This is a genomic window from Candidatus Bathycorpusculum sp., from assembly GCF_009778815.1.
GTDB lineage: Archaea > Thermoproteota > Bathyarchaeia > Bathyarchaeales > Bathycorpusculaceae > Bathycorpusculum > Bathycorpusculum hydrogenotrophicum.
In genome coordinates this window covers 1-57,671 of sequence record NZ_WRFL01000005.1, presented here as the reverse complement: position 1 = coordinate 57,671, position 57,671 = coordinate 1, and the positions used below count along the sequence as shown (strand labels likewise).

At 44.3% G+C, this 57,671-nt stretch carries 54 protein-coding genes, 3 tRNA genes and 1 pseudogene (1 of these 58 running past the window's edge); 35 read left to right on the top strand and 23 right to left on the bottom strand.

Annotated elements, in window-relative coordinates:
• Both FWF39_RS02135 and FWF39_RS02130 read left to right on the top strand, forming a co-directional pair.
• Positions 1-72: the 3' portion of a MoaD/ThiS family protein gene (locus FWF39_RS02135; protein ID WP_343381787.1), read on the top strand. It extends 213 nt beyond the left edge of the window; the window shows 72 of its 285 coding nt (coding positions 214-285); its start codon lies off the left edge, out of view; it ends in the stop codon at positions 70-72.
• 2 nt (positions 73-74) lie between these two features.
• Positions 75-851 carry an SAM-dependent chlorinase/fluorinase gene (locus tag FWF39_RS02130; RefSeq protein WP_343381786.1) on the top strand — a complete coding sequence of 259 codons (777 nt, stop codon included), beginning with the start codon at positions 75-77 and terminating at the stop codon, positions 849-851.
• Here the strand turns inward: FWF39_RS02130 and FWF39_RS02125 are convergent.
• Together FWF39_RS02125 and FWF39_RS02120 are read right to left on the bottom strand one after the other, a co-directional pair.
• Positions 838-1,827: a DUF354 domain-containing protein gene (locus FWF39_RS02125; RefSeq protein ID WP_343381785.1), complete on the bottom strand. Its 990-nt coding sequence runs from the start codon at positions 1,825-1,827 to the stop codon at positions 838-840. The genes FWF39_RS02130 and FWF39_RS02125 overlap by 14 nt on opposite strands.
• The gene (locus FWF39_RS02120; protein WP_343381784.1) at positions 1,824-2,336 is read right to left on the bottom strand and encodes an acyltransferase; all 513 of its coding nucleotides are present in this window, start codon (positions 2,334-2,336) and stop codon (positions 1,824-1,826) included. The genes FWF39_RS02125 and FWF39_RS02120 overlap by 4 nt, the downstream gene beginning before the upstream one ends.
• A 66-nt stretch (positions 2,337-2,402) precedes the next feature.
• Here FWF39_RS02120 and FWF39_RS02115 point away from each other — a divergent pair, with 66 nt between their 5' ends.
• From FWF39_RS02115 to FWF39_RS02050, 14 genes are all read left to right on the top strand, one after another.
• The gene (locus FWF39_RS02115; RefSeq protein WP_343381783.1) at positions 2,403-3,299 is read left to right on the top strand and encodes a GDP-mannose dehydrogenase; all 897 of its coding nucleotides are present in this window, start codon (positions 2,403-2,405) and stop codon (positions 3,297-3,299) included.
• A gap of 164 nt (positions 3,300-3,463) precedes the next feature.
• Positions 3,464-4,093, top strand: coding sequence for a 4Fe-4S dicluster domain-containing protein (locus FWF39_RS02110; protein WP_343381782.1), 630 nt, complete (start codon positions 3,464-3,466; stop codon positions 4,091-4,093).
• Between the two features lie 231 nt (positions 4,094-4,324).
• On the top strand, positions 4,325-6,277 hold the full coding sequence (locus tag FWF39_RS02105; protein ID WP_343381781.1) for an arginine--tRNA ligase: 1,953 nt from the start codon (positions 4,325-4,327) through the stop codon (positions 6,275-6,277).
• A 154-nt stretch (positions 6,278-6,431) separates the two neighbouring features.
• Positions 6,432-6,516, top strand: a tRNA-Leu gene (locus FWF39_RS02100).
• Between the two features lie 84 nt (positions 6,517-6,600).
• A complete protein-coding gene (locus FWF39_RS02095) occupies positions 6,601-6,729 on the top strand; it encodes a hypothetical protein (RefSeq protein WP_343381780.1) in 129 nt (42 codons plus the stop codon).
• A gap of 287 nt (positions 6,730-7,016) precedes the next feature.
• On the top strand, positions 7,017-7,931 hold the full coding sequence (locus FWF39_RS02090) for a hypothetical protein (RefSeq protein ID WP_343381779.1): 915 nt from the start codon (positions 7,017-7,019) through the stop codon (positions 7,929-7,931).
• 29 nt (positions 7,932-7,960) lie between these two features.
• Positions 7,961-8,413: a hypothetical protein gene (locus tag FWF39_RS02085; RefSeq protein WP_343381778.1), complete on the top strand. Its 453-nt coding sequence runs from the start codon at positions 7,961-7,963 to the stop codon at positions 8,411-8,413.
• Between the two features lie 268 nt (positions 8,414-8,681).
• On the top strand, positions 8,682-9,512 hold the full coding sequence (locus FWF39_RS02080) for a M28 family peptidase (RefSeq protein WP_343381777.1): 831 nt from the start codon (positions 8,682-8,684) through the stop codon (positions 9,510-9,512).
• Positions 9,497-9,820: a M28 family peptidase gene (locus tag FWF39_RS02075; RefSeq protein ID WP_343381776.1), complete on the top strand. Its 324-nt coding sequence runs from the start codon at positions 9,497-9,499 to the stop codon at positions 9,818-9,820. Before FWF39_RS02080 ends, FWF39_RS02075 begins: the two co-directional genes overlap by 16 nt.
• A gap of 216 nt (positions 9,821-10,036) precedes the next feature.
• Complete coding sequence (gene lysS / locus FWF39_RS02070) at positions 10,037-11,722, top strand: lysine--tRNA ligase (RefSeq protein ID WP_343381775.1); 1,686 nt, start codon at positions 10,037-10,039, stop codon at positions 11,720-11,722.
• Between the two features lie 204 nt (positions 11,723-11,926).
• A tRNA-Arg gene (locus FWF39_RS02065) sits at positions 11,927-12,005 on the top strand.
• A gap of 220 nt (positions 12,006-12,225) precedes the next feature.
• Entirely contained in the window at positions 12,226-13,881 is a 1,656-nt protein-coding gene (gene thsB, locus FWF39_RS02060; RefSeq protein ID WP_343381810.1) for a thermosome subunit beta, read from the top strand.
• Position 13,882: 1 nt separating this feature from the next.
• The gene (locus FWF39_RS02055) at positions 13,883-14,128 is read left to right on the top strand and encodes a DNA-directed RNA polymerase subunit K (protein WP_343381774.1); all 246 of its coding nucleotides are present in this window, start codon (positions 13,883-13,885) and stop codon (positions 14,126-14,128) included.
• A 97-nt stretch (positions 14,129-14,225) separates the two neighbouring features.
• Complete coding sequence (locus FWF39_RS02050) at positions 14,226-14,441, top strand: C2H2-type zinc finger protein (RefSeq protein ID WP_343381773.1); 216 nt, start codon at positions 14,226-14,228, stop codon at positions 14,439-14,441.
• A 56-nt stretch (positions 14,442-14,497) separates the two neighbouring features.
• Here FWF39_RS02050 and FWF39_RS02045 read toward each other — a convergent pair whose 3' ends face one another.
• The 3 genes from FWF39_RS02045 to FWF39_RS02035 form a co-directional block, all read right to left on the bottom strand.
• A complete protein-coding gene (locus tag FWF39_RS02045) occupies positions 14,498-14,980 on the bottom strand; it encodes a Mut7-C RNAse domain-containing protein (protein WP_343381772.1) in 483 nt (160 codons plus the stop codon).
• Entirely contained in the window at positions 14,977-16,329 is a 1,353-nt protein-coding gene (locus FWF39_RS02040) for a dihydroorotase family protein (protein WP_343381771.1), read from the bottom strand. The genes FWF39_RS02045 and FWF39_RS02040 overlap by 4 nt, the downstream gene beginning before the upstream one ends.
• A gap of 243 nt (positions 16,330-16,572) precedes the next feature.
• Positions 16,573-17,679, bottom strand: coding sequence for a radical SAM protein (locus FWF39_RS02035; protein ID WP_343381770.1), 1,107 nt, complete (start codon positions 17,677-17,679; stop codon positions 16,573-16,575).
• Positions 17,680-17,988: 309 nt separating this feature from the next.
• On the opposite strand from FWF39_RS02035, the gene FWF39_RS02030 reads away from it, so the two are divergent.
• Both FWF39_RS02030 and rsxC read left to right on the top strand, forming a co-directional pair.
• Positions 17,989-19,110, top strand: coding sequence for an RnfABCDGE type electron transport complex subunit D (locus FWF39_RS02030; RefSeq protein ID WP_343381769.1), 1,122 nt, complete (start codon positions 17,989-17,991; stop codon positions 19,108-19,110).
• Positions 19,111-19,115: 5 nt separating this feature from the next.
• Positions 19,116-20,405, top strand: a complete 1,290-nt coding sequence (gene rsxC / locus FWF39_RS02025) for an electron transport complex subunit RsxC (RefSeq protein WP_343381768.1) — start codon at positions 19,116-19,118, stop codon at positions 20,403-20,405.
• Positions 20,406-20,687: 282 nt separating this feature from the next.
• On the opposite strand, the pseudogene FWF39_RS02020 reads toward rsxC, so the two are convergent.
• From FWF39_RS02020 to FWF39_RS02000, 5 genes and pseudogenes are all read right to left on the bottom strand, one after another.
• Positions 20,688-21,623, bottom strand: a pseudogene (locus FWF39_RS02020) (deoxyhypusine synthase); the annotation flags it as partial.
• A gap of 194 nt (positions 21,624-21,817) precedes the next feature.
• Entirely contained in the window at positions 21,818-22,147 is a 330-nt protein-coding gene (locus tag FWF39_RS02015) for an SCP2 sterol-binding domain-containing protein (protein ID WP_343381767.1), read from the bottom strand.
• Positions 22,148-22,204: 57 nt separating this feature from the next.
• Positions 22,205-22,951, bottom strand: a complete 747-nt coding sequence (cofE, locus tag FWF39_RS02010; RefSeq protein ID WP_343381766.1) for a coenzyme F420-0:L-glutamate ligase — start codon at positions 22,949-22,951, stop codon at positions 22,205-22,207.
• Between the two features lie 165 nt (positions 22,952-23,116).
• Positions 23,117-23,842: a hypothetical protein gene (locus FWF39_RS02005; RefSeq protein ID WP_343381765.1), complete on the bottom strand. Its 726-nt coding sequence runs from the start codon at positions 23,840-23,842 to the stop codon at positions 23,117-23,119.
• Between the two features lie 186 nt (positions 23,843-24,028).
• Positions 24,029-24,880, bottom strand: coding sequence for a Coenzyme F420 hydrogenase/dehydrogenase, beta subunit C-terminal domain (locus FWF39_RS02000; protein ID WP_343381764.1), 852 nt, complete (start codon positions 24,878-24,880; stop codon positions 24,029-24,031).
• Between the two features lie 188 nt (positions 24,881-25,068).
• Here FWF39_RS02000 and FWF39_RS01995 point away from each other — a divergent pair, with 188 nt between their 5' ends.
• From FWF39_RS01995 to FWF39_RS01930, 14 genes are all read left to right on the top strand, one after another.
• Entirely contained in the window at positions 25,069-25,848 is a 780-nt protein-coding gene (locus FWF39_RS01995; RefSeq protein WP_343381763.1) for a cobyrinic acid a,c-diamide synthase, read from the top strand.
• Between the two features lie 89 nt (positions 25,849-25,937).
• Positions 25,938-26,702, top strand: coding sequence for an AAA family ATPase (locus tag FWF39_RS01990; RefSeq protein ID WP_343381762.1), 765 nt, complete (start codon positions 25,938-25,940; stop codon positions 26,700-26,702).
• A 134-nt stretch (positions 26,703-26,836) separates the two neighbouring features.
• On the top strand, positions 26,837-29,182 hold the full coding sequence (cdhA, locus tag FWF39_RS01985) for a CO dehydrogenase/acetyl-CoA synthase complex subunit alpha (RefSeq protein ID WP_343381761.1): 2,346 nt from the start codon (positions 26,837-26,839) through the stop codon (positions 29,180-29,182).
• 15 nt (positions 29,183-29,197) lie between these two features.
• Positions 29,198-29,743 (top strand): CO dehydrogenase/acetyl-CoA synthase complex subunit epsilon, encoded by a 546-nt coding sequence (gene cdhB / locus FWF39_RS01980; protein WP_343381760.1) that lies wholly within the window; start codon positions 29,198-29,200, stop codon positions 29,741-29,743.
• Between the two features lie 7 nt (positions 29,744-29,750).
• Positions 29,751-31,151 (top strand): CO dehydrogenase/CO-methylating acetyl-CoA synthase complex subunit beta, encoded by a 1,401-nt coding sequence (gene cdhC / locus FWF39_RS01975; RefSeq protein WP_343381809.1) that lies wholly within the window; start codon positions 29,751-29,753, stop codon positions 31,149-31,151.
• Positions 31,148-32,380 carry a CO dehydrogenase/acetyl-CoA synthase subunit delta gene (gene cdhD / locus FWF39_RS01970; RefSeq protein ID WP_343381759.1) on the top strand — a complete coding sequence of 411 codons (1,233 nt, stop codon included), beginning with the start codon at positions 31,148-31,150 and terminating at the stop codon, positions 32,378-32,380. The genes cdhC and cdhD overlap by 4 nt, the downstream gene beginning before the upstream one ends.
• A gap of 15 nt (positions 32,381-32,395) precedes the next feature.
• The gene (gene acsC, locus FWF39_RS01965; protein WP_343381758.1) at positions 32,396-33,820 is read left to right on the top strand and encodes an acetyl-CoA decarbonylase/synthase complex subunit gamma; all 1,425 of its coding nucleotides are present in this window, start codon (positions 32,396-32,398) and stop codon (positions 33,818-33,820) included.
• A 163-nt stretch (positions 33,821-33,983) separates the two neighbouring features.
• Positions 33,984-34,925, top strand: coding sequence for a hypothetical protein (locus FWF39_RS01960; RefSeq protein WP_343381757.1), 942 nt, complete (start codon positions 33,984-33,986; stop codon positions 34,923-34,925).
• Positions 34,915-35,784 (top strand): UbiA family prenyltransferase, encoded by an 870-nt coding sequence (locus FWF39_RS01955; RefSeq protein WP_343381756.1) that lies wholly within the window; start codon positions 34,915-34,917, stop codon positions 35,782-35,784. The genes FWF39_RS01960 and FWF39_RS01955 overlap by 11 nt, the downstream gene beginning before the upstream one ends.
• A 149-nt stretch (positions 35,785-35,933) precedes the next feature.
• Positions 35,934-37,415, top strand: a complete 1,482-nt coding sequence (locus FWF39_RS01950) for an amidophosphoribosyltransferase (protein ID WP_343381755.1) — start codon at positions 35,934-35,936, stop codon at positions 37,413-37,415.
• Between the two features lie 49 nt (positions 37,416-37,464).
• The gene (locus tag FWF39_RS01945; RefSeq protein WP_343381754.1) at positions 37,465-38,874 is read left to right on the top strand and encodes a hypothetical protein; all 1,410 of its coding nucleotides are present in this window, start codon (positions 37,465-37,467) and stop codon (positions 38,872-38,874) included.
• A complete protein-coding gene (locus FWF39_RS01940; protein ID WP_343381753.1) occupies positions 38,871-39,977 on the top strand; it encodes a hypothetical protein in 1,107 nt (368 codons plus the stop codon). Before FWF39_RS01945 ends, FWF39_RS01940 begins: the two co-directional genes overlap by 4 nt.
• Positions 39,978-40,886, top strand: coding sequence for a formylmethanofuran--tetrahydromethanopterin N-formyltransferase (locus tag FWF39_RS01935; RefSeq protein ID WP_343381752.1), 909 nt, complete (start codon positions 39,978-39,980; stop codon positions 40,884-40,886).
• Positions 40,883-41,803: a carbohydrate kinase family protein gene (locus tag FWF39_RS01930; protein WP_343381751.1), complete on the top strand. Its 921-nt coding sequence runs from the start codon at positions 40,883-40,885 to the stop codon at positions 41,801-41,803. The genes FWF39_RS01935 and FWF39_RS01930 overlap by 4 nt, the downstream gene beginning before the upstream one ends.
• 100 nt (positions 41,804-41,903) lie before the next feature.
• On the opposite strand, the gene FWF39_RS01925 is transcribed toward FWF39_RS01930, so the two are convergent.
• Both FWF39_RS01925 and FWF39_RS01920 read right to left on the bottom strand, forming a co-directional pair.
• Positions 41,904-43,094, bottom strand: a complete 1,191-nt coding sequence (locus FWF39_RS01925) for a flavodoxin domain-containing protein (protein ID WP_343381750.1) — start codon at positions 43,092-43,094, stop codon at positions 41,904-41,906.
• A gap of 232 nt (positions 43,095-43,326) precedes the next feature.
• Positions 43,327-43,602, bottom strand: coding sequence for a peptidylprolyl isomerase (locus FWF39_RS01920; RefSeq protein WP_343381749.1), 276 nt, complete (start codon positions 43,600-43,602; stop codon positions 43,327-43,329).
• A 146-nt stretch (positions 43,603-43,748) separates the two neighbouring features.
• Here FWF39_RS01920 and FWF39_RS01915 point away from each other — a divergent pair, with 146 nt between their 5' ends.
• Positions 43,749-43,937: a hypothetical protein gene (locus tag FWF39_RS01915; protein ID WP_343381748.1), complete on the top strand. Its 189-nt coding sequence runs from the start codon at positions 43,749-43,751 to the stop codon at positions 43,935-43,937.
• A gap of 77 nt (positions 43,938-44,014) precedes the next feature.
• On the opposite strand, the gene FWF39_RS01910 is transcribed toward FWF39_RS01915, so the two are convergent.
• The 5 genes from FWF39_RS01910 to FWF39_RS01890 form a co-directional block, all read right to left on the bottom strand.
• Positions 44,015-45,142, bottom strand: a complete 1,128-nt coding sequence (locus FWF39_RS01910; protein ID WP_343381747.1) for a hypothetical protein — start codon at positions 45,140-45,142, stop codon at positions 44,015-44,017.
• A gap of 269 nt (positions 45,143-45,411) precedes the next feature.
• Complete coding sequence (locus FWF39_RS01905) at positions 45,412-46,530, bottom strand: hypothetical protein (RefSeq protein WP_343381746.1); 1,119 nt, start codon at positions 46,528-46,530, stop codon at positions 45,412-45,414.
• Between the two features lie 451 nt (positions 46,531-46,981).
• Complete coding sequence (locus FWF39_RS01900; RefSeq protein ID WP_343381745.1) at positions 46,982-47,161, bottom strand: 4Fe-4S binding protein; 180 nt, start codon at positions 47,159-47,161, stop codon at positions 46,982-46,984.
• 64 nt (positions 47,162-47,225) lie between these two features.
• On the bottom strand, positions 47,226-49,001 hold the full coding sequence (locus tag FWF39_RS01895) for a hypothetical protein (protein WP_343381744.1): 1,776 nt from the start codon (positions 48,999-49,001) through the stop codon (positions 47,226-47,228).
• Positions 49,002-49,157: 156 nt separating this feature from the next.
• A tRNA-Met gene (locus tag FWF39_RS01890) sits at positions 49,158-49,233 on the bottom strand.
• Between the two features lie 140 nt (positions 49,234-49,373).
• On the opposite strand from FWF39_RS01890, the gene FWF39_RS01885 reads away from it, so the two are divergent.
• Positions 49,374-50,045, top strand: a complete 672-nt coding sequence (locus FWF39_RS01885; protein ID WP_343381743.1) for a PAC2 family protein — start codon at positions 49,374-49,376, stop codon at positions 50,043-50,045.
• A gap of 14 nt (positions 50,046-50,059) precedes the next feature.
• On the top strand, positions 50,060-50,293 hold the full coding sequence (locus FWF39_RS01880; RefSeq protein WP_343381742.1) for a hypothetical protein: 234 nt from the start codon (positions 50,060-50,062) through the stop codon (positions 50,291-50,293).
• Positions 50,294-50,525: 232 nt separating this feature from the next.
• On the opposite strand, the gene FWF39_RS01875 is transcribed toward FWF39_RS01880, so the two are convergent.
• The 6 genes from FWF39_RS01875 to FWF39_RS01850 all read right to left on the bottom strand — a co-directional run bounded on the left by FWF39_RS01875 (position 50,526) and on the right by FWF39_RS01850 (position 57,265).
• A complete protein-coding gene (locus FWF39_RS01875; protein ID WP_343381741.1) occupies positions 50,526-51,776 on the bottom strand; it encodes a site-2 protease family protein in 1,251 nt (416 codons plus the stop codon).
• Between the two features lie 127 nt (positions 51,777-51,903).
• Complete coding sequence (locus tag FWF39_RS01870; protein WP_343381740.1) at positions 51,904-53,313, bottom strand: aspartate kinase; 1,410 nt, start codon at positions 53,311-53,313, stop codon at positions 51,904-51,906.
• The gene (locus FWF39_RS01865) at positions 53,310-54,359 is read right to left on the bottom strand and encodes a homoserine dehydrogenase (RefSeq protein WP_343381739.1); all 1,050 of its coding nucleotides are present in this window, start codon (positions 54,357-54,359) and stop codon (positions 53,310-53,312) included. The genes FWF39_RS01870 and FWF39_RS01865 overlap by 4 nt, the downstream gene beginning before the upstream one ends.
• Positions 54,360-54,367: 8 nt before the next feature.
• Positions 54,368-55,612: a threonine synthase gene (thrC, locus tag FWF39_RS01860; protein ID WP_343381738.1), complete on the bottom strand. Its 1,245-nt coding sequence runs from the start codon at positions 55,610-55,612 to the stop codon at positions 54,368-54,370.
• A 79-nt stretch (positions 55,613-55,691) separates the two neighbouring features.
• Positions 55,692-56,270 carry an ACT domain-containing protein gene (locus tag FWF39_RS01855; RefSeq protein WP_343381737.1) on the bottom strand — a complete coding sequence of 193 codons (579 nt, stop codon included), beginning with the start codon at positions 56,268-56,270 and terminating at the stop codon, positions 55,692-55,694.
• 146 nt (positions 56,271-56,416) lie between these two features.
• Positions 56,417-57,265 carry a winged helix-turn-helix domain-containing protein gene (locus FWF39_RS01850; RefSeq protein WP_343381736.1) on the bottom strand — a complete coding sequence of 283 codons (849 nt, stop codon included), beginning with the start codon at positions 57,263-57,265 and terminating at the stop codon, positions 56,417-56,419.
• Between the last annotated feature and the right edge of the window lie 406 nt (positions 57,266-57,671).

The window sequence follows — 57,671 nt, the reverse complement described above, 5'->3', positions numbered from 1 at the left end:
CTAGACGGTTATGAAACTCAACTTTGTGACGGCGACGAAATTGTGTTTGTTCCAGTGGTTCATGGCGGCTAATCATGATAACTCTAACCACCGACTTTGGATTAAATGATCCCTATGTCGCTCAGATGAAGGGCGTTATCTACACCCTAAACCCCAACTCTAAAATTATCGACATAACTCATGGCGTAGATAAATTCAACATATGCATGGGTGCTTTTATGCTGGCCTCAGTTGCACCCTACTTTCCTGTTGGGACTGTGCATGTGGCGATTGTGGATCCCGGGGTGGGCACAGAACGACGGGCGATTGTAGTACAGACTAACCAGGCATTTTTTGTGGGTCCTGATAATGGCATCTTGATGCTAGCCGCACAACAACAGGATATCAAGCATGTCTATGAACTCTCCAACCCCAAATTTAGATTACCCAAGGTTTCACACACTTTTCATGGCCGTGATATTTTCGCACCCGTAGCAGCACACATCGACAGCGGTATATCTGTAGCAGAGTTTGGATCTGAAATAACCCAACAGCCACTCCTCACACCCAAATTTGCCAGCATCCAAAACATCAACGGCACCCTAACTGGTCAAATTCTATATGTTGACAGCTTTGGCAACGCAGTAACCAACATCCCAAGCGAATTAATTCAATCTCAAACAGTAAACGTTAGTCTGCCTCAGGTAGTGCTCAAGTTAGCGCTAAGAGAAACCTATGCACAAACTAACTCAAAAGAAGCCGTTGCCTTGGTGGGCAGTCATGGGTTTTTGGAGCTTGCCCTAAATCAAGACAGTTTTGCTAAAAAATATCCTGTCCGCACAGGTGATCCTGTCACAGTTACTTTTGCATAGTTATGTTTTTGGCTATATCTGCTATGACATCCACTGGATTCTCAAGTGCGGCAAGTTTATCAGCAACATCAAAACGTTTGCCCAAATACTGTTTGGCAACCTCTATCACCTGGTCCTCTGTTGTTGCAAACAGCGGAAAACCCTTCTGAGCGAGGTAGGTGTTAACGTAGGTTTTTGCCATATCTGAGATACCAATGCTAGGTACGCCCTGTAGTGCAGCTTCGCGTGTGATGGTGCCGCCATAGCTAACTACTAAATCGGCGTGTGCTACCAACTCAGCAGTATCCTCAAAACCCAGCTTCCCCTTGTAGGCCTCTTCATTTTCATTATTGTATCTTTGAACGACATGGACATTTCCCAGCTCAGCAAGTCGTTGCGCCAATGTTTGAACGTTATCTTGTTTTTTTTCTGCATAGACTGCTCTGGTTTCTATCTGTCTAACCACAATCAGTGGTCTTTTTGTATCGGCTGTTTTTTTTGATTTGAAGCCCTTAATCCATGCAACTTCATCAACACCCCTAAAAACTGCGACGTTGTGAGCGCCATTGTCTGCTGTGAAACTCTTGGGCAGTGCCTCAGAGACCACCACCGTGTGTGCAAAGGGCAACGTTAAGCGATTTACTGCATAGGCATAGGGTGTGTCAGCGGTGGTTATGATGGGTATGCCCAAGCCAAATGCCACTCGACAAAGCTCTACGGATTGATGGGCAATTGCTACATCTGGTTTTTTATCTCTAAACATCCTTGCAAACTGGATAATGCGCTCCGCGCTCTCCTCAAGCCTTGATGTAAGCGTTGTCGGTGCATATTTCCCAACAACCAGTGGATCTTCGCCTAATCCTTTGGCCAGTGGAATAGTGTCGGGATGTTCACGAGTGGTAAAGATAACTTCATGTCCCAAGGCTCTGAACTTTTTAGCTATGGCAATGGCATAACGAACTTGTTTGCCTGTGCAGGCGTCATACCAAACTCTCATGGTGACACCCTGCACTTTTGCGCCAAGAATTCTTCGCGTTTAGCTTCAAATTCCTCAAGAGACATAACTTTCTTAGCTGGACAACCCGCAACCACGGTTCTAGGTGCCACATCTTTGGTAACAACACTCCCACCACCAACCACCGCTTTTTCACCAATTGTTACGCTGGGAAGAATAGTCACCCCACCACCAATGGTAGCATCATCTTTTATCATAGGCGGCGTCAAATAGTTACATCGGGGATATTTGTCATTTAACAAGCTAGTGTTTGGGGCAATAAAGACATTATCGCCTAGCACACAACCGTTTGATATGGTAACATGAGCTTGTATGTTACAGTTTTTACCCAAGGTAACATTTTTGCCCAAATCAACAAAACTACCCACAATGGTACCTGCACCGATTTTGGTTCCTTCCCCTATGACGACATAGTTCCAAATCGCACAATCGGCACCAATTTCTACGTTAGCACCAGTCACAATACCGATGCCTCGCTTTGAATTCTGCATACCTGTCTTTTTGTGCTCCAGATTTAAATAGTTTTAACACCCATGGATTTCCATCGAGGCCTCAGCATGACTCACCAAATAGTCCTCATCGTTGGGTTAGGTGAAATCGGCCATACCCTTTTCTCCCTCTACACTGAAAAGAAAGCCGAGTTTACAGTTTACGGTTTAGATTTAGATCAAACCAAAATGCAAGAACTCAACCAAGACAAAACCAAAATCCCAAACAAAATTGACGTTCTACAAGTAGCCCTTCCATGTGCAAACCCTGAAAAATTCGCTCAAGTCATAGCTGACTATGCCAAACAGTATCAACCTAACCTAATTATAGTTAACAGTACAGTTCCGCCGGGAACCACTCTTCAAGTTGCAAAAAAATGCAACGACTGCCAAGTGGTACACTCCCCCGCACGAGGTGTGCACATAAACGTAGAACACATGATCTGGGAGATGAAACGCTGGCCCAAATACATCGGCGGCGCCACACCCAAAGCAGCAAAAGACGCAAAAACCCATTTCGAGACACTGGGACTCCAAGTTAAAGTACTCAAAAGCTGTACCGAAACCGAATTAGCTAAACTCTTTGAAACCACCTACCGCGCCTGGATGATTACCTGCTTCCAAGAAATGCACCGCATCGCACACACATTCAACGCCGACTTTAACAACACAATTGATTTCCTCGAAGATACCCACCGTCAACGCTACGACCGCCCCATAATGTTTCCAGGATACATCGGCGGACACTGCCTCATTCCAAACACAGAATTACTTCTCAAATCATACGACTCAGATCTTTTGCGTCTTATCTTAAAATCCAACGAAAAACGCAAAGAAGAAATGAAAGACCCCCAAATACAAACTGAAGCCCAAATGGTCGCCCAAAGAGCCCAAACACTACAAAAAGAACTCACAGGAGAAAAAAACGTAACCCTCCCACAAAAACAAACCGAAAACAACCCCTAACAATCCTATATACCCCATAGTAGCAGAAAAATACGAATAAATCACTGTAAAATTAACTCTTGTATCTCTGTTGGTTTTTGGCTTAAAAAACCCCTTTTCTTGGGTAATGCATAAAAGCAGATTATGCACAGTGATACTCAACACCAAAAGGTTTGATAATTCACATGTCCGCTAAAACCTTGCCTAGAAAATTCGTCTCAGTGGACCCAAGCAAATGCATTGGATGTGGTATTTGCGAATATGCCTGCACCACCGAAAAAGGTGAAGGTAGCTGGAACCCGGTTCGCAGTAGAATCCGCGTCGTACGAATGGTACCGGTCTTCAATTTTGCCCTAACCTGTCGAGGATGCATAGACGCACGATGCGTAAAAGCTTGCCCTGAACGTGCAATCACACAATCCGAGGTCAACAGCCTCCTAATTGTAGACGATGCAAAATGCAAAGGGTGCGACTGGTGTGTCCAAGCCTGTCCACACGGTGGAATCACCATCCATGCAGAAACCGGCAAAGCCATTGCCTGTAACCTCTGCGAAGGCGACCCACAGTGCATAAAAACCTGCCCCGAGGAAGCCCTCGAAATCGTAGAATCCGACGAAGCTGCCGATAAACGCTTCAACGACGCCCTAGAAAAACTACCCGCACAAGCCGACCAGTTAACTGTTATCGTCAAAAAGAAAGACTGGAAACCCCTTATTGCCACTGCAGAACAACGCTCTGAACGAGTCGCAGAAAAACTCGACGCACTAAACCAACGGGCATTAGCAAAAAAACACGACAAAAAACCCCCACCCTAACCTTCGGAGAACAATTCTCCAATTCCCACCAACTTCTATTTACCTGCTCTACCTCAATGAGCAAGACGCTTTGTGTTTCTCTTTTCTACCCGGCTGTATGCTGTGTGGTGTGGTAGATGTGGCTGGTGTTGTTTTCTAATGCTTTTTATGGATCCATTAGACACATAAATGTGTCAGCGTATTTAAAATACAACCGCTAAGATTAATTGCACAAATAGTGTGGAAGCGCAAATGATGATTGCCCCAAATCCTTTCGAGTTGTTTCGCCAAGAATGTCAAACGGTATTAACTGCTGTTATAGAAAAAACGCTTCCCGAAGTTGCGTTACCCCCTATTAATCTTAGAAAAACTCCCAATATCGAATATGGCCAACTGGCAACATCACTATGTTTTGAGTTAGCCAAAAAACTAGGCCAAAAACCGTTGGATTTAGCAGAAAAATTGGTTGCAGCCATCGATCCATCTGCATTTAGTCTCATTGACAAGGTTGCACCTGCAGGCGGCGGATACATAAACTTCCATCTAAACTTTGCCAAATTCAGCGAACTCACACTACAATCTATTAAAGAGTTAGACAGCCAATACGGCTTTGTCAAAACCGATACTCCACAAAAAATAATAGTTGAGCATACAAGTGTCAATCCTCTGCATCCTATCCACATTGGACAGGCCCGCAACCCCATGATAGGCGACACTTTAGCCCGCATTCTCCAATACAGAGGCCATGAAGTTTCTCGCCACTACTATATTGATGATGTCGGACGCCAATCCTCAGTTGTGGCCTATGGTTATTTGAAGCTAGGCAAACCCCAACCCACTGAGAAACCGGACTTGTTTGTGGGCAAAATCTACACCGTAACTTGCTGTATTGTTGAAATCAACCGACTCAAACAAACCCGTGATAGAGCAACAGAGTTGCAAAATGCCGCTGACTTAGTCAAAGCAAACAAAGAACTTGACGAATGGCTGTCTATTGCTGTGGAGCTCAAAGAGAAATACCCCGTGCTCTTTGAGATGTTGCTGGCAAAAATAGAAGAAGACCCCAACCCCGAAGAAGAAATCAACAAACTCAACCGAGCATACGAAGACGGCCAACACGAGGCAAAAGACCTTATACGCGAAGTCAGCAATCTCTGCCTAAATGGTTTCCAAGAAACCATGAACCGCGTAAACATCACCTATGACTCATGGGACTGGGAAAGCGACCTCGTATGGACCCCCCAAGTCAACCAAGTCATGACCCAACTCAAAACAACACCCTACCTCTCAAACGAAAAAGGTGTTCTCCAATTCAACGCCGACCAAGTCACCCAAACACTCAACCTCAAAACCAAACTCGGACTAAGCCCAAACAACGAAATCCCACCCCTAACCCTAGTCCGCGCCGACGGCACCACCCTCTACACCACCCGCGACATAGCCTACACCATCTGGAAATTCAAACACGCCAACAAAGTCATAAACGTCATCGGCATGGAACAATCCCTAGCCCAACTTCAACTCAAACTCGCTCTCTACGCCCTAAACTACACCAAACAAGCCGAAAACCTATTTCACTTCGCCTACAACCTCGTTACCCTACCCGGATACAAAATGAGTAGCCGCCGAGGACACTACATAACATTTGACGAAGTACTAAACGAAGCTATCAACCGCGCACACCAAGAAGTCACCAAACGCTCCCCCATGCTAAGCCCAGAAGAAAAACAAACCATCGCCACCTTTGTCGGATTAGGCGCAGTACGCTACGCACTAATCGATGTAGACCCCAGCAAAAACGTCATATTCAACTGGGAACGAGTCCTCAACTTCGAAACCAACAGCGCACCCTACGTCCAATACACCCACGCCCGAGCCACAAGCATCCTACGCAAAATAACAAACCCACCCCAAAACCCCAACTATGAACTCCTCACCGAACAACTAGAAAAAGAACTAATCCTAACCATAGCCAGCTTCCCAGATATGTTCATCGAAGCCACCGAATACCTCAAACCCAACATGATCGCCGACTACACAAACAACCTAGCCGACAAATTCAACACCTTCTACAACGCTTACCCCGTGCTCAAAGCCGACACACAACAACTCACAGACGCACGCCTGACTCTAGTGAAAGCCATTCAAACAGTCCTAAAAAACGCCCTAAACCTTATTGGTATAGTTGCCCCCGAAAAGATGTAGCAAACTGTCAAAAAATGAATTCATGAGGCTTTTTTTAGGTCTTTTTTCTGATTGTATGAGGCCCTGCCTTGGGACTTGTTTATTGTTTCCCGTAAAGCCTTTAAATGGGCTGGATGTTTCTATATTTCCGCAAGCCTCAAAAAGTAGAATCTAAGCGGAGGTCGCCAAGCATGGTCAAAGGTGTAAGACTGAGGCTCTTATCCCGCAGGGGTTCGTGGGTTCAAATCCCACCCTCCGCACTTTTGCTTTCTATTCATGATTAATGGTGTGTTTGCCAGTATTTTTGTAATTAGGGTATAAAATTGCCTTTATTGGTGAGAGGTTTGAGTGTATCTGAGCTGTTTGTGCCGCTCCCAACTTGGGAGGATTTTGCTGAGAAAGCTCTGACGTTAAGTTGTATGACCCAAATCACCGAAGTAATAAACCTGTCATATTTGGAGAAGCAAACTTAAATACAAAAAATCTTAAGCACTAAAACAAAAAAATCACCCTATCAACTGCAGATAAGGTTCACAGTTAAACAGTTCATTTTTTCAATACACCCTTCAAGTCCATAAGTTTGTTGATATTTTCTAAAACAATAGCATCTGTTCTAAATTTAGAACACTTTAAGTAAAAGTGTTCTAAGCGTCAAATTATATGTTGCCCTGAAAAATACAAGCCAGGGAAAAACAGATGCAAAACGAAAAAAAGATGGTACTATATTTAGTGTCAACCCAAAAACTCGAGGTCATCACGTATGGAAAAACAGGTTAAATACAGAAAAAGAATGTTGCTCTACAGCATACTCGCTTTAACAATCGGCATAGCCGCAATTATACCGTTATCATACATTACACTAACCATAGACGGCACAAATCAAACACAGCCATTCTTCACGCCATACTTACAGCGTGTACAAGCTGCCCCAGATGTCGCAACTCTATATAACGCTCCTGGACTTGTTTACATCGATGAACCCCCTAACGAAGGTTGGATTTCCATATCCATCTGCTACGACATAACGCCTAATGGAGTTGACCTTACAGATGTGGATGCAAAAATAGAAGTCTATAATTTCCATTTCTACTCTGAACAAGGCTCAATTCTTAACATGACACAGTGTGTGGCAATTGCTGGGAACGTATCCAACCCAAGCTCACCTAACGGTGTTTCTACTGCAATCATAGATTATCACGGCTACGAGGATTATGATAATCCCATAGATTGGGCAAACCACAGGAATACCTTTACCTTTGCAGACGGAACAGTATATGACTTTACAGAACTACTCGGTTACACCGAATCATGCACAGTAGCTTATAGCTCAGCTGAATATTACACAGAATACACAGGAGAAACAGGAACTGTAGACGCTCATCGTAGCCTTGGTTGCATTGCGGTTCTAACTGAATCTAAAGGTGAAAAAACAGCACAAGCATTAACTGACCTAAGAAGCGCCCAAACAATCTATGTTGACATCACCAGAATAATGCAGATAACCTATAAACATCCAAGTAGCTCCAACACATCAGCAGGAATTAAAGCCACACCTACTAGCAACGAAGTTTTGTATCATATGCAGCTACCAGAGTCAACTCGTTTAGGAATAGCCGAGTATGAAACTGACCACAACGGATACCCGAATCCCCGTTTCGGCAAAGTGATGCCGTAAACCAACAACCCGACTAAAAGGCTGTAAAAATGACTAACGCTGAATTGGAAGGAACTGCATTAAGCGTTTATACTTTCATTGCCCGTGCAGATGGGCCAGTAGGAACAAGAGAAATAACTAGAGGCGCAAAACTCAGCAGTCCAAGCGTCACGCACTATCATCTTCAAAAACTTGAAAATCTTGACTTAATAGAGAAAAACAGCAACGGCGACTACATCCCTAAGAAGAGAGCAACTATTGATGGACATGTATGGGTCGGCAAAAACCTCATGCCACAATTAATGCTTTACTCCTTCTTTTTTATAGGTGCATTTGCCGCAGAAGTAAGTACGATACTGCTTAGCTTAATTGTTAAAAGTTTAGTGGTTGAAACAAGTTTCTGGTTTTTAACAGGCATAACTTTGGTATCAATGCTTCTATTCATCAAAGAAGGAACAAGACTGCAACGCAAACTAAAACCCAAATACACAGACAAGAAGTAAAAAACTGTATGTATTTTGCTATAATGGAACTGTGTTATCAGTTTGCTTTTTTTTCATTATACCTTTGGATTTTCGGTGACTTTGTTGAGCAAGCATAGTCATACATTCATGGATTATGATCTCTGATATGAAGTCTGCCAAATTATGTTGTTATTTTTGGTGTTACACGATTAAGCCACGACTTCTATCGGTTGGATTTTATACTGAGGTGGTAATTATTCTACACGGTGTTTCTTTGGGCGATCGTGCAACTTTATTACAGCAACATATGGATCAGTTATGCGAAAAAATTGGCGTAAGGCCGACCGGTTCTACTAAAAATAAAGAAGCGGTTGATTACGCTTTTGAGGTATTGCAAAAATGTGGTTTTCAGGTATATGCGCAGGAGTTTGACTGTATTGATTGGCTCAACTTTGGCGCACTGTTGTTGGTTGATGATCAGAAGGTGCAGGTGGAACCCGCAGAATATTCGCTTCCTTGCGATATTCAAGCTGAATTTATCTGTATCGATACCGTAGAGGTGCTTCAAAAGGTAGAGTTAAGCGACAAAATAGCTGTTATTTATGGTGAGTTATGCAAAGAGCCTTTGATGCCAAAAAACTTTGAATTCTATAACCCTGAGGAACACAAGCAAATCATAGCGTTGCTGGAAGAAAAACATCCCCAAGCCATAATTGTGGCTAGCCCGCATAAAGAACACATCATACAAGATGGGGACTTTAACATCCCCTGTGCCGTTATATGTGCGGATAGGTTGGATATTTTTTTACAAAGTAACCGCCGGAAAGCAAAACTAACCATTAACACAGAGCGGATTCCAGTAAAAGCCCATAATGTAATTGCCACCTATGGGTCAGGTTGCCGTGATAAAATCTGTTTTTCAGCGCACATTGACACAAAACCCACAACACCCGGTGCTCTTGATAATGCTTCGGGTGTGTCTGTTCTGTTGGCTTTAGCGGAGACTCTTACCCATAGCGACTATCCGTTCCAGATTGAAATTGCCATACTAAATGGCGAAAAGACTACTACTCTACTCCCGGAGAAACCACATATATGGCAGGGCTCTCCCCGGAATATTTGTTGGCTGTTAATGTAGATGGTGTAGGGTTGCGAGGCAGTGCTACTTCTATCTCTTTTTATGCGTGCCCGCAGAAACTTGAGAACCAACTCATGGAATATGTAAAACGAACACCCGGGTTTGAGCGCATTGAACCCTGGCCTATGGGCGACCATATGATATTTGTTGCCGCAGAAATACCAACCATTGCCCTAACGGCCTGCAACATATTTAGTCTGATAGATACTCTGATTCATACTTCCGAGGATAACCTGAAAAACATTGATTTGGATATTTTAGTCAATGTTGTAGATTTTTTGATGAAGTGCATTGATGCTGGCGTGTGATGTGTGGTTTTTTATTTACCCCACATTAACCGTTTGTATGCGTAGTGATTGCTGAAAGTGATCTCTGCCTCTGGTTGTAGTAGTTGTTGAACTAACAAAATCCCTGGTGATCTGTTGGTCGTGCTAAAGAAAGACTTTAACCCTGGCCAGCAACCACAAACACCATCAACAAACCTGACCGAATTTTTATCTCTCAAAAACTGATACAGTTGAGGTTTGTCTAAACATTTTTCTATATCTCTGCATTGTCATGTGGGAGAAGGCAAAGAAGTTATGACTGATGAAATCGTTGGCATGGGCACATGGTACGATATGATGGCTAAAAAAGTCATCGAACGTGAACAAACTCTCAATCGTGACATGGGTAGAATTCGCACCGAGATGGGTTTGGGTGCCTCAGGTTTTCCTCATATCGGTAGTTTGGGTGATGCCTCCCGAAGCTATGCTGTTACCTTGGCGCTCAAAAACTTGGGCTACAACTCTGAGTTGATTGCCTTCTGCGACGACAAAGACGGTCTGCGCAAAGTTCCAGCTGGTCTGCCGGCTGATATAGCTAACAGTTTGGAAAAATATCTCGGATACTCTGTATCCACTATCCCTGATCCGTTTGGTTGTCATGAGAGCTATGGTAAACACATGAGCTCGCTTCTACTTGAAGCCCTTGACAAATGCGGTATCCAATACAAGTACTACAGTGCCCAAGACGTCTACAAAAAGGGTCTGTTGCTAAGTGAAATTCGTACCCTACTTACAAATGCCAAGCAGATTGGCGAAATAATCAAACAAGAAGTCGGACAAGAAACCTACAACGCGGTTTTGCCCTTTTTTGCGGTTTGCGACAAATGCGGGCACCTCTACACTACTCGCGCCTACACTTTCGATCCTAAAACTGATAAAGTCACCTACAAATGTGAAGGACAAGAAATCAAAGGTAAACTCATCGCCGGTTGCGGTCATGAAGGCGAAGTGGATATCAAAAGCGGTGAGGGTAAACTGACTTGGAAATCCGAGTTCGCCGCAAGATGGCGCGCCCTTGACATACGATTTGAAGCCTATGGCAAAGACATCGCCGACTCAGTGCGCATAAACGACCGCATCTGCCGTGAAGTTCTTGGATATGAGCCGCCTAGCCATGCCCAATATGAAATGTTTCTCGATAAGGGCGGCAAAAAAATCAGCAAATCAGCCGGCAACGTATTCACCCCTCAGGTATGGTTCAACTATGGCTCTCCTCAATCCTTGTTACTGCTCATGCTCAAACGTTTCGTAGGCACCCGGGCTATTGATGTCTCAGATATTCCCAGTTATATGGCTGAACTTGACGAATTAGAAGACGTTTACTTTAACAAAAAACAAACTAACCCCAAAGAAGCCATCCGCCTCAAAGGGCTATTCCAATACTGCTATGTCATGAACCCGCCCGCTGAACTCAGCATCCATGTGCCCTACAACCTGCTGGCGTTTCTTGTCAAGATGGCTCCCAAGGAATGCATAAACGACTATGTCGCTGAAAAACTACAAAGCTACGGCTACCTCAAAAAGGATCAAAGCATAGACGCAAATCTCCAAACACGCATCCAATATGCTCTAAATTGGACCCGCGACTTTGATGAAATCAAAGAAACAACCATCGAACTCTCCGAAGCTGAACACAAAGCCCTGAGCGAACTCTGTATAAAACTACAAGCCAACCTTGATGCCGATGCAATTCAAAACGCCATCTTTAACGCCGCCAAAGACAACGAACTAAAAGTTGGTGCTTTCTTCAAAGTACTCTACACTGTACTTATGGGTGCATCCCAAGGACCTAAACTCGGTCCATATGTACTAGCGATGGGCAAACAGAACGTAATCGCCGCAATAGAACGCGTACTTAACAAAACCAACACCGAACCCCAATAAACCCTGATTGTTCACAAAACAATCGTTTCAGCAAGTTTGTGGAACTTTTTAACCCACAACTTTAACCCCCTCTGATTTACATTCACATTTGTCAGTTTTTCTCACAGAGTCAAAGTAACCTCGAAGCCGAAACCACTATTTTTAAGTTCAAGCTCCGTATTTACTACCTTTGCCTTCAAAATTTTGAGGGCTAACAAGACAGTTGGGCCTGTCGTCTAGTACGGATTATGACACCGGCCTGCGGAGCCGGAGGTCCTGGGTTCAAATCCCAGCGGGCCCGCCATCTCTTCTTAACTACTTAAGCTAATAGTTGAATGCATTTTTAGGAAACTTTTCTGCATAGTTGTTAGTTTTCACACTCAAAGTTGGCTTTTGATGGCTTGTTCGAGGTATGTGTGCCTAGAAAAACTTATATGGTTAAGGCAGTCATGTTGTTGTTCGCATTAATTGGAGGTTTACTTGATTTGTCAGCAATACCCACGTCAGCGGGCGGAGTTCCCATTATGGTTCTCAGAGAAGGTACTAAGCGGAACCGGGGAAAAGACGCTCAGCATGGAAACATTATGGCTGCTAAAGTTGTAGCTGAATCCGTCCGAAGTGCATTGGGACCCAAGAGCATGGATAAGATGTTAGTCGACGGTTTTGGTGATGTTACCATAACAAGTGATGGTCGAACTATACTTGACGAAATGGATATCCAGCATCCTGCGGCAAAGATGCTAGTTGAGGTTGCTAAAACCCAGGATAAAGAAGCCGGTGACGGAACAACATCTGCAGTTGTCCTTGCAGGTCAACTCTTAAGCCGTGCTGAAGAACTTCTTGATAAAAATATTCATCCAACAATCATCATTGAGGGCTACAAGCAAGCTGCCCAAAAAGCGCTAGAAACCCTCGATAAAATCGCTATTCCCATAGATCCAAAGAAATCTGATTACCTCAAAAAAGCTGCTGTAACATCGATGGGAAGCAAAATCGTCTCTGAGCACAAAGACTACCTCGCTGATATCGCTGTTAAAGCTCTGCAAGCAATTGCAGAAAAAACTCCTGAGGGAACAATGAAAGCAGATATAGACGATATCAAAGTTGAGAAGAAAACCGGTGGATCCGTCGCAGAGACCACCTTTATCAGCGGCATTGTGCTTGATAAGGAAATTGTACACAGCGGTATGCCTAAACGAGTAGAAAAAGCAAAGATTGCTCTTCTGGATGTCTCCTTGGAAAACGAAAAGCCCGAACTCGACGCTAAACTAACCATCGAAAGCCCCGCACAGATTGAGGCTTTTCTCAAACAAGAAGAAGCTATGCTCAAAGCAATGATCGATACCATCCTTGCAACCGGCGCCAACGTAGTGATTTGCCAAAAAGGTATTGATGATCTTGCCCAGCACTTCATGACTCGGAAAGGCATAGTTGCCATTCGCAGAGCCAAAAAATCCGATATGGAAAAACTCGCACGGGCAACCGGTGGAAAAATCATCAGCAATATCGATGCATTAGCCAGCACCGATCTTGGCGAAGCCCAACTAGTCGAGGAACGCAAGACCGGCGATGACAAAATGACCTACATCGAAGGATGTAAAAACCCCAAATCTGTCACGTTGCTCATAAGAGCCAGCAACCCACGCTTAACCGCAGAAGCTGAACGCAGTATTCATGATGCTCTCTTTGTCATAAAAGACCTCATAGAGGATCCCCGTATAGTTGCAGGCGGCGCGGCACCTGAACTAGAAATGGCAAGTGCCCTGCGCAAATATGCCCAGACACTCCCCGGTAGAGAACAGATAGCCGTAGCAATCTTTGCTGAGGCCCTAGAAGAACTCGCAGTGATTTTGGCAGAAAACGCAGGTCTAGATTCAGTGGATCTTCTCACCCAACTTCGCGCAAGTCATGAAAAAGGCCAAACTTGGGCCGGCATAAACGCATCTGCTGGAAAAGTCGACGACATGACAAAACAGAACGTTTACGAACCGCTTGCTGTTAAAAAACAAATCATCAAATCAGCCAATGAAGCCGCATCAATGATCCTAAAAATTGATGATGTTATCTCAACCGCAAAGATGAAGTCTCCTCCAATGCCCCCAGGAGGAGGAATGCCCGGCGGTCCAATGGGCGGAATGGGCATGGGCGGTATGGGTGGCATGCCTGGTGGAATGATGTAGAATGCAACAAGAAAAATCAATCAATGTAGGACCCCCCAAAATCACTCGCTTCGAGAAAGCAAGAATCGTGGGCGCACGCGCTCTGCAAATCTCGATGGGAGCCCCAATCTTGGTAGATGCCGCAGAAAACACCAACCCCATAGACATCGCACTAAGCGAACTCAATGCAAACATATTACCCATAACCATACGACGCACACTACCCGACGGCACATTCCAAGATATACCCCTAAAATGGCTATTTTAAAACGCCATCTTTTCTTCTCTCTACTAATTTTAGTCTCTTAATGTGTTTGTACAAAGAGTAGCCACATACTCTTAAGACCTCTCACCCGCTAAACAGAATGGTGATAAGTCTGATTTTTAACGTATTCCACAGTATACCCCCTCTGCCTGCCCCACCCGAACACCCCGAACGCCCTCCGCCAAACATACCCATCCCCGGTGAACCCACAGCCGGAGATAAAAGCCACCACCACAACTACCGATGCAAAAAATGCGGCAAGGCATTCAATAGCAAAACCGAACTCAAAGCACACCTAACCATAGAACACCCCTAAACTACTATACAACACAAATGTAATTTGCTGTTATAGTTGCTTAAGTCAATGATTGCTCAAACGGGTGCTGTAGTTAATGTTTTGTTGGCTTCTGTGAGTGTGTTTGTGATTTGTTTCCAGTGTGCACCCTGCCAGTAGATCTGTCCACAGTTGGGGCACCGCCAAAACTGCTCATAGTAATGAGCAGTATTGGGTTTTAACTGGGCTTCTATTTGTTCTTTTTGAATCGATTTGAGGGGTGTATTGCAAATGGGACAGCGCGACTTATCCATATCAATCTCTAACAATAGCCCATAGCGCTCTGCAATTTTTGCAAGCCGCTCGACTTCGGTTTTGCCCTCCACATAAAACGTATCCAGCCCCCTTGTGGCCGCTCTTTTGTAGAGCTCCTTGTCTCTTGTTAAAAGTATTCGTTGCTCGAGTTTTGCTATCTCTAAAAGTTCCCTGTCTTCTAAGTGCACATTATAGGTTACATCATGCCCCAGCATGCGTAACCAGCGTGCCAATTTCCCCAGCATACCATCTACAAGAAACCTCACATGGGACCTCCCCGCACGATTTTGCCCGTGCCGCCCTTTGCAACAATTTGGTTGTCCTCATAAACAATCTGTCCTCCCACTATGGTTTTAACTGGTTTGCCATTAACTTCCCAGCCATTATAGGGACTGAATTTGGCTTTGGACTTAAATTTGGATGCATCTATTTTAAATTGACTCTGATAGTCAACGATGGTAAGATCCGCTGCTTGACCAGCTTTGAGATATCCCCTATCTGTTAACCCATAGATTTGTGCTGGGTTTTCTGCAAGATGGGACACAACTTGTTCTAAGCCAAGCTTGCCCTTTCTTACCATTGTGAGCATAAGCGGCAGGGTCACTTCCAATCCGGGGATGCCTGCTTTGACTTCCCAGATGTCATTTGCTTGTTTCTCTTCTATGGTGTGGGGTGCATGGTCTGAGCCAAACGTATCAATCAAGCCCTCATTTACGCTTTGCCACAAGGCTTCCACCTCAAGTCGGTCACGTAGCGGCGGCGCTATAATAGCCAGCGAACCATGCCGTTCTACCTCATCACTGCTCAGCATCAAATGATTGGGTGTGACTTCACAGGTGATGTTTTTTTGGGTTTTTTTAGCTTCTACAATTGTTGCTACACTATCTTTGGTGGAGATGTGACAAAAATGTAGCTGTGCCCCTGTTTTGGCACTGAGTTTAACAATGCGCTCAACGGCCATGCGCTCAACCTCTTTGGTGTGTGCTCGTAGATAATCCGCTGGGGCTGTTTTTTTAGTCTGCTTAAGCTTGGCCTCATTTGCGGCCAATAAGGTGTGATCTTCTGCGTGGATGGCAACCGGTAGTTTTACTTCCGCAGTGGTTTTTAGCGCTTCTGTTATAGCGGTATTGTCATCTACGTTTACCCCCCCCATCTGCTCGCCCATAAACAGCTTGAACCCAACCGCCCCTTGATTAGCTATTTCTCTTATTTCGGGGAGCGTTTGGGGAAACTCTGAGTAGAATCCCGTGTTGACCACAATCCGCCTTTGGGCAGTTTCCATGCGATTTCTCAAGGTTTGAGCACTCATGGTAATAGGCACATTGTTTGGCATATCTAAAACTGTGGTAAAGCCGCCCGCGGCTGCCGCAGAGGTGCCAGAAGTAAAATCTTCCTTGTATGCTTTGTCTTCATCTCGCAAATGTACATGCGTATCAATTAACCCTGGCAATACAAGCAGGTGACCGTGCAGGTCATTTTTTTGGTCGGCATTTGGCATCTGTGTTTCTTTGCCAATTTTATCGATTATTCCCTCTTCTATGGCAATACAGCAATCAACGATTTGCCCATTTAGGTATGCTTTGGCATTGAGAACGACCGAATCAACAACAACCACTTCGTTTCACAGTAGAAAATAGGTATGCTGCACTAAAAAGTTATTTGACCCCATCTGCTTAGACTATGCATAACCTGCGGTTCTAGTTTTCCTTTACTTGATTGACCGCTAATTAATGTTGTTACTCTCAAACGTAACCGTTTCTGATGTAGAAACTATAAAACATGCTAATTAAGCCCTGTCTATAATGGTTGTTGTTTTTTGGTTCTTTCTAAAAAGGGTATAAATGGAAAAGATGCTGGGTTATTGTTTTTTACCCAGAGGATTTTTTTGAAGTTCTTCCAAGATTTTGGGGTCTTCACGTAGGATCTTGGGGATATAGTTGCATGCGGGGTCTGATGCGAAGAGGTCGCCTGTGTAGTGTTCTGCACGTGTTCGGCATCCGCCGCAAATTTCTCTGTATTCACAGATACCACATCTGCCTTTGAGGTTGTTTTTGTCGCGTAGCTGGAGGTGCAGAGGACTTTGTTGGAGTTCTTCCCAGGCGGTTCTTAGTTTTTTGGTTTTGACGTTGCCGATGCGGTAGCCTTCATGGAAGCCGCAGCTTCGATAGTCGCCGTTTTCTGTTATGCCTATATAGTTGCCGCCTATGCTGCATTTGCCCAAGTAACCCTCATTGTACCAGGCCCAAAAGTTGGCGGGGTTTTTTTGTCGTACTATACGTGCGTAGAAGGGTGCATAGACATGGATTTTGACTTTGCCGTAGAGTTTGCGTTGGATTTCATAGATCTCATCAAATGTTGTTTCGTACTGCTCTGGTGTGGGTGCCAAGTCTTCCATGTGATCGCTTGCTCTGCCCACTGGAACCAGGTTGTGGTAGACTAGCATGCGGGCTTTGTATTCTTCAGCGAGTTCTGCTGGGTGTGCCATGTGGTTTATGTTGATTTTAGTCATGGTGGTGACTAAACAGTCTAGGAGCCCAACTTCGCTAAGTTTCTTCATGGCATGTAGTGCCATGTCGTAGCCGCCTTTGCGGCGGGTTAGATCGTTTGATTCTCTGTTACCATCAATGCTAATGGCAGTGTGGACGTCATATTTGCGGAGCAGATCAAAGCGTTTTTCGTCCCATGCAAAGCCGCTTGTGATTAGGCTGACTTTCATATCATGCTTCTTTTCTGCGTATTCGATGACTTCCCATATGTCTGGGCGAACCAAAGGTTCTCCGCCGCTGATTCCAAGCCATTTTGAGCCGAACTCTGCCATTTCATCAACCATATGCTTGGCCTGTTCGGTGCTTAGTTCCTGGTCTTTAGCGTATTCTTTGGTGTAACTGCAATATGTACAACTTCCAACACAGTTACGAGTACAGCGCCAAACAACCATGAACAATGGGTCAGTGATTGGATTCATTTAATTACACGGTAAATGAATGATTTCCTACTCGATATAAGATTTACTATGGAAAACCAATTTTTCATGCTACTTCAAAGTTGCTATAATTGTATGCTGTGTCTAAACGTTTGCTGGCAGGTATGGTTGTTATTTGATAGTTGCTTGTTTGTCTTTGCTTAATACAGGTTTAGCCCTAAACTTGGGTGTGTTGTCTGAGGTTTGTTCTAACAATAGCTATATAGTAAAACAGCAAAAAGGAGCACTTTTTAAAAAGTTTAATAAGCCCGCTCCTAGAATTAGCTCTTCATTTGAGAAGGTTAAATTGATATGAGTAACGAATCCTCAAATGAACTGGTTGTAAATCCAGCACCACACATTCACGGATCTATGACAAAAGACCGTATGATGCAATACACTTTCATTGCTATTCTCGCAGTTACCATCGTTTCCGCTGTACTCTGGTCAGATGTCGTCACGCCCTCCGGATGGAACTTAGGCTTAACCGTTGCCATCGGTACTCTCATTGCAGTAGGCTTAGCCGTAGCAATCGACTTTCTTATCGGTAAAGTCACCTCTGATAGCGAAGTTAATACTTGGTCAGCCGCAGTTTTTGGTTTAATCGTCATTAACTGTTTTACTCTTGGTTTTCCTTCAATGGCAATGGGTATGGAAGTTGGAGTACCCGTTGAGGCACCTCTCGCATTCTTCTACATCGCGTTAATCTCCATCATTGGTATCGTTGTTTTCAAAAAAGTCGCAAGCATAGCAGGCAGAAAACTAGTTAACCCCGCAGCCGCCGCCAAATTCCTAGTCCTAATACCGACAACATTTACAACGCTTATCACAAGCTGGCACCTAAGCACCGGTATGCTAATGGTTCCCTCACTTGCAGGCCCCATTGGCAGTCCCGCTGATGGCTTAGGAACTGCAGGCAACGGCTATGCCTCGTTTGGTGCCTATCTGCAGGGATGCTTTGGCTCACCTAACGGAACAGAGGCTAGCGTAGAATCAATCATGTTGCTGACAAAGTACCATGGTTGGGTTGGCGGTGCATCAAGCATAGCTGTCATCATCGCAGGTGTTGCACTCTTTGTTGTTGGCCGTAAATACTTTAAATGGAAAATCACTGCAAGCTATCTCATCGCTATGGCTGCTACGTCTTTGATATTCTCCTTCATATTTGGAGATGTAGACCTAATCACTCGATTGCTCTTCTCGCTCTTCGCCGGTAGCTCAATATTCTTAGCGTTCTTTATGGCAACCGATCCAGCGACAACACCCTTTAGTGGAACCGGACAAATCATATTCGGTGTCGGCCTCGCAATTTTGACTATTTCGATACAAACCTTTATGGGTTTCTTCGGCGGCTCATTGTTGGCATTGTTGATCATGAACCTGCTTGTACCAGTTATTGACAAAGTTCGCATCAACAAACCCTTTGGGAGATGATTAAAATGGCAAACTTAGTTCACATACCAGAAGTAAAAGACCTAGCACGCAAAACCCCGATCGAGATCTTCCCAGATCCAAAAATCGCAGTTGTACTAACTAACCAGCAAGGCGGAGCAACAAACACACCCATCATAAAAGTCGGTGACACTGTAACTATCGGAGAAAAAATCGCAGACGCCAAAGAAAGAGTCAGCGCACCTATACACAGCCCCATAAGCGGTACAGTCATCAAAATCGAAAACGCCTACAACAGTTGCTTTGAAGCACCCACCGAAGCTATCTATATCGAAAACGACGGCAAAAAAACTAAAGCCAAACCCCTAACCTCCATCACTGAAGCAGAATTAGCCAACACCAAAAACGAAGACCTCCTAAAAATTATCCGCGAAGCCGGCATAATCGGCCTTGGCGGCGCAGGATTCCCCACATCTGTCAAACTAGCAGTACCTGCAGACAAAAAAATCCAACACCTCCTAGTTAACGGCGCAGAAGGCGAACCCTACGACACAGCCGACGAACGCATCATGATTGAACGCACTGCAAACCTAGTTCGCGGTGTCCGCGTAGTCCGCAAACTCTTAGGCAACCCCAAAGTCATCATCGTTACCAAAGAAAGCAAAGTCGAAGCCGTACCAAAACTCGAAGAAGCATTCAGCAAAGAACCCAACACCGAAGTCCGCGCAGCACATCTAACCTACCAGCAAGGCGACGCAGCTATGATGCAAAAAGCAATCCTAGGCTACGAAACCCCCGCAGGCAAACGCAGCTACGAAATGGGAACCATCGTACAAAACGTTGCAACCATAAACGCTATTGCAAACGCAGTCTTTGAAGGTGAACCCCTCATAAGCAGAGTCACTACCCTAAACGGCGATGTTCCAAAACCCAAAAACCTCCAAGTAAAAATCGGCACCCCAGTCAAAGAAATCCTCAGCGCCAACAACGTCAACTTATCCACCCTGAGCTCAGTCGTAGTCGGCGGAGTTCTCATGGGTACAGCACTCCAAACTCTCGACGCCCCAATAACTAAACGCACCTCAAGCATCATCTGCTTTGCAAAGGACAAAGCCAAACAAGCACAGAAAACCACCGCCTGTATCCACTGCGGCAGATGCGTCAGCGCCTGTCCAGTACGCCTACAACCCGTAGCAATACACAACGCTGTTGTCAAAGGTAACTTCGAACTAGCTGGGAAACTTTGGGCAAACGACTGCATCGCATGCGGAACCTGCTCCTATGTCTGTCCAGTCAGACTACCACTATCACACAACGTTAAAATGGCAAAACAATAAGCCATCTTTTCTTTTTTCATTTTTTCTTTCTATAATCTTGAATCTATAGTTCTGTCGCGCAATATACCAATTAATCAACGATTAGCCCATAAGCTGTATTTGCTTTTTAATTCCTGTGAACTGTTGCTTGGGGATACCCGCAAATATTCCAGTTATACAGATCGGTATGAGCTGATTATAGCTGATAGAGGCTATTAGGGAATGTGGTTTAGTAAAAGATCGGTTTAGTAATGAAAAATAAAAGGAATGTGTTCAGCTAGTAATATAGTGCAAAAAGAGTGGTTACTCTTTTTTCTTGTTTAGTCTATCGATTAGTGCGCTTGTCATTATTGGTAGTACCATTGTTGCGTCGCCTTCAATCATTATGCGTTTGGCTTTTTCGCTGATTTTACCCCACGATACTGCTTCTCTGGGGCGTGCGCCGCTGAGGCTGCCGTCCCATTCGTTTGCGGTGCTGATGTAGATGACATAGTCTAGGCCGTCTTTGAATTGGTTCCACCAAATTGTGTGGTGTTTGCTTATGCCGCCTCCGATTATGAGTGCTCCTGACTTTTTAGCGTCAAAGACGGTGTTGTTGAGGTCTTCTTCATCTTTTAGGATGTTAACTCGGAAGTCTTTGTGATCTTGACTAAAGAACCACAGCTGATACCCAACTGAGCCATCTGTTATGCCTGGTACATAGATAGGGATGCCGTTTTTGGCGGCCCAATAGAGAATTGAGGATTCGTTGCAACAGCGTAAGCCTATTTCACGTGACAACTCTGAGGTGGAGAATTCTTTTTTCCCTCCTTTATAGAGCTCAGTGAGCATGACTTGGATTTTATCTTCTATGATTGTGCCATAGCTGTCGTTTGGAACAAGCACGTTGCCTAATCTGTTGACGCCTTCTTCATGGAGTTTGCTGTCATTCATGACAAAACTGCCGCGGTAGTAGTCCTTCCAGCACCTAGCTATATCATGGTCCAAAGTACCGCATGTTGTGATGATGGCATCAACGAGTTTGCGTTTTACTAATTCTCGGATAACACCTCGGGTGCCCGTTGCAATGATATCAGCGGTAAATGAGAGAAATTTGATGCATTTCTTGTCTGCTGTCATGGCCTCAAGAATGTCTACACCTGTGGCAAGTTTGCCTGCTGTGAAACCCCAGGCATCCTCCATTTGTCCCACTAGATTATTTACTGTCATGTTTTCTGTAAATTGGTAATCTTTAACTGCAACTTTATGGGTTTTCTGTTATTTTGCCATTTCTTAGTCTCTCCCCCGAGAAAGAATATATAACGAAATAAATAGCTGTCGAAAACAATACGCTAAAATTGGTACGTGTTTATTCAGTTGTATGTGATTTAGTTATTCCTAACGGTTGTTGGTGTTTTGGTGTTAGTGGTGTTGTTTGAAGAAGATTGTTGAGTTTATAGAAAACCTGCATCCCGTAGTTTCAAGGCAATTGTTATATCGCCTTTGAACTGGATTTTGCCACTAAAGAACGCTTTTTCGGCGCTCAATTTTTTGTTAACTAAATCTAAAAAATCTCTGCAACTCATTTTGAGCGTTAGGCTCGCTGAGGGTGTAATGCCTTCACTTACTTGGATCTGTTGGTTTTTTATGGTGATAAACCAGTTGCCGCCCTCGGGACCAGATACTTCAAGCTGGGTTACTATATCGATGCCTGTGGCTTTTTCAGGTTTAAATTTTGTAGGTAAGGTTTTCTCGAAGAATTCTTTGGGGGTTTTTTCATCCATGCTTTTCATCTCGCGGCTTTTGCTAAATGTAACTCGAGCTTTTTGAACTTTTGTAAGTTATCTGAAGAGATCTTTCTCTTTGGGTCGCGTAAGTGGGGTTGTATTTGTGTTTTCAGTGGGTTGGTATGCTTTGTAGCCTCGCACGATAGCAACTGGTATACCTTCGCTGGCTTGTCCCATCACCAGTTCTGCTGCAGAGGCCAGTTCATCAGCTATTGCGGTTTGCTTAATTTTGAGTACATATCCAAAAAGGTCTTTTTCGCCTCGTCGGTCTCGGATTGGATTAAATCCGGCTGTGCCGATGGCTACGTTGATTTCTCCCATCCGAAAGGGTCTGCCGTGTGTGTCTGCAACAATAACTGCTACTTCTGCGCCGCTGTATTGTTTGATTTCTGTTCGGATGGCTGTTGCGGAGGCGTTGGGGTTTTTGGGCAACGGCACTACTTTTTGGTCGCCGCTGACATTTGAGTGGTCAATGCCAGCGTTTGCGCAGATGATGCCGCTGTGGGTTTCGGTTATGATGCTGTTCTGTCCTAGGCGTACGATGTCTTTGGTTTCTTGCAGTACAATCTCAACAAGTGCGGGGTCTTTGTTGGTTTGTTTGGCGATTTCTATGGCGCGTTGGGATGGTTTAACGGTGTTGAGGTCTACAATGTTGCCCTCGGCTTTGGAGACCACTACATGTGTGACCACCACAACATCGCCGGGTTGGATTGGTGTGCCCTGGGTTTCTGCGTTTTTAACAATCATTTTGCCTAGGTTGTCGCCTGTTTGTATTAGTGGTAATCCTTCAAGGGGAATCACTTGGATTGTGTTTGGGATCTCTGTCGCGCTCCTATCAAAATTCCTGTTGCCCTAAACTTAAGGTTTGCTTCGAGGTTGAATAAATTATGTTTTTGGTATGTGTCTATATAAAATAAAAATAAATAAAGTTGAGGGGGAGACCTTGGGGGTCTCGTGGTTGTTTTTTTAGCCGCGGAATTTTTGTAGTTTTTGTAGCATCAGTTTGTCGCCTTCAGCATCGCCTGCACAGGTTGCGATGAGGCCGTCGACAAGTCCGACGCATTTGGCTGCTTTTTCTTCCACGGTTTCCATGGTTGCAGAAACTGGCCAGCCGATGAGTTTTAGGGTTTCTGTGTTCTTTGCTGTGCTGACTAGGAAGTATGCAAATAGGGGTTTGTTGAGTTTTTTGCATTCTGCAGAGACTGCTTTGAGTTGGTCAAATGAGTCATCACATAGTCTCATAAAGTAAACGAAGTCCCATGGTTGACGGACACGTTCTAGGGTGTCTTCAATTGATTGTCTTGCGCTTAGGAGGCATCCAAGTTTTAGTTTCTTGGTTTTTACGTCATTGCGTATGAAGTCCCGGGCAACCTCAGATGAAGATAGTTGCTTTATGGCTTCACCGTAGTGAGGTTTGTCTCCCATGGTGACTGCTAAGCCGTCAAGACCAACGACGTCGGATGCAAGGGCTAAGCCGCCGACTTCGACGGGGCCTTTGTAGTGTAGTATGAAGATTGGGCAGACATATTTGTCTGGGTACTTGTTTTTGAGTAAGCAACTAACAACGACACCGCTCGGTGCTGGAAATCCGGCTGCGCTGTCAGTTACGTTCCATCCGTCAACAAGGTCTTTTAGTTCTTCTGCAAGATTGAAGAATTTACGTGTAGGCACAAATTCGTTTAAGATTTTCATAGAGATTCCATCTCGCTTTTAAAGGGGAAGGCCTTCTGGGTTAAAAAATCTTTTGTATATCACACTTTATGGCGTTCTCTGGCTTCTGTCTTCATAGATCTGCCAAGTTTTTGGTGTTCTTTATTCTGTCCAACCGATAGGCTATCTCTTTGGTTCATTTTGGAAAAAATTGTTGCTTGCTGTTTTTCATTGGTTCTGGCGTTGTTTGGTGTTATTATTTTCTGCTTGTTCTTTTTTGAGTTTGGCTAGTTTTGTGATTTCTAGTTTGTCAGCTGTGTCTATTTGTACATCTAACTCTGACACTAGTTTTATGCCCTTTTCTGAGCGTACAATCACTGTTGAATACCCGTTTTTGCTGCCTGCTGAACCAACGGAAATATCTGCTAGTCGAGAAACAAACTCTCCACAGCTACCACAGGTCCCCTCAAAGGCTTTGAATAGATCTTCTATTCTACAGCTAACCTCTTCACCCTCAACAGACACGATGAATTTGCCCTGTTTAACCTGTGTTTTTGTGGCCCTATCCAAATCAACACCCAATTGTGTTTGTATTTCCTCTTTGAGTCTTTGAGGATTAAAGGCACCAAAACAAAATAATCCAATAATAGTGAGATCAACATCTTTGCACTGGGTTTGTTGTAGCTTTCTAATTATTGCCCCCTCGCAGGGTGTGCAGACAACAGCTATGCGTTTTTTGCCCTGTGCTACGAGCTCCAATAACTTTTTGGTTGTGTTGACTCTATGGTAGACACTGCCTTTTGATGTCAAAATTTCCTCTGTGGTCTCTGCTGCTGTGACCTCTGCGTTATATCCATTTTTACGATGGACAACTATGGCCACATCAAACAAGCCCTTCTGTAATCCCTTTAGCAACAGTGCGGTAACTACGCCGCCGTCTTGACCCTCAATTTGACTTTTTGCCGAAAACAAACTACAATAAACGCCCAGCGCCCCATCTTTGGCTCCCTCAAGAATTCGCGCCTCCATTTCGTCCTCTATGTTATTACTTGGGTTTTTCTCTGTTTGTTTAGTTGACATCAAACACACTGCTCTACTTTAGAGCTGATTTAGCCGCAAATAAAGTTTAAGTCCAAACAGCGGTTCGTTGCCAATGATGATTTATGGCTGTTTAGTCAAAAGATTATCTGAGCTGATCTTGGCGTTTTTGGATTGGATGAGAAATCTTAATTATTTTGGAATCGAATCTTTCTTTGTTTGTGATTGTTATGAAGATAGCTGTTGCTGGTAAGGGCGGCGTTGGTAAAACTCTCATCGCAGGTGGTATCGCCCGGGGCTTTGTTGAGCGCGGGTTAAAAACAATTGGTATAGATGCTGATTCTTCTCCAAATCTGGGTTTAACTCTGGGGTTATCTGCGGAGGAAACCCGAAAAATAGTTCCCATCTCAGATAATGAACCGCTTGTTGAAGCAAAGACCAGTACAGGTTATAGCGGTGTCTACAACCTCAACTTTAGTGTTGATGATATCGTTAAACAATACTCTGTGCCCACTCCTTTGGGTGTAAATCTTATTGTTATGGGTACTGTTCACACCATGGGTGCGGGGTGTATGTGTGCTCCCACTGCTGTTATTCGGGCTCTTTTACGTCATCTTGTGGTTGAGGTAAACGAGGCGGTGGTTATGGATCTTGAAGCCGGTGTGGAACATATTGGTCGAGGTACAGCACGTCAAGTTGATGATCTGCTCATAGTTGCAGACTCTAATATGAAATCCCTTGAAATCGCCAAACATATCCATGATTTAGCCTCCGTTGCAGGCATGAAAAGCCTCCGACTTATCGGCAATCGTGTCATGAACGACACTCAGCGGGATGCGATTCAGACCTTTGCTGATCAAAACGGTATCAAAGTGGCTGCGTATGTGCCTTGGGATCAAAAAGTCATAGAATCTGACATGCTGGGTGTGTCTCCACTTAAAAACAAAGATATCGAGGCGGTAAAGGCTATAGATGGTATCTGTGAGCTTTTACTGGCTAAGAAAAACTAAATTTTTATCCCTTATGGCAAATTTTTGTCATGTAGACCATAGACAATATATGCGGCTTTTTGATTAAGAAAGCCTGTGGTTATTTGTAGATGAAAACTCTTGTTACTGTTGGACGGGGTGGAACTGGGAAATCCAGTTTCAGTGCGTTGATGGCAAAAGCCTTCATTGAAGCCAAACAGGCACCTATCTTGTTAGTTGATGCTGATCCAGATCAGAATTTAGGTGAAATGTTGGGTGTGGATCTCAAAGAAGCCGGCAAATCTACCATAGCTGATTTGATTGTGAGCACATTTATCGAGGGTGGTGGTACAACCATTGGTGTTGCCCCAACTCAGCGTATTGAGAGCCGCATCTGGGAGAAGGGCTTGTATGAGAGTGAAGCCTTTGATTTCATGGCTGTGGGCAATAAATGGGTTGAAGGCTGTTACTGCATGCCAAATAGTGCCCTCAAGGGTGCTTTGGAGTCACTGTCGAAAAATTACAAGTATGTAATTATTGACTCTCCTGCGGGGTTGGAGAATCTAAATAGGCGTATAACCTCCGATGTTAATGATATTTTTGATATTTTGGATCACTCCAAAAAATCCCAAGATCATGTTCGCCGTGCTTATCGAATCGCCAAAGAAGTTGATATGCGGTTTGAAAACTTTTACCTAATAGGCGGCTATCGTTTTCCAGCTGAGCTGGGCAAGCGCGCCGAGGAGGAGTTGAACTTTAAGTATTTGGGTAAAATCGAGGCGGATGATTTGTTAGATCAGTTCGTTCTTGAGGGAGAATCACTTTTAGATTTGCCAAATACTAACAAGGCTTTCTTGTCAGTTAAGAAAATCCTTCAAAACTTGGGTTATTTATAAACTTCATTTTTTCACCCATTTTTTGGAACTTAACATTTCTCCAAGTCCGACCTGATTTTCGATTAAAGATTCTGGAAAGGTTTAAAAATACTGTAAATGGTTGTAGATGGTAAACCTTTACTGAGGTTTACACTTTGACTAAAAACGTCCATGTAAAAATAGACGAGATGAAGACCAATGTTGGTCTCATAAAAAACCTCGAGTTATCCATTGGCAAAGTTGTTAATGACAACTATACTGAGCCTATGGGTCCAACTCCAATGCCCTCTGTAACTGCCCTGCGAGATTGGGACATGAAGCTTCTTACTAAGTACAAAGCCTTCTACATGCCTGACTGCGATTCATGCTGTCTTTGTACCTTTGGTAAATGCGACTTGACCGCTGGCAAACGCGGTGCCTGTGGTCTAACTATTGCAGCCCAATCAGCTCGCATTGTCATGATTGCTTGCGCAATCGGTGCAGCGTGCCACTCAGCACACTCAAGGCACTTGGTTCATCACCTAATTGAAAAATATGGCCGCAGATACCCCATAGACATCGGCGGCTTAAACATCAAAGTTGAAGCACCCATCACACGTCTAGTAACCGGTATTAAACCCGAAACTCTAGGCGACTTGGATGAAGTTTTAGGATATGTCGAGGAGCAAATCACACAAGTTCTTGCAGTAGGTCATACCGGCCAAGAAGCATGTGATATGGACTTTGACTCTAAAGCATTCCACGTTGGTATGTGTGACCACGTTGGTATGGAAGTCGGTGACATTGCCCAGATTTCTGCTTTAGGTTATCCAAAAGCTGATCCCGAAGCACCCTTGGTAAAACTAGGTATCGGCAGTGTTGAGCGCGAAAAACCAGTTATCATGTGCATTGGTCACAACGTTATTCCATCTGTTGGCATCATCGACTATGCCAAAGAAACCAAAGTTGACGATAAAATCGAAGTAGTCGGCTTATGTTGCACAAGCCACGACATGACACGATACTATAACCGTGCCAGAATCGTCGGTCCAATCAGCTGGGAACTTAGATTTATCCGCGCAGGCTTAGCAGACGTTGTTGTTCTTGATGAACAATGTATCCGAACAGACGTCGCTGAGGAAGCCGCCAAAGTTAACGCACCAGTAATTGCAGCCTCTGAGAAGAACTGTGTTGGCTTTAAGAACCGCACAAACGATGACACAAATGCAATCGTTGACGATCTTGTCAGCGGCAAAGTTCAAGGCGTACTTATCCTAGACCCCGAAAAAGTCGGCGAAGTAGCAGTTCGCGTCGTACAAAAAGTAGCACCAGTACGCAAGCGCAAAAACGTTTTGCCAACACCAGAAGAGATTGTTACAATTGCAAAGACCTGTACACAATGCAAACTCTGTCAACGCAACTGTCCACAGGACTACGCAGTTCCTCCAGCTCTAAAAGCAGCTGCCGCAGGTGACATCTCATTACTAACAGACCTCTATGAAGTCTGTATGGGCTGTGGTAAATGTGAAAGTGCTTGCCCACAGAAAATCAAAATACACTCCCTAATCGTCAAAGCCGGCGAAAAAGCAATGTATGCTGAAAATAACCTATGCCGTGTTGGCAGAGGTGCCATCCAAGACACTGAAATCCGCAACGTCGGTAGCCCAATTGTGCTAGGCGAAATTCCAGGTATCGTAGCACTCGTCGGTTGCAGCAACTATCCAAAAGGCGGCAAAGACGTCTACGACATAGCCAGAGAATTCGCAAGCAGACGCTACATCGTCGTATTGTCTGGATGCTCAGCCATGTCCGCAGGCAGCTACCGCAACGAAGAAGGCAAAACCATCTGGGAAGAATTCCCCGGAGGATTTGAAGCAGGAGGAGTTTGCAACGTCGGATCATGCGTATCAAACAGCCACATCGCAGGTGCCGCAATCAAAGTAGCAAACATCTTTGCAAAACGTAGCCTAAGAGGCAACTATGAAGAAATTGCAGACTATATCCACAACAGACTTGGCGCTGTTGGTTTAGCTTGGGGTGCATACAGCCAAAAAGCAGCCGCCATCGCAGCAGGCTTTTGGCGCTTAGGTGTACCTGTGGTCGTCGGCCCACACGGCAGCAAATACCGTCGTGTCCTTCTGGGCAGAAAAGAAGACCCCAAAAACTGGGAAGTCCTCGACGCACGCACCGGTGACACAGTTAACGTCGGACCCACACCCGAACACCTCTTCAACATTACCGAAACCAAAGAGGAATGTATCGTCGAAATCGCTAAACTCTGCATGAGACCAAACGACACCTGGAAAGGCCGAAGTATAAAACTAAGCCATTACGTCGACCTAAGCAAACGCTACTTGGGTGTTATGCCAGATGATCTACACCTCTTTGTCAGAACAATGGCTGATGTCCCATCAACTCTAAAAGATGAATTCACAAAAATCTTGGCCGAGAAGAACTGGAAAGAAACAATCATTCCAGATCCAACTATGCTGCCAAGAATGGTCCGAAAAATGAAGGAGTAAACGGAGGAACAAACAATGTCATGTGAACCATGGTTATGTGCAGAAATTGCAGCAACTAAAAAAGCAAACCCCATTCAAAACCCCGAGATAGCAGTTGCAATGATAAAGAAGGCTCAACGCCCTCTCCTCATTGTAGGCAGCCAAATCGTTGAGCGAAGCATGGAAGGCAAACAAGCAATCGAATTCATCATCGATTTCGCAAAAGCATCAAAAATCCCAGTTGTCGCAACAGCTCATATGGTCGGAGAATTCCTCAAACGCGGCTATACTCCCGCATCTCACCTAAACGCAATGGAAATCAGCCAACGCGTTTGCGACCCCACTTGGATGGGCCTAGACGGCAAAGGCCGCCCAGACCTTGTCATGTACGTCGGAATGCCCTACTACATGGAATCCTTGATTCTATGCGGTCTTAAGCACTTCGCGTCTGACCTTAGAACTATGACCCTTGACAACATGTACCACGTACATGCAAGCTGGTCTTTCCCAAATGCAGGCGCAGACGTTTGGGCAAACAACCTCAAAGTAATGACCTCAAAATTTAATGACGGAGGAAATTAAAATGTCAATGTTTAAAGATATACCAGTAGAAGTTGGCGTAATCTACGAAGGCGAACGTATCCGCAGAAACGACATGCAAGTCGAACTCGGCGGACCTACAGTCAAACAAAAATTTGAACTAGCAAAAGTAAAACCCCTTGACCAAATCGAAGATGGCAAAGTCTTCATAATCGGTCCAGATCTAAAAGATCTACCCGAAGGCGGCGCCTATCCCTTTGGTATACTCATTGAAGCAGCCGGCGAAAAACTAGACGCAGGTCTTGAAGGTGTCCTAGAAAGACGCATCCACGGCTACCTCAACTACATCGAGGGCTTTATGCACCTAAACCAACGCTACGACATCTGGATTCGTATCGGCAAAAAATCCTTCCAAAAAGGCCTAAACAACTTTGAGGCAATCGGCCAAGTCCTCTACAAACTCTTCAAGAGCGAACTACCCATCATCGAAAAACTCCAAATTACCTTCATAACCGACGCCGCAAAACTTGAACAAATGACTCCTGCAGCAATCCAAGACTACGAATCACGCGACTCAAAAGCCCGTGGCCTAAAAGACGCTGAAGTAGATACCTTCTATGGCTGTGCACTCTGCCAATCATTTGCACCAAGCCACGTCTGTGTTATCACACCCCAAAGATACAGCAACTGTGGTGCCATCAGCTGGTTTGACGGTAAAGCCTCCGCAAGTATCGATCCCAAAGGCCCAGTCTTTGCGATCCCAAGAGGCGATATCATCAACGAAGAAAAAGGTGAATTTAGCGGCATCAACGAAGCTGCAAAGAAACGCAGCATGGGCGAAGTTAACAAAGTCTGGCTATACACAGCCTTTGATTATCCACACACTAGCTGTGGTTGCTTTGAAGCAGTAACATTCTATATCCCCGAAGTTGACGGAATGGGCGTTGTCCACCGTAGCTTTAAAGGCGCAACAGTAAACGGTTTGCCCTTTAGCACCCTAGCTGACTCCACAGCAGGCGGACGCCAAATTGACGGCTTCCATGGAATGTCTATTGAGTACATGCGAAGCACCAAATTCTTCGCAGCAGACGGCGGATGGAACCGCATCGTTTGGGTACCCAAAGAAGTCAAAGAAAAAGTCAAAGAATTCATCCCCAAAGACATCGTCGACAAAATTGCAACCGAAGACGATGCTAAAAGCGTTGATGAACTCAAAGCATTCCTAACCGCAAAGCAACACCCAATCGTCGCAAGATGGAGCGCTGAAGAAGCCCCCGCAGAAGCAGAAGCAATCACAATTAATGAAGACGCCGCAGGTACCATGATGCCCGTCGCAACCGCAGGTTCACTACCCTTTATGGCCGGTGGATTCAAAATCATACTCAAAGACGCCAAAATATACGCCAACAGAGTCATAATCCAAACAGTAAAAGACAAAGACAAACGGTGATCACTACGACTCACCACGACACAGACAAAAAGAAGGACAATGAAGGCCTGCAGCTAAGCGGCGACATCTTAGAAGCCCTCGCCAAATTCCAGCAGGTTGAACTCACAGACTTCCAGCTGGACGCTAAAGAACTCGAAATCCTCTTTGCACCCAGCATGGCTGCACAAATCCTGCCAAAACTCAAACTCCCAGGCGCACCCGGTAGCAAACCCACAAGTCTGCTATCCACAACCTTCCCAACTCCAATTGAGAAATACCCCAACAAAATCAGTACAGTCAAACTAGGCGCAACCAAAAGCGAAGGCGGTACACGCGGCAAATCATTCACAATCGGCGGAGAACTCTCTCCAGCCTTCTATACCTTTGAAAATCCAATTCCACACAAACCAATCATCACCCTAGACGTCTTTGACATGGAAGTACCTCTGTCCAAAGCTGTCAAAATGCACGTTAAAGACGTCGTTGGTGACCCCGCCGCATGGGCCAAACTTGCAGTCGAAAAATTCGGCGCAGACATGGTCACAATGCACCTCATCAGTGTAGACCCCCTGCTAAAAGACGCTACCCCCAAAGACGCATGCCTGACAATTGAAAAAGTCCTCCAAGCCGTAGATGTACCACTCATCATCGGCGGATGCGGCGACCCAGTCAAAGACACCGCCCTCTTCGAAGAAGTCTGCACACGATTCCCAGGTGAACGCTTCCTAATGAGCTCCGTCACACTTGACATGGACGTAGCTAAATGCGCACAATTCATCAAAAAAGCAGGCAACGCAGTTCTTGCATTCACACCCATGGACCTCAACTTTGCACGCGAACTCAACAGACGCCTCTACGACCACCTCGACCGCGAAGACATCGTCATGGACCTAACAACCGCAGCACTAGGCTACGGTTTAGACTACGCATTCACAAACATGGAACGCGCACGCATCAGCGGATTAATGGGCGACCAAGAACTCGCACACCCCATGAGCAGCGGCACAACCAATGCATGGGCAGCACGCGAAGCATGGCTAAAGATGTCTGCTGAATGGGAACCACGCGAACTCAGAGGTCCACTCTGGGAAGTCACAACAGCTCTAACCCTGTTGCTCGCAGGCGTTGACCTATTCATGATGATGCACCCAGCAGCCGTAAAAACCCTCAAAGACGTAACTAACCATCTAACAAGCGGCAAAAAAGCCGACCCAGCCAACTTTGCTGATTGGGTCAAAGTGAAAGCTTAAGGAGACATGAAGTGTATGGCAGAAAAGAAAAAAGGCGGATTAAAAGAACTCAGCCCCATCACCATTTACAAAAACTTACCTAAAACCAACTGTAAAGAATGCGGTCAAGAAAACTGTATGGCATTTGCCACAAAGATTGTCAACCGCGAAGTTGACCTCGACGCATGCAAACCACTGCTAAAACCCGAAAACGCAAAACAATACGCTCTGCTAAGCGAACTCCTCAAACCCGCAGTTAAAGAAGTCACAATCGGAATCGGCGACAAAGCCAAAAAAATCGGCGGCAAACTCGTCATGTACCGCCACGAATTCACCTACAAAAACCCCACAGCCATCGCCATTGATGTCACTGACGAAATGCCTGAGAGCGAAGTCGTCAGCCGTGTACAAAAAACCGATAACTTTAGCTACGAATACATCGGCAACACACTAAAACTCGACTTAATCGCTGTTCGAAGCACCAGTGAAAACGCAGACAAATTCAAAGCATGCGTCAAAAAAGTTTCTGAAACCACCCAGCTCCCCCTCATCCTTGTCGCCCTCAACCCAGCCATAGCCGAAGCAGGCTTAATGGCCGCACCCAAAGCCCGACCACTCCTCTACGCTGCAACCACAACCAACTGGAAAGAAATGGCTGAACTCGCCATCATGTACGATGCACCCCTTGTTGCATCCGCACCAAACGATCTAAACGCTCTAATCTCCTTGGCAAAAACTCTCCAAGAATACGGCGTCAAAGACATCGTACTAGACCCCGGAACCTTTGCAAACGACGGCTTAGCAGACACACTCAACAACTTTACCATGCTACGACGCGCAGCCACTAAAGGCGGCGAAGAACTCGCAGGTTTACCCCTCATAGGCATCCCCATGGTTGCTTGGGCAAACAAAGGTGACCTCGCAGACGACCTCGTCAAATGGCGTGAATCCTACCTTGCATCAATGCTCATAACCCGCTTCGCAGACGCAATCATACTCCACAGCAACGACGGCTGGAGCTTGTTGCCAACAGTTGTCCTAAGACAAAACATCTACACCGACCCAAGAAAACCAGTCGCAGTTGAACCCGGTCTCAAAGTCTTTGGTACCCCTGATGAAAACAGCCCAGTCATGTTCACAAGCAACTTTGCCCTAACCTTCTACACCGTTGCCTCAGACATCGAGAGTAGCAAAACCAACGCCTACCTCATCGTAGTTGACGCAGAAGGTGCAGCCATAGACGCAGGAGTCGCAGGACGCAAACTTACCGCCGAAAAAATCGCAGACGCAATCAAAGCAAGCGGCATCGAAAACAAAGTCAAACACCGCAAAATCATAAGCCCCGGCAAAGCCTCACGCATCAGCGGCGAAATCGAAGAACTATCTGGCTGGAAAGTCTTGGTTGGACCACGCGATAGCAGCGAGATCGCCAAGTACGTCATCGACAAGTGGCAACCCTAAACTCCCCACTTATTTTCTTTTTTAATTTTAACAACCTTTTTTGATAACAAAATTTTACATACGCGTGACGCTATCTCCGTTGTTACTTATAGTTGTCTCTCGATTTTAGGGTAAAGATTTATTCACCAGAACAGAGAAGATGTTGGGAAAGAGGGTTATACTCATGGATATATCACTGCCCAGCGATGAGTTCATTAAAACAAGCTTCCAAGACGCCTGCAAAACCTTGGGAATAGAAAACTTTGAGCAAAGTCTCAAGCAAACCGTCATCTACGATATGACCGATGGCATGCGTACTTCCACTCAGCTAAAAGGCTCCAACGCCTACTACGATGGCGGCATATTTGTCGTGCGGTTAATGAACATCATGCGTGTGCTGGGTATGCCTGCATGCTACGTTAATGTCATCGAAGAAAAACACCGCCAAAGAGACAACTATTCCGATATCTATGAAGGCCTCAAGTTGCTTTATGCTACCTATGAGGAATACGCCCAAAAGTATGGTGTTAGACTTAATTTCGTCGGCGATTTAGAAACCGCACTTGAACCCAGTGGTTCATCAGGTGGATTTGGCGAAAACCTCAAAAGACTCTGTCAAAAAACTGCAGGCAACACACAGTTTACGGCCAACTTTTTAATCAATTACTCACTGGATTGGGCCATGAAACACGAGTCCTACTTCACAGGGTTTCCAAAAATAGATGTAACTATCCGCCACACTAAACTCCAGTTCCCAACCGGTATGATGCTTCCTCCCACGATTTCTGATTTTAGCAGTCTTATGTATGTCCAACAGGGCTCTGCAAGTAGCACTTGGAACGATAACCAGCTTATCTATCTGGTTGCTGTGGCGCTGAGAAGTAAAATCCTAAACGAATCCACTCAATACTTCAAACAATACGCCGATGGCGAACGCGATTTCGTGCGTTCTCAACGGGAAACCGAACTATATCTAGTTCACAGACGTCCTTTTGTGGAAAAACTCATCGGCGACATTATGTATGCAAAAATCAAAACGTCTTCTATTCCCCTAGCGGAAAATGTGCCGCAGACTAAGCGTATGATGATAACAGGAAACCTTGGGCCGGAAATATATGAATTCTAGCGCAACAGGCGAAGCAAAAGCGTCTTTCCGCGGAATTTTACATATAGGCCGTCCCTTCACCTCTTTGCTTGTGGGCTTAGGCGTTTTTGCTGCCTGCGTTGCCGGTGCTGGTTTAAATGTTGTTGATTTATGGCTAGTTGTAACTTTGGCAACTCTTGTGGGCTTTTTGTTTGGATTAGCCAGCAATGCCCTAAACGATTATCTTGACATTGACATAGACAAAGTTGCCCATCCCGAACGCCCGTTGCCCTCTGGTTTACTTAAACCCAAAACCTACTTGGTTTTCTCAATTGTTATGTTTGGCGGATGTTTTCTCTTAACCTACTTCTTGAGTACAATATCTGGTTTAGCTGCCTTTGTAATGGTGTTGCTTGCATCTGTCCTCCAAATTGGATATGAGCTGGGTATAAAAAAGAAAAAAGCTGCCGGTAATGTCCTTATGGGTTTTCAGGCGGCATTGGGTTTTATCTTTGGCGGCATAATCGTGGGTGGATTGGAGGCTACCTTGGTTATGGCTGGTTCTTCTTTTTTGGCTATTTTTGGTCGTGAAATCATCAAAGATATCGAAGATATCAAAGGCGACGTAGGCCGTAGTACACTACCCAAGATCATTGGACCCAAAAATGCGGGTATTTTTGCCTCGTTTCTGGTGATTATTGCAGTTGTTATCAGTATCTTAGCCTACTATCCTTTTGCGATCTTTGGTTTAGGTTATCTGGTAATTGTCCTAGTTTCGGATTGTATTTTCGTCGGTTCTATTCCCTTGATCTTTAAAAATCCCAACCGGGCAAGGAAACTCCTTAAAATTGCAATGTTAATCGCTATTATTGCATTCATCTCGGGTCGTATTCTTCCATAATTTCTCTTTTTGTTGCTGTTGTTTTCTGTATCTGTTGACGTTTAGTTCAATCTGATAGGTGTCAAAAAACCCATGGGGTTCTGTTAGGTTTGTACTAAAAATTGATAAACCCCCAATTACATGCATACCCAATAAGAGCAGTGATTACTATGGGCTGCGGTATCTTTGGTGTAATAAACTATGATAATCAACCAGTCTTCCCCTATGTTTACTGGGGACTGCGGGCACAAAACCACAGAGGACACCAGTCACATGGTTTTCTCACCTACAGCAATGGCGAATTTTATGCATACAAAAACCTTGACTTGGTGCCAAAAGTCAAAGGCGATGCTATAAATGAGTGGTTTAGCCGTTTGCCTGGCTCAATTGGCATCGGCAATGTTCGCTATACCACCTCGGGCAAATGTGACGATGTCTCTATTGTCCAAGGCACTCAGCCATTCGTAGCTTCTATAGATGGTATAAAAGTTGCTTTATCCTTCAATGGTAACATTGTAAATACTCAGCCGCTCAAAAAAGAGATGACTGAGCATTTCCCCAACTTTGTCTATAACTGTGATTCCGATTTGGTCTGCCACAAGATGCTTCTTGGTCTCAAACAAACCAATGATTTGGTTCTGGCCGCCAAGAGCGTTATGGAGAGCTTAGATGGTGCATTTAGCGTTACGGGTATAACCTGTGATGGTACTTTTTTTGCTTTCAAAGATCCTCATGGTATAAAACCTCTCTGCGCTGGACATGACCCCAAAAGCAAAACCTATGCGTTTTCATCTGAAACTGTTAGTTTAGATATGAACAGTTTTGTTCGGGACTTTGAATTAAACCCCGGTGAACTTGTTACTGTCTCCAAAGAGGGTTTCAAACGTATCCAAGTAATTCCAAATCCAAGACCTGCCTTTTGCGCTTTCGAGTTTGCATATTTTGCACGGCCCGATTCAATTTTCAATGGCAAGTACGTCTATGAAATACGCGAGGAATTTGGACGCAATATCGTTAAAGAATTCCCTCAAATCGCCAAAGATGGTGATATCATTTTATCGGTACCTGAAACCGGTGATGATTCTGCTATGGGTGTTCATGAAGAGTCGGGTCTTCGCTGGGAACGTGCCTCACGTCGTCATCGTTATGTCACTGAGCGTGCTTTTATTTTGCTAAATGCGGAGCGCTACTCCACCATAGACAAAAAAATCAACATCCTAGATGCTAAAGTTAAAGACAAACGTGTCATCATAACCGAGGACAGTATTGTTCGGGGAGACACAACAAGTGTCATTATTGAAAAGTTACGCAAAGCAGGCGCAAAAAAAGTCTACGTCTTTGTAACTTTCCCACGTATTATCGGTCCATGCTTCTATGGTATTGACATGTCCAGCTATGGTCAACTCGTAGGCAGTCGACATAACGCTGATGAGATCGCTAAAATTATCGGCGCCGATGGCGTTTGCTATCAATCCCTTGAGGGCTTGCTTGCCGCTATAGGTAAAAAAGAAGACGATCTCTGCTTAGCATGTGTCACCGGCAAATATCCCACTCCCTGTGCACAAAAAATTGCTGACGCCATGAAGAAACGCTTCCAAGAAGGCTATGAAGAAAAGGGCCGAATCTATGAGAACGAGGAAGTTCAGCCGTAACTGCTATTAAGCGTTCCATCACAAAATAGGTTATAACGGTGGTATCTGATTGGAAAAAACGGGTGTCTTGCTAGTTTCCTATGGTGCACGAGAAGTCGCCATGGCAGACGCGCTTCTAAGAAGTCCAAACCACAAAGTTGAACTCTACATTGCCGATAAACAATGTAATCCCTTCAACGTTAAACACGCCGCCAAACACGTGGTTATTCCAAGTCTAGATATCGACGATATCTGTCATTTTGCAATGGCAAACAAGGACCACCTAGACTTTGTTTTAGTAGGTTCAGAAACTCCCATCATCAAAGGTATCCGCGACTTAATCGAGGAAAAAACCCACATCCCAGTTATCTGCCCCAAAAAAGCATATGCAATTGAGGAAAGCAAAGTGGCGCAGCGTATCCTCTTTGAAGAGATCGCGCCCCAAGCCAATCCCCGGTTCAAAGTTTTCAACCCCCAAGACTACCCCGCCCCCACAGATGCAAAAGCCGATGTCTACAAATGGCTTGACGACCTTGACAATAACGCCGTTGTTAAACCCGACAAACCTGCTCTGGGCAAAGGCGTCGGAGTCTGGGGCGATCATTTCACAACCCGAGAACAACTCTTTGAGCATTTCCTCTCCAGTTTCAAATCTAACTCTGTTATCATCGAAGAAAAAGTGCCCGGCGAAGAATCCAGCTGCATGGGCTTTTGCGACGGCGAACACTTCATCTCCCTCCCCGACACCCGCGACTACAAACGCGCCTTTGACAACGACCAAGGCCCCAACACAGGCGGCATGGGCTCATACAAAGACCAAAAAGACTACCTTCCCTTCCTCACAGCCGCCGACCGCGAAGCAGAACTCTCCTTAGCCCAAAGCGTCTTTGAGGGCTGGAAAAAGAAAATCCCCGATAACACCGCCCTACGCGGCGTACCCCTCTATCTCGCATTTATGCACACCGCCAAGGGTATAAAAATCCTAGAAATCAACAGCCGCCCCGGCGACCCCGAAATCATGAATTTACTCCCCATCCTAAAAGATGACTTTGTCGACACCTGCTACCGCATGATAGAGGGCACCCTGCGAGACGTTGCAACTCAAAAAGCCGCAACGGTTCTAACCTACAAAGTGCCCCCTGATTACGGCGGCTATTCCACCCTACATTCAGACAAGATAAACAAAGCCGACATCGGCACACCAGTTGACCTAACAAAAGCCCAAGTTCTCACCCAAAAGTACGGTGACAAAATCCGCATCTACCCCGGCTCTATGGAAATCCAAAACGGCCAAACCTACGCTCTTAAATCTCGCGCAATTGGCATTCTTGGCATCGGCGACTCCATAGAAGAAGCCCGCCAAATCAGCCAAGAAGGCGCAAAAACCATCACTGGCGGCGCATTATGGAACCGCACCGATATAGCCGCTAAAGAACACATCACAAAAAGCATCCAAAACCTGGAGCAACTACGCCGATGAAACCACCCCACCCTCCCAAATACCTCGTGATTTCTGACTGTGAGGGGCCCATCTCAAAAAATGATAACGCCTACGAATTAGCCGCACATTTTATCCCAAACGGCTCAGCCCTCTTTTCTAACCTAAGCTGCTATGACGATGTGCTAGCAGACAATCTCCACAGACCCAACTACTCCGCAGGCAACACACTTCGCTTAATTCTGCCCTTCTTTAAAGCATACAACCTCACAGACAAACAACTCGAAGAATTCTGCACCAAAAACGTTACCCTTCTACCCCACATCACCGATACATTGAGCTTCATAAATGACATCGCCGAGGTCTTTATCGTCAGCACCAGCTACGAACACTACATAAAAGCCCTCTGCAAAACCATAAACTTCCCCTACAAAAACACTTATTGCACAAAAGTCAATCTCGACAAATACCCCATCAGCCCCCAAGAACAAACCCTCCTAAAAGAACTCGCTCAAGAAATAGCCCAGATGCCCAAAATCACAATTCCACCCTACGCTGTATCCCTAAAAGATTTCTCAGCAACGGACCAAACAACAATCCGACGCTTAGATGAAATTTTTGAGGTTGAACTTCCAAAAACCAACGCCGGTAAACTACTCACAGAAGTGGTTACAGTTGGAGGACCCCAAAAAGCCCAAGCCATTTGCGATGCCGCCAAACGATCCGGTGCCCAACTCTCAAATGTAATGTATGTCGGTGACAGCATAACCGATGTAGACGCCTTCCGATTAGTTCGGCAATCAGGCGGTTTAGCAGTCTCTTTTAACGGAAACATTTATGCAATAGCAAACGCCCAAGTCGCAGTGCTCTCAGAAAGTACACTTGCAACTGCCGCACTTGCTCAATTATTCTACCAAACCACCAGCAAAAAAAACCTGCTAAACAAATATATTGGATTTTGGTGCAAAACCTTACTTGATAAAAACAGTCCCCTGGTTGGTATGCTAAACCATCCAATCACAGTTTACCCTGATACATTGCCTGAAGTCCAAATAATAACACCTAAAAACATAGAAAAAATCGCACAGCAAAGCTGTGCATTTAGAGAAAAAATCCGTGGAGAAAAAATTGGGAGACTAGGATAGATGATGAATAAAAAAATCGATGATACTTTCATAGAAGCATTTTCCGGCATCTATTGCCGCATAATTATAACCGCAGATGATGTGGAAACTCTCTGCAAAGCCGCCTCTGATGCTACCGCAACCCCCTCAGTGGTAATTGGCAGAACCGAGGGCGGCGTAGAACGCTACCTCAACCCAGAACAAACCCCTGACGGTCGAGTTGGTGCTATATTGCAGCTCTGGGGCGAAATCAATGCCAAAAAAGACTTCGCTCAATCCGTAGAAAAATTTGAAAAAGAACTCAGCTACCGCATCCGCCAAGACATACTTGTCAAACCCTTCACTGCAGTCTATGACGCCCTGCCAGATGCCGAGGGCAAAATGGATATGATGGAACGCATAGGACACTGTGGCGACGGATATGAATGGGTCGAAAAACGCCACAACAGAGACGTCATTGTGGTTCCCTTGATGGTCCCCGACTTTGTTATTGAGCGCTATATCGGCTACGCACGAGGTGTAATGGGCGGCAACATTTGGTTTATGTGCACAACCAAAGAAGCCCTCAAACAAGCCGGCGCCCAAGCCATAGATGCCATCCACCACATTGATGGTGTTGTTACAACTTTTGATATCTGCTCAGCGGGCAGTAAACCCGAAACAAACTTTCCCCAAATCGGCCCCACAACCAACCACTACTTCTGTCCCTCTCTTAAAACAAAGTTAGGTGACAAATCCAAAGTGCCCGACGGTGTAGGCTACATCGCCGAGGTCGTCTATGACGGGGTCTCAGTGGAGGCACTCAAAGCTGCAACCAAAGCAGGTATTGAGGCTATATTAGACATCGAAGGTGTCGTGCGTATTTCAGCTGGCAACTATGAGGGTAAACTAGGTCAGTACAAAATCCCCCTTCGGGAGGTTTTCCAATGACCCGCTTTGATGTTATTGGGTTTGGAGCACTAAATGTCGATACCCTGCTAAAAGTGGATAAAATTGCAGGGGCTGACAATGAGAGCTTTATCCATGACTCCACCGAAGCTTGCGGTGGCTCAGCAGCCAACACCACTGTTGGCTTGGCACGCCTAGGTTGCAAAGTGGGATTTATCGGCAAAGTCGCCGATGATCACCAAGGTAATCTCCAAATAAACTGTTTCACAACCGAGGGGATTAACACAGACGGTATAATACGCTCTCCCAAAGGCAAAAGCGGCATCTGTCTGGGTTTTGTGGACAAAAAAGGTGCCCGGGCTCTCTACATAAACCCCGGTGTTAATGATAACATTGAATTCCGCGAGTTGCAAGCAAACTATATCACCAATACCCAATTCCTTCATTTGACTTCCTTTGTTGGCGATAAATCTTTTCGAACCCAAAAAAAACTCATGAGCTTTCTACCGGATAGTGTCAAAGTCAGTTTTGATCCTGGTGTTCTCTATGTTCAAAAGGGTTTAGCGGCACTAGAACCCCTAATTCAAAACAGCTATGTTATGATGCCTAACTTGGCAGAGCTTGAGCTTCTCACAGGCGAGACCGATGTTCCCAAAGGTGCCGAGTTGCTTTTGCAGATGGGTGTTAAAATCGTAGTAGTTAAACTCGGAGCCAAAGGTTGCTATGTAACAAATGGAACCGATAAACGCACCATCGAGCCTTTCAAAGTTCCCGTTACTGACACAACCGGTGCAGGCGATGCTTTTAACGCAGGTTTTCTCTACGGTTTGATCCACAACAAATCTATCTTTGAATGCGGTCGATTGGGCAATTTTGTCGCCTCCAGAAGCGTGACAAAAATGGGTGCCCGAGATGGGCTGGTATATGAAAAAGATCTAATGATGAACTCCAAACCCTAACAGATACCAAAGGGAGCCTCATCTCTCTTTTTGGCTGTGCTCCCTTGTTTATTGTTGTTAGAATCTATAAATGGTGGCTTAAATTCAAAAATGGGAAGGGTTAGGTTTTGGCTTTTTGGGCGATTTGTACGCCATAGTCGAAGCATTTTTTGATTTCTTCTTCTGTTGGGACCCATTTTAATTCGATACTGGGTTCTATAACTTCAAAGCCTGCTTCTTTTGTCATCTTTGTCATATTTCGTATGGCGCCTCCGCCCCAGCCATATGAGCCAAAGAAGCCCCATAGTTTGCCTTTGGGTTTTAGTCCGGTGATGTAGGTGAGAAACATGCCTACTGAGGGGAACATGCCGTTGTTGAGTGTGGGTGATCCTACTAAGACTATTTTTGAGTCGGTGATTTCGGTGACTATCTCTGTGTTTTCGGTGCATCGGAGTTTAAACAGTTTGGCTTCAACGCCTTGGCTTGCTATACCATCGCCGATGGCTCGGGCCATTTTGTTGGTGCTGTCCCACATGGTATCAAAGACTATGGCTACTTTTGGTTTCACGGTTTTGCCGGTTGCCCATTCTATGTAGGCATTGATGATTTTCACGGGATCTTTGCGCCAGATGATACCATGGCTGGGTGCGATGATGTCAATGGGAAGTTTCATGTCAATGACCTCTTGGATTTTCTTAACGATAAGTGGTGCAAATGGGGTGAGAATGTTGCTGTAGTAGGTTATGGCTTCTTTCATTAGAACTACTTGGTCAACTTCATCATCAAAGTGGCCTGAGCTGGCAAGGTGTTGTCCAAAGGCGTCGTTGGGCATTAGAACTTTGTCTTCAATTACGTAGGTGAACATGCTATCGGGCCAGTGTAGCATTGGGGCCTCAAGAAAAGTGAGTGTTTTTTTGCCTAGGCTGATTTTGTCACCTGTTTTTACAATTTCGACGCGTTCGAATTCTGTTCCGTAGTGTTTGATGAGTTCTTCTTTGCCTCGTGCGGTGGCGTAGATCTTGGCGTTTTTAGCGAGTTTAGCGATGATGGGTAGGCCGCTTGAATGATCCATCTCTACATGGTTGACTATGATGTAGTCGATTTTTTCAAGGGGGGTTAATTCTGAGATGTGTGTGATTAATTCATTGCAAAATGTTGCTTTTACGGTGTCTATTAGTGCAGTTTTTTCATCTTGTACTAGATAGGCGTTATAGCTGCTACCGCAGGATGTTACATAATCGTGGAAGTCTCGTATGTTCCAGTCAACTACGCCGACCCAGCTGATTCCCTCTTTAAGACTGATTTTAGTCATTTAGCTCAACTCAAAATTAGTTGAATACACCTCAAGTTAACTCTAAACTCTTATATGACTTTCGCAAGTGCATGTTTGCAGTTTGGACCTGCAGAGTTTAATGAATATAGCTTCTGGTTCTTTTTGGGTTGTTAGTAAATTTGTGATATGTGTTTGTTTGTGTGTGTTGGTTTGTTATTGATGATTTTAAAAAGAGCTACTTTAGCCTGTGGATAAGAGGTGTGGTTGTTTGTTATTCTATGCGTTTTATTATGTGGTAGCCGTATGCGGTTTTGATTGGGTTTGAGATTTGACCTTTTTGGAGTTCAAATGCGGCTTTTTCAAATTCTTTAACCATTTTGCCTCTTGTGAAGGTGCCTAGGTCTCCGCCTTTTTTGCCTGATGGGCATAATGAAACCTGTTTGGCGATGTCGCCGAATTTTTCGCCTTTATCGAGGCGGGTTTTTACTGCGGTGGCTTCTGTTAGGGTTTTGACCAGTATGTGGCAACAGTGGACTTTGACTGACATGATTGTATTTTAGGTGGATTGGCAATATAACTTTTGCTTGTTTTCAGGGGGTCTTCCATGAAAAACATGTTTTGTTGTTTACTTGCATGTGGTCTATATGACTGTTTATTCGTTAAATTTGCATAAAAATGTTAAATGTGTTCTATGTGTTGAGCCGTTACTTCGAACTTCGAAGTAACAAAGCAGATAGTGTTAAAGCAAAAGTAGCCAATACTTCTACTATGCAAACCGATAACCCTCTTCTAAACATCGACGAAGAACAAGCCATCGACTTAATCACAGCAAAACAGCTAGGCCGAATCATAGAATTCCTTCTAAACATAGAAGAAGACTAACCCTTCTGTTTTTATAACAAAAACTTGGCGTGTTGTACCTGAGTATTTAGACCTAGTATCTCACTAAACAAAGTTAACTAGACATTGTTGATGCTTAATTTTTTTGTCCCCTGAGTTCTTCGTCTTTTTTTGAACATAAAGAGCATAACTGCCACAACAACACCCAACGTCACAAACACAACACGCATACACCAAATAATCACAACCGTTCTTACACCAAAATAATATGTCTCACTTTTTTCGCTATATACATTCCCGCCGTTTGATGCTGTGTTGCTCGAAATCACACCACCCACCAATTTGAAAGTACCCAGATAATTATACACCCCACCACCATAACTAGAAGCACCCTTAAAATTGCCTGAGCGTAAAACAGTATTTTCTGAGATCTTGCCGCCAGACATAGTAACCGCGCCTTGGATGTTAGATATGCCTCCACCCTGGCCGATAGCGGTATTGTCCGAAATTGTACCCCCCGATAATTCAAAAGTATATACTCGAAGATTATCGCCTCTAAAACTCACACCACCACCCCCCGACCCTGCGGTATTGCCCGAGATTTCGCCGCCAGACATAGTAACGTTGCTCTCCCAATTATACACACCCCCGCCCTCAGAGTTTGCCCAGTTATTAGAAATCACTCCATTAAACAAACTAAATACACTTCGAAAGTTGTACACACCCCCGCCATGACCCGAGGTAGCTCTATTGCCAGAAATTACACCCCCCAACATCACAAAATCCCCCGCCTCATTATGTACACCTCCGCCTCCCCCCGATCCAGCGGTGTTACCCGAAATCCTACCCCCCATCATCTCAAAAAGACCACAATTGTATACACCCCAACCCGTGTTATCTGAAATTTCACCATCAGACAAGGCAAGAGTGCCATTAGGATGAACCATTACGCCACAACCAATGACGCCCTTTGCATGAGTTACAATAATACAATCAAGCCTCAACACTCCCCCACTCTGAACTGAAATAGTCGGATAAAAACCACTTTCAATTTCAGCACGTTTTGTGCCAATTAACTTGTAAAATCCACCTTGATCTGTAACAGTACTTGTTAACGTAATATTTCTGCCCTCAGAAATAACAAGCGTCTCTGAGAGGGAAATATCGCCATCAAAAACAATAACAACCGATACACCCGATGGCGCATTATTAACCGCCGCCGTAAGTTCAGCTTCATTACTAACCATAGTATTAGAAGCGCCTAACACAAAGGGCGAAACAGCACTAAACATAGAAACCAAACAGGAAAAAACAAACATTATAAACAACAAAAAAACAAAAGACAAAACCTTACTACTACACAAACGCTGACCGTGTAAATTAAACTTGGCCTGCCCATTTACACGCATGCAAATAACCCCTCACAACTACATCTATAAACTCAAAAATAATAATTAACCGCGCCAATATATACATTAACACATCACCTTACAAGTGAGTCCCACTTTCGGATACACTATCTGTTTTTTCGTCTCTTTGTGTAGAAAAATAAGGATGTTATAACAATAACAATACTTGCAGTTAGGCCTATTATGGCTACAACATATCCAGTTGGAAAAGTCTGATAACCACGTGGCTCATACCCAATTGGTACATATTGCATGTTTACTTCACCATTTTCAGTAGACCCAAATACGTATAAAACATCGTCAATCTCGGTTACGCCATAAACTGAAAGTCGATTAGGTGCCGCTTTAGCCGTTGACCAAGCATCTTTTTCAAGATTATACACCCAAGTGATGAATTGTGACCCCCTGTTAGAACCAAAGAGATAAACATTTTTAGGCGCATAAACACCCGTTGTTACTCCAGCACCCATAATGCTGCCGTCAAGACCTATTTCCTGTGTTTTTCCTTCACTCCACCCATCCATTTTTGGATCATAAATCGCAACATTCACATTAAATGGCTGGTCATAAGTATTATCTACTGCATCTGGATAAAAAACTATTATTTTATCATCCACCACAACCGAAGTCACATAGTGACGTAGTTCACTTCCGTGTATTGGGGTTTTTTCAATCCATGAATCCTGAACGGAATTATACATAAACAACTCGTTAAAAGTTCTAACAAAAAGTTTGTCATTCACAACATGTGCTTGCGTATGATGTGGATACGGCAATGAAACTGGCAGGTCAGCTTTAGTACTCCAACTGTCAGTAGCTGGATCATAAGCCTCAACCACACAACTATGCATATGTAAACTGCCTATACAGTAAATTTTGCCTTGATACTCTGTTATGGCAAAATGAGCTCTAGGTGTGGGCATAGTTGCTAAAGTAATCCATGTATCAGTCACAGGATCATATTGTTCATTTGTGCCAAGATAACTTTCACCGTATTGAGGGTAAAAGGGATTTTGTACTTCAACATAATGGAAACCTCCAATAGCATAAATTTTACCCTCAACTGCAACAACTCTAAAACCTACCCGTTCTGGGTCGGAAGATGGCGTTTTGGTATTCCAAGAATCCTCAACTAATTCTAAAGCTGAAACAGAATTAAATGTCGTTGTTGCAAATGTTCCACTTATGAAAAAGAAAATTAACATAAAGGGAATAATTTTATTCACGTTTAACACTACGGGTATTTGTAACTTTTCCTATAAAACAGTTTTTGTTAATATTGACTTATGAGGTAAAAAATGCTTTGAACAGTTTTCTTGGTTTACCCCTCTTGGGCATGTTTAATTGAATAGTTTATTTGAGATTATGAAATGGTATAGGTGTATTAGAGATGAGTAACATACTTTCTTTTCGTTTCAAACATGAAGTTTCAAAGTTTATGTCGTGATTTTGAAGATAAGACCCTGTTCCAGTTGGGTGTATCCCACTTTCGGAACTTAAGATGATATAGACCTGGTTGTGCTGAGGTTTGCTCTTTCTGTGATTTGTTTCTGTTTGCCAATAGTTGTCAAACTAGTTGTTATTGTCTAAAATTGAATTAATTTTTGTTGTTGGCTGTTAATTTTCTAAAAAATAAGTTTAATAAAAGGGAATTTCTGTTAGGTAGCGAGATTTTGTTTACTCGATTACCTGAATGGCACCTTCAGGACATTGTGCTTCACAGGCTCTGCAAACTAAGCATTCGCTTTCTTTGCTAGCCACACATTTGCCGTCTTTGAGTTCATAAACGCCGACGGGGCATGTGTTTACACAAGTTTCGCATCCAGTACATTTAGGATCGACAACGATTTTCACCATTTTGTCTTACCTCCACTGATATTTCTTCAAAAGTCTATCTGTAAAATAAAAGGTTTTAGGTTGATCACCGAATTTTTTCACGTAGCCTTTGCAGAATTCCTTTGATGGCTGTTTCTGCTTTATCATAGACTTTCTGGTGATTTATCATGGATTGCTTATAGTTCTCACGCGAAATCTCACCTTTACTATAGAGCACCACAAGAGTTTCCATGCTCTTCTCTGCTTCCGCCATGTCTGTTTCTGCTAATTCTATTTGTATAATCAAATCTGGATAGATGCCGCTGACGCTTTTCCATAGCGCTTTCTTACGATCTATATTACGTGTTATGCCCTCGATTTGAGCTTCTACAGTTTTCTTTTGCAATTTGTATTGTTGTCTTTGTATCTTGCCTTTTTGTGCCTTTGCATCTAGCGATCGTAATTCTGCTTTTAGCTGTTTTTTAGACTCATAGGTCTCTAGGAAATCTTTGATGTTCTCTGTAGTTATCTGCTGGTCTGGGTTTGTTTCCCCGTCTGGTTGTGAACTCGAAGCAATCCTCTCTGCCCGGTTCTCATAGGTTTCCTCTCTAGATTTGTGAATCTGATAAGCAAATATGACCACACAACCAATTGCGGCGGCGAGTACTGCCCAAAATGTGGCTCTAAGCGAAACCCATACTGGATTATAGTTATACGATAACTCAACGATGTTTTGTTGATGTGCCAGATAATCAACATAGCTTACATCCTCCGCTTCTATAGTGAGTATGTCTTGGTAGGTGTTGCGTGTCAAAGTGGCTGATGTATCCAGCGTGGTTATCTGAGGCAACACAAGTGTTGCCCCCTCAGGAAAACTAAAAACAGCCGTTGCTTTCTCAACAAGATATTGCAAGTCTGGGAAAACTTTGAAATCCCTGAGCACATAATCGACGTTTTGTAATTCCGCGCCAGGCAAATTATACTGTGCCGTTACACTCATTTTTTGACCCTGATTTATAAAGGCTCCAAACGATACACTGACCAAGAGTATGTCTGAGTTTTCTGTTAGTTTAATCGGCAAAGTTTCTTCGGCTTGATCTTTGACAACCACATTTGTTGCTTCAAGCGGTAAACTTAAAACAAAAGCGCTCAGAGGCGCGACTGATTTACTTGTTATCTGATAAGTATCTTCTGTCGCTACTTTGCCTGTGGCGTCAATGGTTATCTTATGATTTAGACTGTTTATAGTCGCTATCTGTAGCGTTCCCACCGGCAATGTGGCATTGGCTTGTGCTATTACATAGGTGTAGGCTGGTAAATCCGCTCTAACATAGCTGTTGCTTGTCTTTATTCCATCTGCTTTGTTTATGATAATAGTTGTAGGGCTGTTGGAAAACGTGATGTCGACGTTACAAGTTTTAACATTCTGGGTTAAGCTTGGGTAAGCTGGAAAATCCACGATATAGCCGCCGTTGTCAGTCTCGCTAACTAATTGATTGGACAACACAAATGCCACGGTAAAGACGGATGGGCTATTTCCCTCAAAGTTGACCTCTACTCCGTAGAACCCGTTGTGGTCATCTAGTGGTACCCCACGTTTGATATTGTATTCCTGCTTTTCATCATATGCTATGACTTTTAGGACCTCAGCACTATATTTGTAGGGCAACCCAATTTTGAAGCCGTTTGTTATCTGCCCCGAAACATGTATGGTGTCAAAAATGGCTACATTGCCCGAATACATAACCTGCACTTGATGATCAATTTGTGTGATGCTGTAGCTATCGGTCTGTGCCAAGACTCCGTTAAGAGATGATACTGTTGAAAGAACGATTAAACCGATGAAAACTGCAGTTAACAAAGATCCTGCGGATTGCTTCAAGAGATTCACCAAACTGGTTGTTCTATGTTATCTCACTTGGTTTATTTACATTTATCGAAATGAGTCTGCCAATTGTGACGGAGCATAAAAACAAAAATAACAAGTTGTTCGCGCTATCTTGATCTTACACAAAACTGGTTCTGGATTGATTTTTAGTAGCGGGGAGTAGATTTGAACTACTGATCTCTGGGTTATGAGCCCAGCGGGTTGATCCTGGCTACCCCACCCCGCTATGTTTCTGTCCCCAAAAATGGGTTCGGTGTAACTATTAGAAGATGTCAGATATTAATAGTTTCTTTTTTTCTTTTTCTTTTCCAGTTCCAGCAAAAGGTTTTTAGAGGCGGTGTCTTTCCCTAAGGCTAGATGGCTACAATGGACACGCCGTATTTACGTAAACTCTCAGATCCTGCACTTGACAATCCTATCTTCATACAGGGGTTGCCAGGTTTTGGAAACGTAGGCCGAATCGCTGCTCACTTTCTCATCAAATTTTGTGATGCTAAACCCTTTGCAGAATTGTACTCGCCATCTTTCCCTGATTACATCTCCATAACCTCCAAGGGCATCGCACATCTACCTCGCTATGAATTCTACTATGCTCCCATGGAGAAAAACACCCTAATTATCATGACCGGGGAAATTCAACCCAGTTTTGACGATGTCGTTGCACACTATGAGGTCTGTGATTATGTGGTTGATTTTGTAGAAAAACTTGGTTGTCACTTCATGGTTACCATGGGCGGTGTTCCCATCACAGAGGACAAAACACAGGTCTATATTGCCGCAACCTCACCTAGACTGGCAACAGAGTTCATGGAAAAAGGCGGTGTTATCTACAGCAAGGGCCGAATCGTCGGCGGCACAGGCCTAACATTGGCTTTAGCCAAGGAACGTAAAATCGATGGTGTCAGTCTGCTTGGAACAACCTTAGGTTTTAAGGCAGATAAGAACGCTGGATTTTCAGTTTTCAAGTTTTTAATGAAAGCTTTAGGAAAAGAGATAAAAGAAGGTTTAGCTGAGAACAATCAAATTGAAGAGTCATAAGTTGGGTGCAGTGCATGTCTGAACGTAGAGAAGAAATTAAAGTTAGCGGTATGGAATCAAAATTCAACAAAGTAGCCTTAATTATCCTTTCAATGTTGTTAATCTTCGTCGGACCAACCTACATACCCTACCTAATGTCTGATGTGCTAAACATAGACTATTTTGCATCCATAGGTATTGGTGCCGCTCTATTCGTCGTGGGCTTAGTCATGCTGATCTATCTTATCCGCAAAAAAATCATAACCTAACCCCAATTTTTGCCTCAGATACCCTAGAGTGCATCATCAATCAGCTTTTTAGATTCTTCATCGGCACCAAAGAAGATAAAACCTATTTAATTAATGATTCTTCTACACCTGTCCTTCATCAAGCTGAATTTTCACTTCAAACTCACAAAAATCCGTTAAGATAAGCTATGGACCCTTTTTTTGCTATACCCTATGCTGGCGCTGTAGTTGCTTTTTGCTTTCTCAAAGGGGTTTAGAGTATGAAGGGTAATACTATGGTTGCAATGATTAGGGTTGCGCAGATAGCTGTGAGGCTCAAAGTTATCCCCTGGATTGCTTTCCCGCTTAATTTGTTGCCGGCAAAGCGTTTGAGCAGTATATCTACAATTCTTCCGCCATCCATGGGATAGATGGGTAGCGCATTAAATATCGCTAGGTTGAGGTTTACAAACCACAGCCAAAACAACGTATTTGCAAGAATTACCCATACCGGTCCCAGACTATGGGTGTAGAAGGGTGCCAGAAAATCAGAGTACGGCACCAACCCCGAAGCAAGCGTAGGGGGCACCATATACATTGAGAGTCTCTCTATGGAAAATGTCTGGTAATTTTCCAGTCGTAACTCGGTTTGTAAATCATAGGTAGTTATCCCCATGATCGTACGGTTATCTTCTGAGATTGTGAGGGTAATGTTGGTTGCGTACTGTTGTTGCCAGTTATCCCCCCGAATCACCTCTACCCATACCGTATCACCTGCTGTTTTGCTGTTTATTATGGTCTGCAGATCGGTGGCGTTATTAATTGGTATGTTGTCGATTGCGGTAAAGACGTCTTTTGGCATAAGTCCTGCTTCCTGTGCCGGCATCCCATCCACAACACTGTTGACATATACTCCATTGACTGCTGGACTTACGCCGCTCACTAAAACCAAGAGCAGCAACAGACAGGTTGCACCAAAAATAATGTTTCCGCCCACTCCAGCCGCCATTACTTTGAGTGAAGGTCTAGCTCTGGCTTTCTTTACCTGTTCCTCATCAACATCAACAAATGCGCCAATGGGAACAAACAAGAAGAACAAAAGCCCGCTTGATTTAACATCGAAGCCTACGTTACGGGCAATGATGCCATGGCCGCCTTCATGAATCACAACAGCAACAACTATAGCAATCCAGCCATAAACAATAGGTAGCATAGGGTTAATCCCTGGCAGCATCAAAATTGCTTGAGGTCCCATCTCGCGTGAAATTTCGCCGAGTGCAGGGTTGTTTATCAGAGCAATAAGGCTGTTAACTATAAGATAGAGCGCTACACCGGCTACAAATGGTACCAGCACCAGCAAAATCCACGAAATGTAGTGTGAAGCCCGCATTGCCCCTAATCGGTCGAAAATTTTTGAGAAACGTTTTGTTCGGATGATAATTAGAGGGAACTGTATGGCAACGCGTTTCTCTTTTGCTTGTTCTGGTGCTTGAGCCTCTTGGGTTTCTATTTCGGGATCGGTCAATATAGAACGCTCATCAAACAAATGTATCTAGCTCACATAAACTTTTGTTTATATCTTCAGAAAAGAGGCTGCTCTTTTGCTGAGCTAAAAACACGGCGATATTAAAAAGGAAAGGTAGTTAAGAGTGTTATTGTTTGCCGAGATTAAATTCTTCGTGGATTGTTTGTACGACTGCGATTCCGTCTTTTTCTTTAACGACAAAGCTGATGTTTAGCTCTGAGCTGCCCTGGGCTATCATGCGAATGTTTATGCCTTTTTTTGCGACGGCACTGAAAATTTTTGAAGCCACTCCAAGTGTCCCTTTCATGTTAGCGCCTATGGTTGCGATGACTGCCACGTCGTCTTCTGCGGTGACTTCGCTGATTATGCCTCCGTGTTCTTGTAGTGCTATTTCGAGGTTGCTTATGGCTCTGCCCAGCAGGTCTCGTTTTATTATCATTGATATGTTGGCTTCTGAAGCGGCTGCTGATATCATCATAACATTGATACCGTTTTTACCTAATACATCAAAGACCTTGGCATAGCTGCCCGGTGCTCCCACCATGGCGGCTCCATATACGTTTAGCATGGCCACATCTTTTAACATGGCGACTGCTTTGGCGGCTTCTTTTGCGTCTGCTTGTGGTTCTTTGGTGATAAGAGTACCTGAGTTTTCGGGATTGTTAGTGTTACGGATTCTCACCGGTACGTTTGCTTTGCTTACCGGCCCCAACGCTCGGGGGTGCATGGCTTTGGCACCAAAAATTGCCATCTCGGTTGCTTCTTTGTAGCTAAGCTGGGATAGCATCTGGGCCGTTGGGACAATTTTGGGATCTGTGGTCATTATACCATCGACATCGGTCCATATCCAAACTTCGTCTGCTTGTAGGGCGACGCCTAGTATGGTTGAGGTGTAGTCTGAGCCTCCGCGTCCTACAGTGGTGACTATGCCGTCTTGATTGGCGGCAATAAACCCGGTGACGATTGGGATTATGTTTTTCTCAAGCAGAGGTTCGAGTCGTTCTCGGACAAGATGAGTTGTATAGTTCATAAGTGGATCTGCGTCGCCAAAGTTGCTGTCAGTGACTATACCTGCATCTTTACCTGTGAACCACTGTGTTTGGGTATTGTGATCTTTTATGGCTCCCCAAACAATTGGTGCTGATAATCGTTCTCCAAATGACATAACGTAGTCTTTAGATTTTTGTGTCAATTCTCCGATGTAGCAGATACCGATTAGGATTTTTTCGAGTTCTGCTATGTTTTTCTCGGTGATTTCTATGACTTCTTTTTGGATTATCTCACTTGTAATGGCTTCTTTTATGGCGTCTGTGTGTTTTGATAGCAGGGTTTTGGTGAATGCTTGGATGTATTTTTCATCACTTTTTTGTGCGCGGAAGCTTGTTTCAATAAGGCTGTTAGTGACGCCTGCTAACGCTGAGACAACCACAGCTATTTTGTTATTTTCTTTGGCGTACTTTGTGACTAATCCGGCTACATGGCGAATGTTTACACCTGAGCCGACGCTTGTACCGCCGAACTTCATGACTAGCTTCATTTGTAGGACTCCAAATTGCTATTTAGCATCCGATTAGCTAACTTATGTTTTATGTCTAGGAGGTCTCTTAAAACTGCTCCTGCAGTCTCGATACTGCCTGCTCCTCTGCCCACCAGGGTTTGTTCGCCGGCGTATTCGGTTGAGAAGGTTACTGCGTTGAGTACTCCGCTGACACAGAGCGGGTGAGTTTTAGCGATTTCAGTGGGTTTAACGGTAGGTTTGTTGTCATCTATGGAGCCAATAAGTTTGATGGTGTTACCCCGTTCCGCGGCTTCGGTTAGTGTTTGGAGTGTTATGTCACGGATGCCTGTTCGGTCCACATCTTTTAGTGTGATTTTTTTGCCCATGATCCAGTTTGAGAGAATAACCACCTTGCAGGCGGTGTCAAACCCATCAATATCCATTGAGGGCTCGCGTTCGGCATAACCCAGCTTCTGGGCACTTGATAGGGCATCTTGGAAGCCTACTTGGTTTTGGCTCATTTCAGTTAGTATATAGTTTGTTGTACCATTAAAGATGCCTCGTATGGCTTTGATTTTATCACCAGCCAAACAGCGTTTGGCAAATTCCAACATGGGAGTTCCGCCGCCTACGGTACCGCTGAAGCGCAAGTACACATTATTGTATTCGGCAAGTTCGGTGAGTGCTGGCATCGCTAAGGCCAGGGGTCCTTTGTTGGTGGTGACAACATGTTTGCCTGTTTTGAATGCTTTTGTGATATGTGAGATTGCGGGTTCGGCGGTTTGAATGTTTACGGGGGTGACTTCTACGACAACTTCAGCTTCAACGGATTCGATAACTTCGAGTGCGTTTATGCCGGGGTTGCCAAATTCGGGGTCTGCTGATATGGGATAGCCCCTTTGTTTAATGGCTTCGAGTTTTTCAGGGCTTAGGCCTCGGGGATTTATGACTGCTCCATCAATGTCTGAGATGGCTACGATTTTTGGGTTAAATCCGTAGTCTTTTACTTTTTCCGCGTATTTTTGTGCCAGAATTGTCGTTACGCCTTTACCGACGACGCCATAGCCAACTAGGATAATTCTCATTTTTTATATCACCTTGCTAGAATTGCTTTTTTTAAGCCCAATGCTGCCTCTATAGCGGCTATATCTGCTTCAACTTCGATGGGTTTTTCGCTTTGTTTGATAGCGGTATCGGGATCTTTTAGGCCATGTCCGGTGGTTATGCAGACTACTTTTTCGTCTTTTGTTACGATGCCTTTTTTGATTAGTTTTTTAAGTCCGGCGATGGAGGAGGCTGATGCGGGTTCCACAAAGATGCCCTCGATGCGTGCTAGTGTTTTTTGGGCATCAAGAATTTCGTCGTCGGTGACGGTTTCAGCGGTGCCGTGGGATTCGCGGATGGCATTGACTGCTTTTTTCCAGCTTACTGGTGCGCCGATACGGATGGCGGTTGCTATGGTTTCGGGGTTTTCAACAGGGATGATTTGGTTGCTGCCTGTTTGGATGGCTTGTGCGATTGGTGCAGATCCTTGAGCTTGGATGCCTGTCATTTTGGGTAGTTTTTTAATTAGGCCGAGTTGGTAGAATTCTGTGAGTCCTTTCCAGACGGCGCTTATGTTGCCTGCATTACCCACTGGGATGACGATGCGATCGGGGGCTTCATAGTTTAGTTGATCACAGATTTCATATCCCAGGGATTTTTGTCCCTCCACGCGGAAGGGGTTGATGGAGTTGAGCAGGTAGATGTCTTTGTGTTTTTCTGCGAGTTTAAAGACAAATTCTAGGGCTTCATCAAAGTTTCCTTTGACTTGAAGCACTTTTGCGCCATGAATCATGGCTTGGCTGAGTTTGCCATATGCGATTTTACCTGAGGGTATAAGTACGGTGCATTTGATGCCTGCGCGGGCTGCGTATGCGGCTAGGCTTGCTGAGGTGTTGCCTGTGGAGGCGCAAATTACATGGCGTGCGCCCAGCTCAACGGCTTTGGTTACGCCCACGGTCATGCCGCGGTCTTTGAAGCTGCCGGTGGGGTTTTCGCCTTCGTTTTTAATGTAGAGGTTTTGGATGCCTAATTCGGCACCTAACCGTTCTGATCGGTGCAGACCTGTGCCGCCCTCGCCTAGTGTGATTAGTCGGGTGGATTCGTGAATGGGCATAAAGGGACGGTAACGCCACACTGAGAGGGGTCTAGTTTTCCACTCGGTGGTTTTTGCGTTTTCTTCTAATTCGTTTGGGTCAAATTTGATTTCGAGGATATCTCCGCATTTTTTGCAGAAATAGACCACTTCTTCTGTACCGTAGATGGTTTTGCAGTTTATGCATTCCTGATGGGCCATATCTTTCTATCTTCTTAGCTTTCTTGAAGTAAAAATTAGGCGGCTAGCATATTAATAATTTTGGTGCTTTGATGGTTTCTTAACCTATCAAGTTTGATAAAACCTCATAGGTCTTGAGGCTGTCTTTTTTCTCAACCACCAAAATAGTCTCGGTCCAGCAGGAAATGAATTCTACGATGTTGACGTTTTGTTCTGCAAGCAAAGTTGCTAAAAACGCGACAACTCCTGGTGTTGCTTCTAGTTCTTCAGGTGAGTGTACCACAATCATTGTACAGTTTTCATGTTTAACCAAGGCGTTTATGCGTTCCGGTAGGTCACTTCGATCCAGCAGATAAACAAATTTATCCAGTAAGTCTACTTTCATGCCCGGTTCAGAGCTGAGTTCTTTGGAGGTTATGATGACTGATTTGCAGTCAAAAACTGCTATGCCGCTGCGTTTGAGGAGCTGGAGGACTTTTTCTTCTCTTTTCTGCCTATGTTTTTGCAGGTCCTCACTATAGCGGCGCAGGGCTGCTTTTATGGCGCTGGTGTCACTGGTTTTAAGATCTTTCTGTAGCTGGCGTGAGAGTTCACTTAGGTTTACAATGCCCTTTTCGAGGGCTTCAAGTAAGTAGGGTTTATTGCGCAGATGATTTCGGACTTCTTGGGCAGTTGTCATTGCTCACTGCTGTACCAAATGGAACATTTAAAGCTTATTTGGTAACTGACTTGAACTCTTATGTTGATGGCCACCTTAACAACTGGTACACTTGGTACATTTTTCTGATGCAGGGCTGTAGTTCACTCAGATTAGCAGGGCTATCTCTATTTTGAAAGTGCTCTTAGCTTTTGCCAGAGATGATTGATTACTTTCCAGCCTTTTTTCCGCGGTATGTTACCAACGGCTAATATCTCGTCTGAAAAGCTTTTCTCACTTACATCATATAAACTAATCCAGCCCTCAGTATGAACCATTACACCATTCTGATCGGACTTTAATGACACCTCAAAGTATTTTGGCGCAGTCAAACCCAATCCACTAGGAATCCCAAGACGCCCCCTTATGAATCCCTCTCTTTCAACTTCTATGATTATGCCTTCTTCTCTTACCCAGTTCTGAATCTCTTCTTTTACTTCCTCTGCTCGTCTTCCTGAAACAAAAACATCTTTGATTGTTCGATCTTGTTCTTTTTGGCTTTGTATTTTTTGTTTTTTGCTATTTGGTCGAATCATTCGATAGAAAAAATAAGTGAATATCATTGCGGAAATAAATCCAACTGTCGTTTGTATAACTCGGTATGTGTCTAAATAATCTGAAAAATACAAATACAGAACTATCAATAGCAATAAAGTTGGAAGCAGAACGGCTACAATCCAGAATCGGCGCCACCAAACCTTCTTAGTTTCCAAGGCATCGTTACGTTCTGGAAACTCGGTTAAGAACTGAGAGGCGAGTTTTCCTTTTTCAGAGAGGATATACTGCCCCGAATCAGTTTTTTCTAAAAGGTCGCCTAAAACCTTTAGATGATAATTAAACGTTCCAGTACTGCCGATCTGAAGAGTTTCCATAAGCTCGGTATAACTCAACCTTTCTCTATCAGTCAAGGCCAGGATGATTTTTCTTCTTGTTTCGTCCTTGAGAATCTTGTTCAAGGATCCGATTCCATCACTCATAAGACGTTATATCAAATGCTGTCTCATTTTAGTTTTGTTGACGAGAAATGTCGTCAACAAAAATTAGGCACTGAACTCAAGTTTTCTCTGTATACCTGTGATGTGTCTCCCATTTCAGGTGCATTTATGCTTCTTAGTTGCAGATCAACTTTGAATGTTTATGAGGTGTCGTCTGAGCGTGAAGCCTAACATTGCTGGTTACTTGTGCGTATGGTTTGGCGGCGTCTGTTGAGGGTATTGTCTCTTAGAACTATGTTGTTGTGCCGTCTGGCCAAGTTTTTTTTAACCTGAACTTTACAGTTTACGCCATAGTTTGAATGGTTAGAGGTTGCTTTCGTTTCTTTTTTGGTTTTTAGCCCTAAATTTCAAAGAATAATTACGCCATAGTTACACCATATGCAACGAT

Bases quoted from the DNA above. Each gene is read 5' to 3' on its own strand.
- FWF39_RS01930 (WP_343381751.1), top strand. From the start codon at position 40,883: ATGACCCGCTTTGATGTTATTGGGTTTGGAGCACTAAATGTCGATACC.
- FWF39_RS01910 (WP_343381747.1), bottom strand. From the start codon at position 45,142: ATGGTTAGTAATGAAGCTGAACTTACGGCGGCGGTTAATAATGCGCCA.
- FWF39_RS02055 (WP_343381774.1), top strand. From the start codon at position 13,883: ATGCAACAAGAAAAATCAATCAATGTAGGACCCCCCAAAATCACTCGC.
- FWF39_RS02105 (WP_343381781.1), top strand. From the start codon at position 4,325: ATGATGATTGCCCCAAATCCTTTCGAGTTGTTTCGCCAAGAATGTCAA.
- FWF39_RS01940 (WP_343381753.1), top strand. From the start codon at position 38,871: ATGAAACCACCCCACCCTCCCAAATACCTCGTGATTTCTGACTGTGAG.
- FWF39_RS01900 (WP_343381745.1), bottom strand. From the start codon at position 47,161: ATGGTGAAAATCGTTGTCGATCCTAAATGTACTGGATGCGAAACTTGT.
- FWF39_RS01960 (WP_343381757.1), top strand. From the start codon at position 33,984: ATGGATATATCACTGCCCAGCGATGAGTTCATTAAAACAAGCTTCCAA.
- FWF39_RS02005 (WP_343381765.1), bottom strand. From the start codon at position 23,842: ATGAAAATCTTAAACGAATTTGTGCCTACACGTAAATTCTTCAATCTT.
- acsC (WP_343381758.1), top strand. From the start codon at position 32,396: ATGGCAGAAAAGAAAAAAGGCGGATTAAAAGAACTCAGCCCCATCACC.
- FWF39_RS02115 (WP_343381783.1), top strand. From the start codon at position 2,403: ATGACTCACCAAATAGTCCTCATCGTTGGGTTAGGTGAAATCGGCCAT.
- cdhC (WP_343381809.1), top strand. From the start codon at position 29,751: ATGTTTAAAGATATACCAGTAGAAGTTGGCGTAATCTACGAAGGCGAA.
- FWF39_RS02015 (WP_343381767.1), bottom strand. From the start codon at position 22,147: ATGGATGAAAAAACCCCCAAAGAATTCTTCGAGAAAACCTTACCTACA.
- FWF39_RS02030 (WP_343381769.1), top strand. From the start codon at position 17,989: ATGAGTAACGAATCCTCAAATGAACTGGTTGTAAATCCAGCACCACAC.
- FWF39_RS01950 (WP_343381755.1), top strand. From the start codon at position 35,934: ATGGGCTGCGGTATCTTTGGTGTAATAAACTATGATAATCAACCAGTC.
- cdhB (WP_343381760.1), top strand. From the start codon at position 29,198: ATGTCATGTGAACCATGGTTATGTGCAGAAATTGCAGCAACTAAAAAA.
- FWF39_RS02085 (WP_343381778.1), top strand. From the start codon at position 7,961: ATGACTAACGCTGAATTGGAAGGAACTGCATTAAGCGTTTATACTTTC.
- FWF39_RS02130 (WP_343381786.1), top strand. From the start codon at position 75: ATGATAACTCTAACCACCGACTTTGGATTAAATGATCCCTATGTCGCT.
- FWF39_RS01995 (WP_343381763.1), top strand. From the start codon at position 25,069: ATGAAGATAGCTGTTGCTGGTAAGGGCGGCGTTGGTAAAACTCTCATC.
- thsB (WP_343381810.1), top strand. From the start codon at position 12,226: ATGGTTCTCAGAGAAGGTACTAAGCGGAACCGGGGAAAAGACGCTCAG.
- FWF39_RS02125 (WP_343381785.1), bottom strand. From the start codon at position 1,827: ATGAGAGTTTGGTATGACGCCTGCACAGGCAAACAAGTTCGTTATGCC.
- FWF39_RS02090 (WP_343381779.1), top strand. From the start codon at position 7,017: ATGGAAAAACAGGTTAAATACAGAAAAAGAATGTTGCTCTACAGCATA.
- FWF39_RS02110 (WP_343381782.1), top strand. From the start codon at position 3,464: ATGTCCGCTAAAACCTTGCCTAGAAAATTCGTCTCAGTGGACCCAAGC.
- FWF39_RS02050 (WP_343381773.1), top strand. From the start codon at position 14,226: ATGGTGATAAGTCTGATTTTTAACGTATTCCACAGTATACCCCCTCTG.
- FWF39_RS01850 (WP_343381736.1), bottom strand. From the start codon at position 57,265: ATGAGTGATGGAATCGGATCCTTGAACAAGATTCTCAAGGACGAAACA.
- FWF39_RS02120 (WP_343381784.1), bottom strand. From the start codon at position 2,336: ATGCAGAATTCAAAGCGAGGCATCGGTATTGTGACTGGTGCTAACGTA.
- FWF39_RS01925 (WP_343381750.1), bottom strand. From the start codon at position 43,094: ATGACTAAAATCAGTCTTAAAGAGGGAATCAGCTGGGTCGGCGTAGTT.
- FWF39_RS01990 (WP_343381762.1), top strand. From the start codon at position 25,938: ATGAAAACTCTTGTTACTGTTGGACGGGGTGGAACTGGGAAATCCAGT.
- FWF39_RS01885 (WP_343381743.1), top strand. From the start codon at position 49,374: ATGGACACGCCGTATTTACGTAAACTCTCAGATCCTGCACTTGACAAT.
- FWF39_RS02080 (WP_343381777.1), top strand. From the start codon at position 8,682: ATGGATCAGTTATGCGAAAAAATTGGCGTAAGGCCGACCGGTTCTACT.
- FWF39_RS02035 (WP_343381770.1), bottom strand. From the start codon at position 17,679: ATGAATCCAATCACTGACCCATTGTTCATGGTTGTTTGGCGCTGTACT.
- FWF39_RS01855 (WP_343381737.1), bottom strand. From the start codon at position 56,270: ATGACAACTGCCCAAGAAGTCCGAAATCATCTGCGCAATAAACCCTAC.
- thrC (WP_343381738.1), bottom strand. From the start codon at position 55,612: ATGGCCCATCAGGAATGCATAAACTGCAAAACCATCTACGGTACAGAA.
- FWF39_RS01935 (WP_343381752.1), top strand. From the start codon at position 39,978: ATGATGAATAAAAAAATCGATGATACTTTCATAGAAGCATTTTCCGGC.
- FWF39_RS02000 (WP_343381764.1), bottom strand. From the start codon at position 24,880: ATGTCAACTAAACAAACAGAGAAAAACCCAAGTAATAACATAGAGGAC.
- rsxC (WP_343381768.1), top strand. From the start codon at position 19,116: ATGGCAAACTTAGTTCACATACCAGAAGTAAAAGACCTAGCACGCAAA.
- FWF39_RS01870 (WP_343381740.1), bottom strand. From the start codon at position 53,313: ATGAAGCTAGTCATGAAGTTCGGCGGTACAAGCGTCGGCTCAGGTGTA.
- FWF39_RS01920 (WP_343381749.1), bottom strand. From the start codon at position 43,602: ATGTCAGTCAAAGTCCACTGTTGCCACATACTGGTCAAAACCCTAACA.
- FWF39_RS01880 (WP_343381742.1), top strand. From the start codon at position 50,060: ATGTCTGAACGTAGAGAAGAAATTAAAGTTAGCGGTATGGAATCAAAA.
- FWF39_RS01865 (WP_343381739.1), bottom strand. From the start codon at position 54,359: ATGAGAATTATCCTAGTTGGCTATGGCGTCGTCGGTAAAGGCGTAACG.
- FWF39_RS01955 (WP_343381756.1), top strand. From the start codon at position 34,915: ATGAATTCTAGCGCAACAGGCGAAGCAAAAGCGTCTTTCCGCGGAATT.